Source organism: Spirillospora sp. NPDC048819, from assembly GCF_040650055.1.
Taxonomy (GTDB): domain Bacteria; phylum Actinomycetota; class Actinomycetes; order Streptosporangiales; family Streptosporangiaceae; genus Spirillospora.
The window spans coordinates 1-55,766 of record NZ_JBEZGN010000011.1; the positions used below are offsets into that span (position 1 = coordinate 1).

The 55,766-nt window shown below is 70.7% G+C and carries 56 protein-coding genes (1 of these 56 running past the window's edge); 37 read left to right on the forward strand and 19 right to left on the reverse strand.

The annotated features are described in order from the left end of the window. Window positions 1-84: 84 nt before the first annotated feature. Window positions 85-921: an SDR family oxidoreductase gene (locus AB0C35_RS17105; protein ID WP_358456296.1), complete on the reverse strand. Its 837-nt coding sequence runs from the start codon at window positions 919-921 to the stop codon at window positions 85-87. A 141-nt stretch (window positions 922-1,062) separates the two neighbouring features. Between AB0C35_RS17105 and AB0C35_RS17110 the strand changes: the two genes are divergently transcribed. From AB0C35_RS17110 to AB0C35_RS17135, 6 genes are read left to right on the forward strand one after another with little or no spacing between them, the layout of a single operon-like run. Further along, window positions 1,063-1,971 (forward strand): VOC family protein, encoded by a 909-nt coding sequence (locus tag AB0C35_RS17110; RefSeq protein WP_358456299.1) that lies wholly within the window; start codon window positions 1,063-1,065, stop codon window positions 1,969-1,971. 22 nt (window positions 1,972-1,993) lie between these two features. Next, window positions 1,994-3,463, forward strand: coding sequence for an FAD-dependent oxidoreductase (locus AB0C35_RS17115; protein ID WP_358456302.1), 1,470 nt, complete (start codon window positions 1,994-1,996; stop codon window positions 3,461-3,463). Further along, window positions 3,460-4,341, forward strand: a complete 882-nt coding sequence (locus AB0C35_RS17120) for an LLM class F420-dependent oxidoreductase (RefSeq protein ID WP_358456305.1) — start codon at window positions 3,460-3,462, stop codon at window positions 4,339-4,341. Before AB0C35_RS17115 ends, AB0C35_RS17120 begins: the two co-directional genes overlap by 4 nt. Further along, complete coding sequence (locus AB0C35_RS17125) at window positions 4,338-4,784, forward strand: nuclear transport factor 2 family protein (RefSeq protein ID WP_358456308.1); 447 nt, start codon at window positions 4,338-4,340, stop codon at window positions 4,782-4,784. Before AB0C35_RS17120 ends, AB0C35_RS17125 begins: the two co-directional genes overlap by 4 nt. Next, on the forward strand, window positions 4,777-5,583 hold the full coding sequence (locus AB0C35_RS17130) for an SDR family oxidoreductase (RefSeq protein WP_358456311.1): 807 nt from the start codon (window positions 4,777-4,779) through the stop codon (window positions 5,581-5,583). Before AB0C35_RS17125 ends, AB0C35_RS17130 begins: the two co-directional genes overlap by 8 nt. Window positions 5,584-5,591: 8 nt before the next feature. Further along, window positions 5,592-7,172 (forward strand): AMP-binding protein, encoded by a 1,581-nt coding sequence (locus tag AB0C35_RS17135; protein ID WP_358456313.1) that lies wholly within the window; start codon window positions 5,592-5,594, stop codon window positions 7,170-7,172. A 143-nt stretch (window positions 7,173-7,315) separates the two neighbouring features. Here AB0C35_RS17135 and AB0C35_RS17140 read toward each other — a convergent pair whose 3' ends face one another. After that, entirely contained in the window at window positions 7,316-8,500 is a 1,185-nt protein-coding gene (locus tag AB0C35_RS17140; RefSeq protein ID WP_358456316.1) for a hypothetical protein, read from the reverse strand. Next, entirely contained in the window at window positions 8,497-9,039 is a 543-nt protein-coding gene (locus tag AB0C35_RS17145) for a DUF4365 domain-containing protein (RefSeq protein ID WP_358456319.1), read from the reverse strand. The genes AB0C35_RS17140 and AB0C35_RS17145 overlap by 4 nt, the downstream gene beginning before the upstream one ends. A 181-nt stretch (window positions 9,040-9,220) precedes the next feature. Between AB0C35_RS17145 and AB0C35_RS17150 the strand changes: the two genes are divergently transcribed. Then, a complete protein-coding gene (locus AB0C35_RS17150) occupies window positions 9,221-10,873 on the forward strand; it encodes a serine/threonine-protein kinase (protein ID WP_358456322.1) in 1,653 nt (550 codons plus the stop codon). Window positions 10,874-10,912: 39 nt separating this feature from the next. Here the strand turns inward: AB0C35_RS17150 and AB0C35_RS17155 are convergent, their stop codons facing one another. Next, window positions 10,913-11,491, reverse strand: a complete 579-nt coding sequence (locus tag AB0C35_RS17155) for a dihydrofolate reductase family protein (protein WP_358456325.1) — start codon at window positions 11,489-11,491, stop codon at window positions 10,913-10,915. 140 nt (window positions 11,492-11,631) lie between these two features. Next, window positions 11,632-12,060 (reverse strand): nuclear transport factor 2 family protein, encoded by a 429-nt coding sequence (locus AB0C35_RS17160; protein ID WP_358456327.1) that lies wholly within the window; start codon window positions 12,058-12,060, stop codon window positions 11,632-11,634. A 67-nt stretch (window positions 12,061-12,127) separates the two neighbouring features. Between AB0C35_RS17160 and AB0C35_RS17165 the strand changes: the two genes are divergently transcribed. Next, complete coding sequence (locus AB0C35_RS17165; RefSeq protein WP_358456330.1) at window positions 12,128-12,715, forward strand: helix-turn-helix domain-containing protein; 588 nt, start codon at window positions 12,128-12,130, stop codon at window positions 12,713-12,715. A gap of 130 nt (window positions 12,716-12,845) precedes the next feature. On the opposite strand, the gene AB0C35_RS17170 is transcribed toward AB0C35_RS17165, so the two are convergent. The 5 genes from AB0C35_RS17170 to AB0C35_RS17190 all read right to left on the reverse strand — a co-directional run bounded on the left by AB0C35_RS17170 (window position 12,846) and on the right by AB0C35_RS17190 (window position 16,892). Beyond that, window positions 12,846-13,778, reverse strand: coding sequence for an NADP-dependent oxidoreductase (locus AB0C35_RS17170; RefSeq protein ID WP_358456333.1), 933 nt, complete (start codon window positions 13,776-13,778; stop codon window positions 12,846-12,848). 135 nt (window positions 13,779-13,913) lie between these two features. Next, window positions 13,914-14,702 (reverse strand): SDR family NAD(P)-dependent oxidoreductase, encoded by a 789-nt coding sequence (locus AB0C35_RS17175; protein WP_358456336.1) that lies wholly within the window; start codon window positions 14,700-14,702, stop codon window positions 13,914-13,916. Continuing rightward, entirely contained in the window at window positions 14,699-15,490 is a 792-nt protein-coding gene (locus AB0C35_RS17180) for a glucose 1-dehydrogenase (protein ID WP_358456339.1), read from the reverse strand. Before AB0C35_RS17180 ends, AB0C35_RS17175 begins: the two co-directional genes overlap by 4 nt. Further along, window positions 15,487-15,735, reverse strand: coding sequence for a ferredoxin (locus AB0C35_RS17185; protein ID WP_358456342.1), 249 nt, complete (start codon window positions 15,733-15,735; stop codon window positions 15,487-15,489). Before AB0C35_RS17185 ends, AB0C35_RS17180 begins: the two co-directional genes overlap by 4 nt. After that, complete coding sequence (locus AB0C35_RS17190) at window positions 15,732-16,892, reverse strand: Rieske 2Fe-2S domain-containing protein (protein WP_358456345.1); 1,161 nt, start codon at window positions 16,890-16,892, stop codon at window positions 15,732-15,734. Before AB0C35_RS17190 ends, AB0C35_RS17185 begins: the two co-directional genes overlap by 4 nt. A gap of 143 nt (window positions 16,893-17,035) precedes the next feature. Here AB0C35_RS17190 and hsaA point away from each other — a divergent pair, with 143 nt between their 5' ends. Beyond that, on the forward strand, window positions 17,036-18,202 hold the full coding sequence (gene hsaA / locus AB0C35_RS17195; RefSeq protein WP_358456348.1) for a 3-hydroxy-9,10-secoandrosta-1,3,5(10)-triene-9,17-dione monooxygenase oxygenase subunit: 1,167 nt from the start codon (window positions 17,036-17,038) through the stop codon (window positions 18,200-18,202). 78 nt (window positions 18,203-18,280) lie between these two features. Here the strand turns inward: hsaA and AB0C35_RS17200 are convergent, their stop codons facing one another. Both AB0C35_RS17200 and AB0C35_RS17205 read right to left on the reverse strand, forming a co-directional pair. Beyond that, a complete protein-coding gene (locus AB0C35_RS17200) occupies window positions 18,281-19,477 on the reverse strand; it encodes an alpha/beta hydrolase (protein WP_358456351.1) in 1,197 nt (398 codons plus the stop codon). Continuing rightward, the gene (locus tag AB0C35_RS17205) at window positions 19,474-20,991 is read right to left on the reverse strand and encodes an FAD-binding protein (RefSeq protein ID WP_358456354.1); all 1,518 of its coding nucleotides are present in this window, start codon (window positions 20,989-20,991) and stop codon (window positions 19,474-19,476) included. Before AB0C35_RS17205 ends, AB0C35_RS17200 begins: the two co-directional genes overlap by 4 nt. Before the next feature lie 158 nt (window positions 20,992-21,149). Between AB0C35_RS17205 and AB0C35_RS17210 the strand changes: the two genes are divergently transcribed. From AB0C35_RS17210 to AB0C35_RS17220, 3 genes are read left to right on the forward strand one after another with little or no spacing between them, the layout of a single operon-like run. Beyond that, a complete protein-coding gene (locus AB0C35_RS17210) occupies window positions 21,150-21,770 on the forward strand; it encodes a TetR family transcriptional regulator (protein WP_358456357.1) in 621 nt (206 codons plus the stop codon). 48 nt (window positions 21,771-21,818) lie between these two features. Next, a complete protein-coding gene (locus tag AB0C35_RS17215) occupies window positions 21,819-22,568 on the forward strand; it encodes an SDR family oxidoreductase (RefSeq protein ID WP_358456359.1) in 750 nt (249 codons plus the stop codon). Window positions 22,569-22,581: 13 nt separating this feature from the next. Continuing rightward, window positions 22,582-23,358 (forward strand): SDR family oxidoreductase, encoded by a 777-nt coding sequence (locus AB0C35_RS17220; protein ID WP_358456362.1) that lies wholly within the window; start codon window positions 22,582-22,584, stop codon window positions 23,356-23,358. A gap of 82 nt (window positions 23,359-23,440) precedes the next feature. Here the strand turns inward: AB0C35_RS17220 and AB0C35_RS17225 are convergent, their stop codons facing one another. Further along, window positions 23,441-24,361, reverse strand: a complete 921-nt coding sequence (locus tag AB0C35_RS17225) for a 3-oxoacyl-ACP reductase (protein WP_358456365.1) — start codon at window positions 24,359-24,361, stop codon at window positions 23,441-23,443. A 344-nt stretch (window positions 24,362-24,705) separates the two neighbouring features. Between AB0C35_RS17225 and AB0C35_RS17230 the strand changes: the two genes are divergently transcribed. The 5 genes from AB0C35_RS17230 to AB0C35_RS17250 all read left to right on the forward strand — a co-directional run bounded on the left by AB0C35_RS17230 (window position 24,706) and on the right by AB0C35_RS17250 (window position 31,139). Further along, window positions 24,706-25,866: a steroid 3-ketoacyl-CoA thiolase gene (locus tag AB0C35_RS17230; RefSeq protein ID WP_358456367.1), complete on the forward strand. Its 1,161-nt coding sequence runs from the start codon at window positions 24,706-24,708 to the stop codon at window positions 25,864-25,866. A 7-nt stretch (window positions 25,867-25,873) separates the two neighbouring features. After that, complete coding sequence (locus tag AB0C35_RS17235; RefSeq protein WP_358456369.1) at window positions 25,874-28,282, forward strand: acyl-CoA dehydrogenase; 2,409 nt, start codon at window positions 25,874-25,876, stop codon at window positions 28,280-28,282. Then, entirely contained in the window at window positions 28,282-28,893 is a 612-nt protein-coding gene (locus tag AB0C35_RS17240) for a PaaI family thioesterase (protein ID WP_358456372.1), read from the forward strand. Before AB0C35_RS17235 ends, AB0C35_RS17240 begins: the two co-directional genes overlap by 1 nt. A 63-nt stretch (window positions 28,894-28,956) precedes the next feature. Then, window positions 28,957-30,378 (forward strand): ATP-binding protein, encoded by a 1,422-nt coding sequence (locus tag AB0C35_RS17245; RefSeq protein WP_358456374.1) that lies wholly within the window; start codon window positions 28,957-28,959, stop codon window positions 30,376-30,378. A 227-nt stretch (window positions 30,379-30,605) separates the two neighbouring features. Beyond that, window positions 30,606-31,139, forward strand: a complete 534-nt coding sequence (locus tag AB0C35_RS17250) for a pyridoxamine 5'-phosphate oxidase family protein (RefSeq protein ID WP_358456377.1) — start codon at window positions 30,606-30,608, stop codon at window positions 31,137-31,139. Between the two features lie 32 nt (window positions 31,140-31,171). On the opposite strand, the gene AB0C35_RS17255 is transcribed toward AB0C35_RS17250, so the two are convergent. Further along, the gene (locus tag AB0C35_RS17255; protein WP_358456379.1) at window positions 31,172-31,519 is read right to left on the reverse strand and encodes a hypothetical protein; all 348 of its coding nucleotides are present in this window, start codon (window positions 31,517-31,519) and stop codon (window positions 31,172-31,174) included. Then, a complete protein-coding gene (locus AB0C35_RS17260) occupies window positions 31,519-31,968 on the reverse strand; it encodes an ATP-binding protein (RefSeq protein WP_358456382.1) in 450 nt (149 codons plus the stop codon). The genes AB0C35_RS17255 and AB0C35_RS17260 overlap by 1 nt, the downstream gene beginning before the upstream one ends. A 113-nt stretch (window positions 31,969-32,081) precedes the next feature. On the opposite strand from AB0C35_RS17260, the gene AB0C35_RS17265 reads away from it, so the two are divergent. The 6 genes from AB0C35_RS17265 to AB0C35_RS17290 all read left to right on the forward strand — a co-directional run bounded on the left by AB0C35_RS17265 (window position 32,082) and on the right by AB0C35_RS17290 (window position 35,364). Further along, entirely contained in the window at window positions 32,082-32,891 is an 810-nt protein-coding gene (locus AB0C35_RS17265) for a helix-turn-helix transcriptional regulator (protein ID WP_358456384.1), read from the forward strand. Further along, window positions 32,888-33,076, forward strand: a complete 189-nt coding sequence (locus AB0C35_RS17270) for a DUF397 domain-containing protein (protein WP_358456387.1) — start codon at window positions 32,888-32,890, stop codon at window positions 33,074-33,076. The genes AB0C35_RS17265 and AB0C35_RS17270 overlap by 4 nt, the downstream gene beginning before the upstream one ends. 155 nt (window positions 33,077-33,231) lie before the next feature. After that, window positions 33,232-33,420: a DUF397 domain-containing protein gene (locus tag AB0C35_RS17275; RefSeq protein WP_358456390.1), complete on the forward strand. Its 189-nt coding sequence runs from the start codon at window positions 33,232-33,234 to the stop codon at window positions 33,418-33,420. A gap of 43 nt (window positions 33,421-33,463) precedes the next feature. Further along, window positions 33,464-33,652: a DUF397 domain-containing protein gene (locus tag AB0C35_RS17280; protein WP_358456393.1), complete on the forward strand. Its 189-nt coding sequence runs from the start codon at window positions 33,464-33,466 to the stop codon at window positions 33,650-33,652. Window positions 33,653-33,808: 156 nt separating this feature from the next. Beyond that, window positions 33,809-33,997, forward strand: coding sequence for a DUF397 domain-containing protein (locus AB0C35_RS17285; RefSeq protein WP_358456396.1), 189 nt, complete (start codon window positions 33,809-33,811; stop codon window positions 33,995-33,997). Between the two features lie 215 nt (window positions 33,998-34,212). Then, window positions 34,213-35,364 (forward strand): hypothetical protein, encoded by a 1,152-nt coding sequence (locus AB0C35_RS17290; protein WP_358456399.1) that lies wholly within the window; start codon window positions 34,213-34,215, stop codon window positions 35,362-35,364. 389 nt (window positions 35,365-35,753) lie between these two features. Here AB0C35_RS17290 and AB0C35_RS17295 read toward each other — a convergent pair whose 3' ends face one another. Continuing rightward, the gene (locus AB0C35_RS17295) at window positions 35,754-36,521 is read right to left on the reverse strand and encodes a glucose 1-dehydrogenase (RefSeq protein WP_358456402.1); all 768 of its coding nucleotides are present in this window, start codon (window positions 36,519-36,521) and stop codon (window positions 35,754-35,756) included. A 143-nt stretch (window positions 36,522-36,664) separates the two neighbouring features. Here AB0C35_RS17295 and AB0C35_RS17300 point away from each other — a divergent pair, with 143 nt between their 5' ends. The 3 genes from AB0C35_RS17300 (at window position 36,665) to AB0C35_RS17310 (ending at window position 39,698) form a co-directional block, all read left to right on the forward strand. Further along, window positions 36,665-37,237: a Type 1 glutamine amidotransferase-like domain-containing protein gene (locus AB0C35_RS17300; protein WP_358456404.1), complete on the forward strand. Its 573-nt coding sequence runs from the start codon at window positions 36,665-36,667 to the stop codon at window positions 37,235-37,237. 90 nt (window positions 37,238-37,327) lie between these two features. Continuing rightward, complete coding sequence (locus AB0C35_RS17305; protein WP_358456407.1) at window positions 37,328-38,134, forward strand: NAD(P)H-binding protein; 807 nt, start codon at window positions 37,328-37,330, stop codon at window positions 38,132-38,134. 160 nt (window positions 38,135-38,294) lie between these two features. After that, window positions 38,295-39,698: a hypothetical protein gene (locus AB0C35_RS17310; protein WP_358456410.1), complete on the forward strand. Its 1,404-nt coding sequence runs from the start codon at window positions 38,295-38,297 to the stop codon at window positions 39,696-39,698. A gap of 4 nt (window positions 39,699-39,702) precedes the next feature. Here the strand turns inward: AB0C35_RS17310 and AB0C35_RS17315 are convergent, their stop codons facing one another. Further along, a complete protein-coding gene (locus AB0C35_RS17315; RefSeq protein WP_358456413.1) occupies window positions 39,703-40,722 on the reverse strand; it encodes a putative sulfate exporter family transporter in 1,020 nt (339 codons plus the stop codon). 71 nt (window positions 40,723-40,793) lie between these two features. On the opposite strand from AB0C35_RS17315, the gene AB0C35_RS17320 reads away from it, so the two are divergent. After that, window positions 40,794-41,915, forward strand: a complete 1,122-nt coding sequence (locus AB0C35_RS17320; protein ID WP_358456416.1) for a LysR substrate-binding domain-containing protein — start codon at window positions 40,794-40,796, stop codon at window positions 41,913-41,915. An 18-nt stretch (window positions 41,916-41,933) separates the two neighbouring features. Here AB0C35_RS17320 and AB0C35_RS17325 read toward each other — a convergent pair whose 3' ends face one another. After that, on the reverse strand, window positions 41,934-43,529 hold the full coding sequence (locus AB0C35_RS17325; protein ID WP_358456417.1) for a class I adenylate-forming enzyme family protein: 1,596 nt from the start codon (window positions 43,527-43,529) through the stop codon (window positions 41,934-41,936). Between the two features lie 244 nt (window positions 43,530-43,773). Here AB0C35_RS17325 and AB0C35_RS17330 point away from each other — a divergent pair, with 244 nt between their 5' ends. The 6 genes from AB0C35_RS17330 to AB0C35_RS17355 all read left to right on the forward strand — a co-directional run bounded on the left by AB0C35_RS17330 (window position 43,774) and on the right by AB0C35_RS17355 (window position 50,289). Then, the gene (locus AB0C35_RS17330) at window positions 43,774-44,535 is read left to right on the forward strand and encodes an SDR family oxidoreductase (RefSeq protein WP_358456420.1); all 762 of its coding nucleotides are present in this window, start codon (window positions 43,774-43,776) and stop codon (window positions 44,533-44,535) included. Window positions 44,536-44,718: 183 nt separating this feature from the next. Continuing rightward, complete coding sequence (locus tag AB0C35_RS17335) at window positions 44,719-46,125, forward strand: ABC transporter substrate-binding protein (protein WP_358456423.1); 1,407 nt, start codon at window positions 44,719-44,721, stop codon at window positions 46,123-46,125. A gap of 76 nt (window positions 46,126-46,201) precedes the next feature. Further along, window positions 46,202-48,424, forward strand: a complete 2,223-nt coding sequence (locus AB0C35_RS17340; protein ID WP_358456426.1) for an ABC transporter permease — start codon at window positions 46,202-46,204, stop codon at window positions 48,422-48,424. Further along, window positions 48,417-49,181, forward strand: a complete 765-nt coding sequence (locus AB0C35_RS17345; RefSeq protein WP_358456428.1) for an ABC transporter ATP-binding protein — start codon at window positions 48,417-48,419, stop codon at window positions 49,179-49,181. Before AB0C35_RS17340 ends, AB0C35_RS17345 begins: the two co-directional genes overlap by 8 nt. After that, window positions 49,174-49,929: an ABC transporter ATP-binding protein gene (locus AB0C35_RS17350; protein WP_358456430.1), complete on the forward strand. Its 756-nt coding sequence runs from the start codon at window positions 49,174-49,176 to the stop codon at window positions 49,927-49,929. Before AB0C35_RS17345 ends, AB0C35_RS17350 begins: the two co-directional genes overlap by 8 nt. 6 nt (window positions 49,930-49,935) lie before the next feature. After that, window positions 49,936-50,289 (forward strand): hypothetical protein, encoded by a 354-nt coding sequence (locus tag AB0C35_RS17355; protein ID WP_358456433.1) that lies wholly within the window; start codon window positions 49,936-49,938, stop codon window positions 50,287-50,289. Window positions 50,290-50,414: 125 nt separating this feature from the next. Here the strand turns inward: AB0C35_RS17355 and AB0C35_RS17360 are convergent, their stop codons facing one another. Then, a complete protein-coding gene (locus AB0C35_RS17360) occupies window positions 50,415-51,164 on the reverse strand; it encodes a hypothetical protein (RefSeq protein ID WP_358456435.1) in 750 nt (249 codons plus the stop codon). A 208-nt stretch (window positions 51,165-51,372) separates the two neighbouring features. Between AB0C35_RS17360 and AB0C35_RS17365 the strand changes: the two genes are divergently transcribed. The 4 genes in view from AB0C35_RS17365 to AB0C35_RS17380 are tightly spaced (at most 16 nt apart) and all read left to right on the forward strand, a layout consistent with a single transcriptional unit that may run on beyond the window. Beyond that, window positions 51,373-52,572, forward strand: coding sequence for an NADH:flavin oxidoreductase (locus AB0C35_RS17365; protein WP_358456438.1), 1,200 nt, complete (start codon window positions 51,373-51,375; stop codon window positions 52,570-52,572). Continuing rightward, window positions 52,565-54,220 (forward strand): AMP-binding protein, encoded by a 1,656-nt coding sequence (locus AB0C35_RS17370; RefSeq protein WP_358456440.1) that lies wholly within the window; start codon window positions 52,565-52,567, stop codon window positions 54,218-54,220. The genes AB0C35_RS17365 and AB0C35_RS17370 overlap by 8 nt, the downstream gene beginning before the upstream one ends. Before the next feature lie 16 nt (window positions 54,221-54,236). After that, window positions 54,237-55,400, forward strand: a complete 1,164-nt coding sequence (locus AB0C35_RS17375; protein WP_358456443.1) for an acyl-CoA dehydrogenase family protein — start codon at window positions 54,237-54,239, stop codon at window positions 55,398-55,400. Continuing rightward, on the forward strand, window positions 55,397-55,766 hold the 5' portion of the coding sequence (locus AB0C35_RS17380) for a MaoC family dehydratase N-terminal domain-containing protein (RefSeq protein WP_358456446.1). It continues 584 nt past the right edge of the window; the window shows 370 of its 954 coding nt (coding positions 1-370); the start codon lies at window positions 55,397-55,399; its stop codon lies beyond the right edge, outside the window. Before AB0C35_RS17375 ends, AB0C35_RS17380 begins: the two co-directional genes overlap by 4 nt.

Genomic DNA, 55,766 nt, shown 5'->3' on the forward strand with positions numbered 1-55,766 from the left:
GGGTTGTTCGTTCGGTTGTTTATGTTCCGTTTGGGGGGGGGTCTGCCCTTTGGGGCCCCCCCACCCCCCCCCCCCCGCCGCAAGTCAACGGAGCAGGGAGCGGTCGGCGACGAGCCTGGGCGTCCAGATGACCCGGCCGAGGAACTCGTCCGCCTCCTGGGCGGTGACGAGCCAGACGACGGCCGCCGCCGGGGCCTCCTCGGGCGTCGGCTCGAACCCCTCGTCCTTGAGGGAGTCGAGGCCGCCGCGCGCCGCGCCCGCCTCGGTGACCACGAAGCCCGGGTCGAGGTTGAAGGCGCGGACGCCGCGTCCCAGGAACTCGGCGTTGATCGCACCGGCGAGCCGCCCGAATGCCGCCTTGGACGCCGAGTACGCCACGCCCCAGCCGCCTTCGCCGGGCGGTCCGGGCGGATCGCTGGTGGCCGACCCCGAGCACAGGTTGACGATCGTCCCGCCGCCCTGGTCCAGCATCGCCGGGAGGACGGCCTGGAGCAGCACGATCTGGTTCAGGTAGTTCCCGGTGACCGTCCGCTCGGCCACGTCCACGTCGAGGTCGAGGAACCGTTCGTGGGTGCCCGCGATGTGCGCCACCGCGTTGTTGACGAGCACGTCGACGCGACCCCACGCGTCCAGCACCGTCTCGGCCGCGCGGGTCACGCCGCCCCGGTCGAGGAGGTCCATCGGGACGGGCAACGCGCGTGCGCCGAGCGCCTCGATCTCGGCGCGGGTCCGCGCCAGGCTGCCGGGGACGGGGATCGCCTCCGCCGTGCCGTGCCGAGGCGGGATCCGGCCTTCGCCCTCCTCAAGGGTGCGGGCGGTGAAGGCGACGTCGTGCCCGGCGGCGGCGAGCGCGAGGGCCGTCCGCCGGCCGATGCCCCGGCTCGCCCCGGTCACCAGCGCGACAGGTCTCTTTGCTGTCATGACGCGATGATGGCAGCGGCGGTCCGGCCCACCGGACGACTCTCACTGAGCGGGAAGCCTCCGGCGGCGCACCGGCCGATTTGGCAGGTTGAGCATGGACGTCCGCTGCGCGGGCCGCAGACACCGAAGGGATCGAGGACAGTGACGCAGATCCGAGGGCTGGGTTATCTGAAGGTCCAGACCCGCCACATCGACCGCTGGCGCGAGTTCGCCCTCGACGGGCTCGGGTTCGCCGAGGGCGGCGGCCCCGACCCGGACGGCCTCTACCTGCGCATGGACGAGCGCCGGTCGCGCCTTCAGGTGCTGCCCGGCGACTCCGACAGGGTGCTGGCCGTGGGCTGGGAGGTCCGCGACCAGTTCGCTCTGGCCGCCGTCCGCGAGGCCGTCGAGAAGTCCGGGACGGCCGTGACGGCACTGAAGCCCAAGGAGGCGGCGGAGCGCGACGCCGAGGAGGTCATCGCGTTCACCGACCCCGGCGGCACCCCCGTCGAGGTGTTCTTCGGGGCGGTGCTCGACCACAGCCCGGTCCGCACCGGCTTCGCGCAGAAGTTCGTCACCGGCCCGATGGGCATGGGGCACGTGGTGCTGCCCACCCCGAACTTCGCCGAGACCGTCACGTTCTACAACGAGGTCCTCGGGTTCCTGCCGCGCGGCGCGATGAAGGTCGGCGGCGGCGCGGTGCGGATCCGCTTCATGGGCGTCAACCAGCGCCACCACAGCCTGGCGATCTGCCCGGCACCGCACGACGGCGACCCCGGCCTCGTCCACCTGATGGTGGAGGTCGACACCCTCGACGCGGTCGGCATCGCGCTGGACACCGTCAAGGAGAAGGGCTTCTCGATCTCCTCGACGCTCGGCCGGCACACCAACGACAAGATGGTGTCGTTCTACGTACGGGCCCCTGGCGGCTGGGACATCGAGTACGGCTGCGAGGGCCTCCTCGTCGACGAGACGTACTACACCGCCGAGGAGATCACTAAGGACAGCTACTGGGGACACGACTGGTCGGGGTCCGAGCCGCTGGCCGCGTTCACCCCTCCGGGGAAGTGACCCGGTGACTTCTCGTGCTTCGGTGGAACCGGTCGGGACCGACGAAATAGGGGAGTTCGACCACGAATGCGACGTGCTCGTCGTCGGCTTCGGCTGCGCGGGCGCCGCCGCCGCGTACGAGGCCGCCCGCGCCGGGGCGGACGTCCTGGTGCTGGAGCGGGCGAGCGGGCCCGGCGGCTCGTCGGCGCAGTCCGGCGGCGAGCTGTACCTCGGCGGCGGCACCGAGGTGCAGAAGGCGTGCGGGTTCGACGACGACCCCGACAACATGTACGCCTACCTGGAGGCGGCGATCGGCCCCAACGCCGACACCGAGAAGCTCCGGCTGTACTGCGACGGGAGCGTCGAGCACTTCGAGTGGTTCCGCGAGTGCGGCGTCACGTTCAACCCCACCCTCTACCCCGCGCCCGTGTGGATGCCCTTCTCCGAGGACGGGCTGATGTGGCTGGGCGAGAACTCCTGGCCGTACAACACCGTGGCCCGTCCCGTCCCGCGCGGGCACCGTCCGGCTGCGAGCGGGTTCGGCGGCAAGGTGCTGATGGACAAGCTGACCGCTGCCGCGACCGGCGCCGGAGCCGTCACGCACGTCGACACCGTCGCCGCGAACCTCGTCCTGGACGAGGACGGCCGCGTCGCTGGCGTGGTGGCGCGCAAGTACGGCAAGCAGGTCACCTACCGCGCGCGCACGGCGGTGATCCTCACGACCGGCGGATTCGTCGACAACGAGGAGATGCTCGCCGACCACGCGCCCGTGCTGCTCGGCCACGACAAGGTCAGCGACGGCCTCGACGACGGCTCCGGCATCCGGATGGCGAGCGCGATCGGCGCCGCCACCCGCCGGATGGGAGTGGTCGAGATCGCGCTCACCGCGCTGCCGGCCATGGTGTGCCGCGGGATGCTGGTGGACGGCATGGGCCGCCGCTTCATCAACGAGGACGTCTACCCGGGCCACTTCAGCGTCCACGCCGTCCGGAACCAGCCCGGCCCCTACTGGACGATCATCGACGAGGAGGGCTACGAGTCCGTCCCCGAGGCCGACCGGTGGGGAGTGCTCCCCAAGTACGTCACCGAGACGCTGGCCGAGCTGGAGGAGTCGCTGGGCATGCCCGCCGGGTCCCTGGAGAACACGGTCGAGACGTACAACCGGCACGCCGAGAAGGGCGAGGACCCGTACTTCCGCAAGGACCCGAAGTGGCTGCGCCCGCTGAAGTCCCCGTTCGCCGCGATCGACCCCGCCGCAGGGTTCTTCGGCACCGGCGCCACGGGCAAGGGCACCGGCGCGGGCGGGTTCACCCTGGGCGGGCTGCACACGACCGTCGACGGCGAGGTCCTGAACAACTCCGGCGACCCCGTGCCCGGCCTGTACGCGGCCGGCCGTGCCGCCTCCGGCATGCACGGCGAGGGCTACATCAGCGGGACGTCCCTCGGCGACGGCACGTTCTTCGGCCGCCGCGCCGGACGCGCCGCCGCAGCGCTCAAGAAGGAACCTGAATGAAATACGCCGTCCTGCTCCCCGTGGCGGCGGGCGTCACCGCCGATCCCGCGTGGATCGGCGCGTACGTCCAGCACGCCGAGGCCTGCGGCTTCGAGTCGGTCGGCGCGGTGGAGCACGCGGTGGTGGCGAGCGGGTATTCGAGCGTCTACCCGTACGACACGTCGGGCCGCATGGCGCTGGCCGACGACCTGGACATCCCCGATCCCCTGGATCTGCTGGCGTTCCTCGCCGGCCGGACGTCCCGGATCGGCCTGGCCACCGGCGTCCTCGTCCTGCCCAACCACCACCCGGTGGTGCTCGCCAAGCGTCTCGCGACGATCGACGCGCTGTCCGGTGGACGGCTGCGGCTGGTCGTGGGGATGGGCTGGATGCGCGAGGAGGTCGAGGCCTGCGGCACCGACTTCGACTCGCGCGGCCGCCGCGCCGACGAGCAACTCCAGGTGCTCCGCAAACTGTGGGCCGACACGGCGCCATCAGGGGCCGCGCACGACGGGGAGTTCTTCCGGTTCGAGGGCGCGATGAGCTACCCGAAGCCCGTCCAGGACGGCGGCGTGCCGATCCACGTCGGCGGCCACACCAAGGCCGCCGCACGCCGCGCCGGCCGGTACGGCGACGGCCTCCAGCCGCTCGGCGTGGCAGGCGACGAACTCCGTGCCCTGGTCGCGCTGATGCGGGAGGAGGCCGAGCGGAACGACCGTGACCCGGACGCGCTCGAACTCACCCTCGGCCATTCGCTGTCGGCGGTCACCCCGGAGAAGGCGGACAAGCTGGCAGGGCTGGGCGCGGGCCGTCTCGTCCTGCGCGGCAACCCGACCAAGGACCTGAACGAGGCCCGCGACGAACTGTCGTCGTGCGCCGAACGCCTCGGCCTGTCATGACGCTTTCCACGGGCGATCGGGTCGGACTGTCCGACCTGGTCGCCCGGTACGCGCTGTACGCCGACCGCCGCGACCTGCCCGCCCTCGCCGGACTGTTCACCGGCGACGGCGTCCTCGTCCTGCCAGACCCGCCCAGTTCACTCGCCCCGGCGCGGACCTTCACCGGGCGGGACGAGATCATCGCGGCCCTGTCGCCTTTGAACGACGTCCCGCTGACGTCCCACGAGATCGTCGGCCAGGTGTTCGACGGGGTGACCGGCCACATCGCCTGCGTCGCCCACCACCTCACCGAGCGCGACGACGGCAAGCCGTCCGACCTCATCTGGCACCTGCGCTACGCCGACACCTACCGCCGCTCGGACGGCGCGTGGCGCTTCGCCCGGCGGGAACTCCAGATCGACTTCATCGAGACCAGACCCGTCCGGAGGTGGCGCGTTGGCTGAGGAGGCCAGGACCAGCGTGGTCACGGGCGGCGCACTCGGCATCGGCGGCGCGATCTCCCGCCGCCTGGCCGCCGCCGGCGACCTGCTGATCCTCAACGACATCGACGCGGACGCCGCCGAACGCACCCGCGCCGACATCGAGGAGTCCGGCGGCCAATGCGTCACCGTCATCGGCGACATCGTCGAGGACGAGACGATCGAGAAGGTGACGGCCGCGACGCAGGGCCGCGTGGACGTCCTGGTGAACAACGTGGGCGACTTCCGTCCCGCCGCCGCGTCCTTCCAGGACAGCACGCCCGCCCAGTGGCAGCGCCTCTACGAGCTGAACCTCCTCCACGTCTTCAAGCTCACCCACGCCCTGCTGCCGGCCATGGTCGAGCGGCGCTCGGGCAGCATCGTCAACAACTCCACCGTCGAGGCTTTCCGGGGCATTCCGCAGCATCCGGTGTACTCGGCGTTCAACGCGGGCGTATCGGCCTTCACCCGCAGCCTCGCCGTGGCGGTCGGCCGGCACGGCGTCCGCGTCAACGCCATCGCCCCCGACCTCGCCGACACCGAGCAGACCCCGGTCGAATGGATGCGGCGCGGCTACGACGAGGGCCTGGAGCACACATGGGTCCCTCTGGCCCGCTTCGGCGAACCCGACGACTACGCCGCCGTGGTGGAGTTCCTCGCGTCCGACGCCGCCCGCTTCGTCACCGGCCACACGATCCCGGTGGACGGCGGCACGCTCGCCGCATCCGGCTGGTTCGTCCGCGCCGACGACCAGGGCTGGACGAACCGCCCCCACCGCGCCTAGGGAGTGCCATGCCCGCGCTGCACGACGACCGCCCCGCCCGCGAGGTCACGTTCGCCGAACTCGTCGCGGCCCGCGCGGACGACGACCGAACGGCCCTGAACTTCGAGGACGCGTCCTGGACGTGGCGCGAGGTCGTCACCGAGGCCCGCCGCCGCGCGACCCTGGCCCGCGCCGCGGACGGCCACGTCGGCCTGTTCCTGGAGAACGGCCCCGAGCACCTGTTCTGGCTGCTGGGCTCCGCGCTCGCCGGCGTCCCGGTCGTCGAACTGAACCCGACCCGCCGGGGCGCCGAACTGGCCCGCGACATCACCCACACCGACTGCGCCCTCCTGATCAGCGAGACGTCCCGCGAATCGCAACTGGGCGGCTTGGTGGACGTCCCGACGCTGACGATCGACACCGCCGCCTACACCGACCACCTGGCAACGACCCAACCGGCGGACGTTCCCCTTGCCAGCCCGCAGACGATCTTCTCCCTGGTCTTCACCTCGGGGACGACATCCGCCCCCAAGGCGGTGATCTGCACCCAGGGCCGGCTCGGCCGCATCGCCGTCCAGCAACGCGACCGCCGCAACCTGACCCGCGACGACGTGTTCTACGTCGTCATGCCGATGTTCCACTCGAACGCCCTGATGGCCGGTATCGCCCCCGCCGTCGCGACCGGAGGCCGCATAGCCCTCCGCCGCAAGTTCTCGGCGTCCGGTTTCCTCCCGGACGTCCGCGGCTACGGCGTCACGTTCTTCAACTACGTGGGCAAGCCCCTCGCGTACATACTGGCCGTCCCCGAGAAGCCGGACGACGCTGACAACACCCTCCGCATCGCCTTCGGCAACGAGGCCAACGAGCGCGACATCGCCGAGTTCGCCCGCCGCTTCGGCTGCACCGTCATCGACTCCTACGGCTCCAGCGAAGGCGAGATCCGCCTCAACCGCGTCCCGGGCACCCCTCCGGGCTCCCTCGGCGTCGCCGAGCCGGGCACCGTGGTCATCGACCCGGAAACCCTCCAGGAGTGCCCACGCGCCAGGTTCGACGAACACGGCACGCTCCTCAACGCCGACGAGGCCATCGGCGAGATCGTCGACACGATGGGCGCCGCCAAGTTCGAGGGCTACTACAACAACCCCGGGGCGACGGCGAAACGCGTCCGCAACGGCTGGACGTGGTCGGGCGACCTCGCCTACCGCGACGCCGACGGCTTCTGGTACTTCGCCGGCCGCGACGACGACTGGCTACGCGTCGACGGCGAGAACTTCGCCTCAGCCCCCGTCGAACGCCTCCTAGCCCGCTACGAGCCCTTCGCAGACGTAGCCGTCTACGCCGTCCCAGACGAACACGTAGGCGACCAGGTAATGGCAGCCGTCACCCTGGCTCCGCCCCAGACTTTCGACCCGGAGTCCTTCACGGCCTTCCTCAAGGCCCAACCCGACCTAGGCACCAAATGGACGCCCCGCTACATCCGCATAGTGGACGAGCTACCCCGCACCCCCACCAACAAGGTCATCAAGCGCCCCCTACGCACCGAAGCCCACAACACAACAGACCCCATCTACGAACACCAAGCCGACACCTACAAACGCCGCCCCACCTGACCACCGACAACCCTCACCGACCTGGTAACTGCGCATCTTCACGCCGTAGCGCTCAGCCCCAGCGCATCCCCATGAGGCCGGGCCGAGTGGCGGGCCAAGCGCCGGACGGCGTTAACGGGAAGCGACCGGGCTTTGGCGCGGACTCAGGATTCGTCCTCAAGCCCGGGGATGACGGCAAAGGAGGTCAGCCTTCGAAGAGACCGCCTAGTGCCCCTGATGTCCAAATCTCCCGTGGCGGTAACTTGGAGCCCGTCGGCGTGCGCCCTGACGGCTTCATTATAATCGAGTTCACCGAGCTCGACTCTGTATCTGCGGGCTTCGCCAGAATCGTCGGCCACTCCCTGAATGACCGCCTCTCCTCGCCCAAAGCCACCCTCCCGGAATAGTCGAACAATTAGGCCGGTAACCGTCACTCCGGCTCTAGGTTGCTTGGTACGCAGATAATCGGCGGCTTCGCCGAGGATTCGCTGCTGCCCTGGAGTGACCCGCAGGAGTGCGGGCTCCGCAGTTCCGCCGGCCAACGGTGACTTGGCGAAGCGTATTTGGTAGATGTCGTGCTCCGGCCCGCCCAGTGAGCTTAGTGCCGCAAGTTCCGTAGCGTTGGGGGTGTCCGGGAGGAAGTCCCCGAACGACGAGATCGGCCGGTCTCCTTCGCTGACTTCCTCCGCCAGTTGCTGCGCCTTCCGGGTGGTCGCCAGCATCCGGTTCGTCACTTTGCGTCCGAAGGGCTGCGGCGGAACATCAACCAGCGTGTCTTGGCCTACCGGAGGCGAGTCATCCGTCTCGTCCGAATATATGTCTGCCAACGGAAGAGCTAGTGACAGTATGAAACTCCCTGGCTGAGTGGACAGCCTTGCCTGGGATGCGTAGGCCTCGGCGCGCTGCGGTCGTCTCGGAGGGAGGACCAGTGAGTTGTAGTCCAGTGAAGCCGCAGAAGCCACGACGAAATTCTTGAGAGCGGATATTGCGGAATATGCCAGGAGTAGTGGCGCCTCGCCCGTCGGAGCGTCTGGTGTCAGGCGGACGGCAATATTGTCGGCTCCGCCGAAGTTGATGTCATCCGCTATTTCTTCTGGGAGTCGCTGCTCAACGAAGGAGAGTGCCTTGAGTGCGTCATCTATGCGTTCCATATAGTCGCGCACACGCTGAGTCACCGGTAGTACGACGCGGATTTTGTCGTGCCTGCCACTGAGTTGCGGCCGCCACATACTAGTCTGACCATCGGCATCTTCGAGAATCCAGCCGGAACTGGTCAGATAGTTGGTGAACGCCGCAAGATCCGGCGCCTTCGCAGGGCTGCCCTCATTAACGAAATTCACGCGACTCATGACTGACCCCAAACATCCAAGGGAGGAACGGGAGTCGATCGTCGAATTCCGTGTGTTTTGAGCATTCTGTGCAACCCTGACTGATCCAGGGTGTTGACGGCGGGAAGGTGTATCGCCTGACTTGTCCTATTCCTTGAAGGCTCCATGGCCTCAAGTGAAACCCATGCTCCGCGACCGCAAAGGAGCGTTCCTTCGCTATGAAGGCGCACGTTCTCACCTTCCTCGGGAACGCCGATTACGGCAAGAACCCTACCAACGGCGTGGTCGGTTCGCCTGAGCGCATCGTACGTCTCAAGGTCCAGGTCATAACTGAAGTCGCCAGACGTCAGCTGCCTCAGCTGGATGGTCGTCTTGACCTGGACGTTCACGGTCGGGTAGTACGTCCCCAGTTCGGTCCCCGGATACACGAGTTGCACGTCCGCCTTCTGGAGATCCACCGTGGTCGGGCGGCCGTGGAGGAGACCGCACCCAGCGGCGACCGCCTCTAGCCAGGCCTCGCCGAAATCGCCTTGCAGGGTGTTCTGCTCCTGGTCCCGCACGAGGAAGATTGTGCCGCATCATGTAGCGGAATGTGGCGAGTTGCTTACTCCAGGTCGTACAGGCATCAACGCCACGGGCCGAGAGGCACTTCCACGCGCCGTGACGGCTGGCGGGGCCCGATGGGACCTGACGGGCATCTGCCGTGTTGCTGTGGAAAAGTTTGGTTTTGATCATCGGTGGGTGTGGGAGGGCGTGCGGGTGTCCGGGGAGAAACTGAAGCCGCTCCAGGCGGACGACCCTAAGCGGATCGGTGAGTACCGGCTGCTGGCGCGGTTGGGGGCGGGCGGGATGGGCCGGGTCTACCTGGGACGGTCGAAGGGCGGGCGTCCGGTCGCGGTCAAGGTGATCCATCCGCACCTCGCCGAGGATCCGCAGTTCCGGCGGCGGTTCGAGCAGGAGGTCGCGGCGGCGCGGCGGGTCGGGGGCATCCACACCGTGCAGGTGGTGGACGCCGATCCCGGCGTCGATCCGCCCTGGCTCGTCACCGAGTACATCGCCGGACCGTCGTTGCAGGAGGCCGTCGGCGAGCACGGGGCGTTCTCCGAGGAGTCGGTGGCGGGACTCGGTGCGGGCCTGGCCGAAGGGCTGATGGCGATCCACGAGCGCAACGTCGTCCACCGGGACCTCAAGCCCGGCAATGTGCTGCTCGCCCAGGACGGTCCCCGCATCATCGACTTCGGCATCGCGCGGGCGCTGGACGCCACCTCGCAGACCACCAGCGTGGTCGGCACACCCGGGTTCATGTCGCCCGAGCAGTTCCGGGGCCGCGAGATCGGGTCGGCCAGCGACGTGTTCTGCCTCGCCGCGGTGCTGGCCTTCGCCGCCACCGGCCGGCGGCCGTTCGGTGAGGGACCGATCGAAGCCCTCGGCTACCGCGTCGTCAACGAGGACCCCGACCTGACCGGCGTCCCGGAGTCGCTGCGCCCGCTGATCGCGGCCGGCCTGGCGAAGGACCCGGGCGACCGGCCCGGCCTCGACGCGATCCTCGACCGCTGCTCCGTCCTCGTCCAGGGCGGGGAACCTTCGCTGCCGCGGTCGGTTACCACGATGATCGCCACACGGGTGGCGGAGACCGAGGTGCTGCTGCCACCGCCGCGGGGCACGTCGGGGAGACCGCCGCGGGTTCCCTGGCCCGGACGACCGAGGTCCGCGACGGCCGCGGGAGCGGCCGCGGTGGTGGGCGTCCTGCTGGTCGCCTTCGCCGTCTGGGCCATCGCGGACGACGGGAGCGAGCCTGCCGGATCGGGCGCCGCCGCGCAGGTGACCGCCCCCCGCACATCCGATGCCCCCCAGACGCCGTCGCCGACGTCCAGTGAGGTCGCTTCCGCGAGCGCGAGCGCCGCCCCCGATCCCGTCCGCAAGGCGTTCGAGAAGATCTCGGCCGGTGACTGCCTGGACGCGCACAGGTCCCCACACGACTCGGACAAGTGGAGCAAGGGCAAGCCGAACGCCGTCCCCTGCAGCCGGTCGAACGCCTACGTCCGGGTGACCAAGGTGGCGGACGACACCTCTGACTGCGCCGACGGGGACGGAGAGATAGACGGGGAACTGTGGTGGAGCTACGGCGATGAGGGAGACGAGATCGCTCTCTGTGTTTCGCGGCAGCTCCGCGTGGGCGACTGTTTCCTGGGCACGGACGGCCCGGACGAGGGCACCGTCTCCATCAGCAACGGCGACCTGATGACCTCGTGGCCGTGCGGGAAGAGACCCCTCCCGGGGAGTTACGACCACATCCTCAAGGTCACCGCGCTCACCGGGGGCGACTGCCCTTCGGCCCGCAGATCAGTTGACTGGTCCTATCGCGGCGGCAAGCTCTGCGCCCGACTCGTCTGAGCCCGCCGGGCATCGGCCTGGGGGAGGGCGAGGCTCCGCTCAGGCATGCAGGGTGGGCCGGTAGACGAGTTCCTGGATGCGGCCGTCGAGCGTCCGGTGCTCGATCAGTTCGAGGTCGAAGTCGGCCGCGCCCTGGAAGACCGGGTCCATGCCGGTCCGGCCGGTGATCACGGGGAAGAGCGTCACCTGGACGCGGTCGACCAGGCCGGCCGCCATCAGCGCCCGGTTCATCGACAGGCTGCCGTGCGAGCGCAGCGGCACCTCGGACTCCTCCTTGAGCCGGGCGACGACGTCGACGGCGTCGCCGCTCACGACGTCGGCGTCCGGCCAGTCGAGGGGGCCTTCGAGCGTGGTCGACACCACCGTCGCCGGCAGGTTCGTCATCCGCGTGACCCATGGGTCGCGTACGTCGGAGTCCTCGGTGCTGGAGGCCAGCATCTGCGCGAACGCCCGATAGGTGTTGGCCCCGAGGACCATCCGCTGGTCCTCGCTGTACTGGTCGAGGCGGCGGCCGAGGAGCTCGGGGCCTTGCTTGCCCCAGTAGCCGGTCCAGTCGCCGCCGGCGGCGCCGAAGCCGTCGAGGCTGGAAAAGACGTCGAATGTGTACGTAGCGGCCATGATGCTCTCCTCCGGCGCGGTTGCGGTCGCGTGCTGGGGATACCGACCAGTGACCACGGCGAAACTCATCGCCGCCGAGCGGGAACACCGCGTCCCTCACTCAGGTGAAACCGCTGTTCCGCGCCGCCCGGCGGGCGCGGTCACGACCGGATGGTGTCGATGAGCTCGTTCAGGACGCCGTGGCGGCGGGCCGAGGAAATGTGATCGATGTAGTCGCGAGAGGCGACGATCTGCCCATCCCGTACGCGGAGCACGAAGACGCAGGGAACCCGGAACGGTTCACCGTCCTCGGCCGTCCCGCGGTATTCGAACTCGGCGACGATCACTTCCGGGTCCGCGGTTTCGTGCACGGTGATGTTGGCGGGCTCCTGGCGGAGGGGCGGCAGGTGCTTGCCGGCCGAGAAGTGCTCGCGCAGTTCCTCGCGGGTGCGCAGCGGTTCGTCTTCGAACGGTGAGAACGGATGCTCGACGAGGGTCTTTTCCGCGTACAGCTCGTGAAGCTCGTCCCAGCGGCCTTCTGAGACCCCCTGTACGAGTTCGAGGAAGACCTCGCGAGGAGTGAGCGTCATGACGCCTCCCGATGACGCGATAAGGTACCGAAGTGAGGACTCCGAATATACGAAGTGGAGACTTCGGATGTCAACGGAACCCATGCGCGCCGATGCCCGCGATAACCGAGCCCGGATCCTGGAGGTGGCGGAGGACGTCTTCGGCAGGGGCGGCTCGGCCGCCTCCACCGAGCAGGTCGCACGGCTCGCCGGGGTCGGCATCGCCACCGTCTTCCGCCACTTCCCCACGAAGCGGGCGTTGCTGGAGGCGGTTCTGGTGAAACATTTCGACCGCCTTTGCCGGCAGGCGCACGGCCTCGCGGAATCGTCCGATCCGGGCCGGGCGTTCTTCGATTTCTTCGGCCGGCTCGTGGACGACGCCGCGGGCAAACTCGCCATCATCGAGGCGTTCACCGGCGCCGGGGGCGACGCCGGCGGCCGCGCCGCCCAGGGGCCGCTTGAGCTGCGGGAGGCCGTCGGCGTCCTGCTCGGGCGCGCTCAAGAGGCCGGAGCGGTCCGGCCGGACGCCCGCCTCGACGAGGTCTACGCGCTCCTGGTCGGCCTCTCCCGCGCCGTCGCCCACCTTCATCTCGACGAGCCGGTACGCGCCCGCGCACTCGGAATCGTCTTCGACGGGCTCGCCCGTGGCGATGGTGAAAGACGTCCCCTCCCGTAACGGAGAGCGGGCCCCTTGTTCTCCGGTCGACGACACCCGGGATCCGCACCCGCGTGCTGCGCTCCGACTCCGGCGAGGGGGCTAGCGCGCAGACGATCCGCTTGTTCGCCCACCTCGCCGGGACGGGGTGCTAGCCCGCGGCGTCCGGCGGCGTCGTCAGTAGGACGACCTTGCCGCGGCCGTGGCCGGTGGCGACCTCGCGGTGGGCGTCGGCCGCGCGTTCCAGCGGGAAGACGCCGCGCACGTGGATGCGGAGGCGGCCCTCCTCGTAGTAGCGGGCGGCCTCGGCGACGCGGGACGCGGACCGCTTCTCGGGCGGGGTCGTCCGGACGCCGAGTTCGGCGGCGCGGCCGTGGTCGACGAGGGTGGTGATGCGGTCCCGGTCCTTGACGAGGTTGAGCGACACGTCCAGGGCGTCGCCGCCGGCGCCGTCGAGTGCCGCGTCGACGCCGTCCGGTGCCAGGGCTCGTACGCGTTCTTCCAGGCCGTCCCCGTAGGCGACCGGGATCGCGCCGAGCGAGCGCAGGTAGTCGTGGTTGGCCTCGCGCGCCGTGCCGATCACCGTCGCGCCGGCGATGCGGGCGAGCTGGACGGCGACCGTTCCGACGGCGCCCGCCGCCGCGTGGACGAGGAGGGTGTCGCCCGGTCCCACGGCCATCTCCTCAAGCGCGATGTGCGGCGTCATCACGGCGGCGGGGAGGCCGCCCGCCACGTCCCACGGCATGCCCGCGGGCTTGGCCGCCAGCGCCTCGGCCGGGACGACGACGTACTCGGCATAGCCGTTGAGGCGGCCGAAGGCCATCACCTCGTCCCCGGGCTCAACGTCCGTGACACCCGCGCCGACCTGGTCGACGACGCCCGCGAACTCGTTGCCGGGGACGCGGGGGAAGCCCTCCGGCGTCCCCGGCGGCGACCATCCCTCCCGGATGGCCAGGTCGTACGGCTGCACCCCGGCCGCCACGACGCGAACCCGGACTTCGCCGGTTCCCGCCTCCGGTGCCGGCACGTCCAGGATCCTCAGCACGTCCGGCCCGCCCGGCTCGGTGAATCCAGCAACCCGCATAGTGGTCCCCCTTCATCGTCGATCAAGAGGAACGCTAAGACCTCAACCAAAGTCGAGGTCAAGTCGGGCGATTCGACCGGCCCGGGGCCGCGTCCGTACGCGGATCCCGGGCCGTGAGGCGCACGTCGAAGGAGGTCAGGACGGTTTCGGGAGCATGCGCTGCATGGCCTTGTGGGAGCCGGCGACGAGGCGGTCGCGGGGGAAGCCCGCACGCTTCTGCGCCATCTCGTAGTTGCCGCCGGCGACCCAGACCGGGCCGTCCTTCAAGTGATCGAGGCCCTCGCGGGCGATGTCGTCGGGTTCGGCGACGTTGAGGCCCGGCATGTCCATGTTGAGGCCGGCGCGTTCCATCGCGGGGGTGCGGGTCACGCCGGGGACGAGCTCCAGGACGTCCACCCCGTGCTCGCGCATCTCCAGCCAGAGGCCCTCGGCGAAGACCCGGCCGAACGCCTTGACCGCGGAGTAGATGCTGATCTGCGGCTGGCCCATGTAGCCGGCGAGGGAGCCGACGAGCAGGATGCCGCCGCGTCCGCGGGCCTTCATCAGTGCCCCGAAATGGTGCGTGAAGGCGAGCTGCGCGGTGATGTTGAGGTCGATGACGCCCTGGAAGCGGTCGAGGTCGCCGGAGACGAACTCGTGGCCGTAGCTGTTCGCGCCCGCGTTGAAGATCAGCAGGCCGACGTCCAGGTCGTCGGTGGCCTCGCGGACGGCCTTGAGCGGGTCCGGTGCGACGAGGTCGAGTTCGAGCGTGCGGACCTCGACGCCCTTCGCGCGGACGGCCTCGGCGGTCTCCGCCAGCGGCCCCGGCTTCCGGGCGATCAGCACGAGGTTGACGCCCGCGTCGGCGAGGCGGTGCGCGAAGGCGGAGCCGACGCCCTCGGAGCCGCCCGCGATGACGGCCCACGGGCCGTACTGGTCGATCATTGCCCTCCGTCCAGGTCCGGGGTCCAGGCGACGCCGTTGATGTGGGAGCCGCCGTCCGCGAACAGGGTGTTTCCGGTCAGGTATCGGGCGTCCTCGGACGCGAGGAACACCGCCACGGGTGCGATGTCGGTCTCCGGGTCTCCGAGGCGGCCCATCGGGTTGGCGCGGTCGGCGGCGGCCTCGATCTCCGGGTGCTCGGCCGCCATCCGCCGGAACGCGGCGCTCTTGGCGCCCGGGCAGATCGCGTTGACGACGACGCCCGCCGGCGCCCACTCGCGGGCGGCCGTCCGGGTCAGGGTGCGCAGGGCTTCCTTGGCCGAGTTGTACTCCAGGGTGCCCATGTGGGCGTTGACCCCGTTCAGGGAGCACATGTTGATGACGCGTCCCCAGCCGCCGGCCTTCATGTGGGGGAACGCGGCCTGCATCGCCCAGAGCGGGCCGTAGTAGCCCATGGCGAAACCACGCGCGAGCTGCTCGTCGGTCTTGGTCTCGACGCGGCTGACCGTCCCGGCGCCCCAGGCGTTGTTGACCAGGACGTCCACCGACCCCCAAGTCTCCACGGCCGTCGAGACCATGGCGTGGACCTGCGCCTTGTCGGTGACGTCGGTCCGGACGAACCGGGCGTTCTCCCCGATCTCGGCGGCCACCCGCTCGCCGGTCCTCTCGTTCAGCTCGGCCACCAGGACGCGGGCGCCCTCGGCGGCGAAGCGGCGGGCGACGCCGCGTCCGATGCCGTCGCCCGCGCCGGTCACGACCGCGACGCGGCCGGCCAGCCGTCCCTGCGTCACTCGACCACCTTGATGGAGCCGGTCAGGGCCGCCTCCTGGATCGCCGAGCGGAGCGCCGGGCAGGTGTCGTGCGGATCCTCGATCCCCACGCACGCGGCCCTGGCGTCGGCGTTCCACTGGATGCTCGTCTGCTCCCAGCTCGCCTTGCGCACCAGGACCTCGGCGGCGCAGCGGCGGCAGCGGACGGGCAGCAGCGGGCCGTCCAGGAGGCGCTCGTCCTGCCGGGTCGTCCCCGCCCGGGTCATGCGGAGGCCCCCTCACGGCGCGCGAGGTTCTCCTCGACCTCCTTCTTCCACGATTCGACCGGACGGGTCGTGTCGATCTCGAACTCGAACCTGTCGGTCATCTCCGGCCGGACGTCGGCGACGTCGACGTAGAACTGCTGGTACCAGCGGCGCAGCTGGTAGACGGGCCCGTCCTCCTCGCACAGCAGCGGGTTGTCGATGCGGGCCTTGTTCCGCCAGATCTCGATGTCCTGCTCGAAACCGAGCAGGATGAAGTCGGTCAGCTTCTGCGCGGTCGCCTCGGCCGCCTCGGGCGGCAGCGCGTCGCTGTGCTGCACGATGATGCCCGAATGCAGCGTGAACGAGTGCTCGTCGATCGGGTAGTGGCAGTTGATCAGGACTGAGTTCAGGTCGTACCCGTCGTAGTGGTACGTCAGCTCGTCGATCATGAACGAGGGGCCGTGGTAGGACGCGACGGAGGTGTTGCCGATCATCCGCGGCCCGCCGCCGCCGTCGCCCTCGCGCGCCCGGCGGGCGTCCTCCCGGGTCACGCCCTTCATGATCTGCGTGGCGACCTGGCCCTCGAAGACGTTCTTGAAGAACGTCGGGAACGACTTGTGGATGTAGAAGAAGTGCGCCATGTCGACGACGTTGTCGATGATCTCGCGGCAGTTGGTGTTGACGACCGTCTCCGTCCACCGCCAGTCGGTCCAGTCGTCGCGGGTCGCGCCCTCGATCAACGGGATCGTCACGTCCGCCGGCGGCTTGCTCCCCTCCGGGTCGTTCCAGACGAACAGCAGCTTGTCCTGCTCCATCGTCGGCCACGAGGCGGTGCGGGCCCGCAGCGGGACGCGGCGCGAGTACGGGATCGACTTGCAGCGCCCGTCGCCGCCCCAGCGCCAGTCGTGGAACGGGCAGGCGATCTCGTTGCCCTTCACCGTCCCCTGCGACAGGTCGCCGCCCATGTGCCGGCAGTAGCCGTCCAGGACGTTCGTCTTGCCGTCCGCACCGGTGAAGACCACGAGCTTCTGCCCGAACGCGTTGACGGTGTGGGGCTTGCCGTCCTTGAACTTCTCGGCCAGCCCGAGACAGTGCCATCCCCGGGCGAAACGGGAGGAGATCGCCTCCGCCTCGATGGCGCGGACGGCGTCCGACTCGGTTGCGGTCACGTAAATCATCCCTTCAGCGACGGACGGGTGATTCGAACGTTAGGTCGCAGTTCACCGTCCCGGCCCATGAGTCCCGCTGGCCGGGACGTTCCCGACCGCGGCGGCACCCTGACATGGTGTCCTTCAATGGCCGCACAAGGGAAGGAGCGGGGATGAGCAACGAGGTCCTGGAGACCGTGCGCGGGCTGCTGCCGGGCATCGCCGAGCGGGCCCGGTCCGTGGACGAGAAGGGACGCATCCCCGCCGAGACCGTCCGTGAACTCACCGCCGCCGGGGTGTTCCGGATGCTCCAGCCCACCCGCTACGGCGGCGCCGAGGACGACCCCGTCGCGTTCTACGAGGTCATCCGGACGATCTCCGGCGCCTGCGGCTCCACCGGCTGGGTCGCCGCCATCCTCGGCGTCCACTCCTGGCATCTGGGGCTGTTCGCCGACGAGGCGCAGCGCGAAGTGTGGGACGCCGGGCCGGACACGCTCGTCGCCTCGTCCTACGCCCCCGTCGGACGGCTCACCCCGGTCGACGGCGGCTACGAGGTGACGGGACGCTGGTCGTTCTCGTCCGGCGTCGAGTTCACGTCGTGGGCCCTGCTCGGCGCGCTCGTCGTGGGCGCGGAGGGACGTCCCGTCGACTTCATGACGGTGCTCGTCCCCAAGGAGGACTTCGAGGTCCGCGAGGTGTGGGACTCGATGGGCCTGCGCGGCACCGCCAGCGACGACGTCGTCGTGGAGCGGGCGTTCGTGCCCGCGCACCGCGCGATGCGCAACTTCGAGCAGGCGCAGCTCCGCAACCCGGGCCGCAAGGTCAACACCGGCCCGCTGTACCGGATGCCGTTCGGGACGCTGTTCACCGCCACGGTCACCGCCAGCGTCATCGGGATGGCCGCCGGCTGCCACGACCACTACGTGGACCGGATGCGCGACCGGATCCGGCTGAGCCTCGGCGGCGGACGGTTCGTCGAGGACCCGTTCGCCCAGGTCGCCGTCGCCCGCGCCGCGTCCGAGATCGACGCGGCGATCCTGCAGACGGACCGGAACGTCCGGGAGATCCACGAGTACGCGGTCCGCAACGAGAAGATCCCGATGGAGCTGCGGCTGCGCGCCCGCCGCGACCAGGTCCGCGGCACCGAGCGCGCCATCCAGGCGATCGACATCCTGTTCAAGACCGCCGGTGGCAACTCCCTGCACCGCGGCAACGTCATCGAGCGCGCCTGGCGCGACGCCCACGCCGGCAGTGTCCACGTCGCCAACGACGTCGAACGCGCCCTGGCGATGTACGGCCGCGGCGAGTTCGGCCTCAAGGTCGAAGACAACCTCGTCTGACCGACTCGCCGGTCTGTGGCGTGTCGCCCTTGAACGCGACCGTTCGAGGGCGACACGCCGCAGGTGGAGGTGGTTCGGTCAGCAGGTGGTCGGCGGGGTGCCGCCGGCGCGGAGGTTCTCGGTGAACTGCAGGGACGTCTCGAACGAGGCGTTGATGCTGCCCCGGTGGTCGGCGCCGTCGAACGCCCGGTAGGCGATGTCGCCGTAGCGCTTGCAGAGGTCGGCCACGATGTTCTGTGTCGCGGCGGGGGTGACCTCACGGTCGGCGGTGCCCTGCGCGACCAGCGTCGGGACCTTCAGGTTCAGGCCGAGCGCCTCCTGCGCGTTGTAGTAGTTCTCGAACGCGGTGAGGTCGGCGTCCGGGCGGAACACCTTGTTGAGCGGCAGGTCCGCGGTGAGCTGCTTGAGCTGGGCGAGGCACGCGTTCGTGCGTCCCGCCTCGGCCAGCGGCGCGGCCTCCTCGGTCAGCAGTGTCTCCGGGTCGAACGACGGGTCCGCCGCGTGGGCGCCGTTGAGCAGGACGAACAGGAACGGCAGCGCGATCTCCGCGCCCGGGTACTGGTTCTTGACGTAGGCGGCGGTCTGGCTCATGTTCGAGCCGGGCGCGATCGACACGGCGCCCTTCAGCCGGACGTCCCGGGGCCTCTGCCGGGCCGCGGCCGTGTAGAGCGTCGCCTGGCCGCCCTGGCTGTGGCCGGCGACGAACCAGTCGCGTCCGATGCGGGGATCGGCCTTGCGGGCGGCGCGGACGATGTCGGTGACGGTGTTCGCCTCGCTGACGCCGTGCATGTACGGGTGGCCGCCCGGGGTGCCGAGGCCCTCGTAGTCGGTCTGCACGACGGCGTAGCCGTGCGACACCCACTTGTCCAGGTACGTCTCGGTGATCGACAGGTAGTCGTGGGCCGGGCCGGCGGCGGTGTCGGCGGACGGGGCGCACCTGTCCGCGGTGCCGGTCGTTCCGTGCGCCCAGCTGAGCACGGGCCAGCCGCCGGGCGGCGGCGTGCCCTCCGGGACCGCCACGGTGCCGGTCACGGTGATCGGCTTCCCGCCCACGCCCTCCGACGTGTAGGTGATCTTCCGGTTGACGGCGGCGCTCGGCAGGGCCGCCGCGTTCGTCAGCGGGCTGCTGCCCAGGAGCTCGCCGCGGTGCCCCGGCGGGACGCCGTGACCGCCGTCCGCTCCGGCCTGGGCGGGGACGGCGACGATCCCGGCCGACCCGGCGAGGGTGACGGCGGCGACGGCGAGGCCCGCGGTGCGTCTCTTGACAGATCTCATGCGTGGTCCCTTCTGATGTCCTGGACGGCCCGGTAGGCGAACGCCATGGCCGACCCGATCGGAATGCCCGGACCCGGGTAGAACGGGCCGGTGAACGAGGCACTGGTGTTCCCCGCGGCGTAGAGCCCGGGGACGGGACGGCCCGAGCCGTCCAGGACGCGGCCGTCCGGGTCGGTGCGCAGCCCGCCCTTCGTCCCGAGGTCGCTGAGGACGAGCTTCGCCGCGTAGTACGGGGGCTCGTCGACGGCGACGACGCAAGGCCTCCCGCCGGAGAAGTAGCGGTCGTAGGGGTCCTCCCCGCGGTGGAAGTCCTCGTCCACGCCCTTCTCGGCGAAGCCGTTGAAGCGTTCCACCGTGTCGGTGAGGGCGTCCGCCGGGAGCCCGGTCCGCGCGGCCAGCTCGGCGAGCGTGTCCGCCCGGACCCATAGGCCCGACGCGACCTGGTCGTCCGCCGCCACGGGCGGGACGGAGATCGCCGGCAGCCCGCCGGACCGCGCGTCGAAGACCAGGTGGAAGGGGCCCCGCGCGTCGGCCATCCGCCGCCCCATCTGGTCGTAGGGGAGCGACTCGTTGGCGAAGCGGCGTCCCGACCCGTCCACGATGATCCCGCCCCGGAAGCCGAGCGTGAACGCCGGCCGCCCGTCGGGGGTCAGGAGACCGGGGCAGAACCACGCCTGGTCGAGCAGCCCGGTGGACGCGCCGATCCGCACGGCCGCCTCGATGGCGTCGCCGGTGTTCGCGCCGTCCGGGGCCATCGTCCATTCCGCGTCGCCCGGCACGCCCCGCTCGTCGCGCAGCGCGGGCGACGACTCGAACCCGCCGGCCGCCAGCAGCACCCCCCGCGAGGCCCGCAGCCGGACGGGGCCGTCCGCCGTCATCGCCCGCACGCCGGCGACCCGGCCGTCCTCGACGATCAGGTCCGTCAGCGCGGTCCCGGTGCGGACGGTGCCGTGCCCGGTCGCGGTGATCGCCAGCAGCAGCCGCCCGATCAGCGCCCGTCCCTGCGCCATCGGCTTGGCCGAATGCCCCCGTCCCGCGCGGTCCCGGTCGACCGGCGGGCGCACGAGCCCCGCCAGGTCGCCGAGCCGCTCCACCGGCAGGTCGAGGGGGACGAACGACCGCCCCATGTCCAGGCGTCCGGGCGCGTCGAAGTAGTCGGGGAACGCGCGCCACTCGAACTCGATCAGCGGGTCGCGCTCCAGGAAGTCCACCAGCTCCGGCGCCGTCTCCAGGAACGCCTCGCGGTGCCCGGCGTTGTCGTCGCCGAGCAGCGCCCGCAGATACGTGCGCGCCGACTCCGTCGAGTCCGCGATCCCGGCCCGCTCCTGCACCCGCGTCCCCGGCAGCCAGATCGCCGAGCCCGAGTACGCGGACGTCCCGCCGAGCAGGTCCGTCTTCTCCAGGACGGCCGTCCGCAGCCCGCCCGTCGCCGCCGCGAGCGCACCGGCCATCGCCCCGGCGCCCGACCCGGCCACCACCACGTCGTATTCGTCGTCCCACCGGGCATTTCCCACGTGACATCCCCTCACGATCTCGGCGCGGGCACAACGTAAACGCGGGCCGGGCCGGGCGGGCGACACGGTCCCACTGACCGGTATCGCCCATCGCGGGGGCGGCCGGGAGTCCGGATATTGTTCCTTGTCAGCAGCACCAATGGACCGGGGGGAGGACCGTGGCGAGGATCGCAGCGGGCAGGCTGTCCGCCGAGCCGAGCTCACCCGAGCAGCACGACCGGCGGCAGCGCATTCTGCGGGCCGCGTCCCGCATCGGCACGGAGAAGCCCCTCGAACGCGTGCAGATGCACGAGGTGGCGAAGGCGGCCGGGGTGGCGATCGGCACCCTGTACCGGTACTTCCCGTCGAAGGTCCACCTGTTCACCGGGGTGATGGTGGCGCAGGTCGACCGGCTCCGCGACCAGGTCACCGAGCCCGCGCCCGGCACCAGCCCCGAGGACGCGGTCGCCGACCTGCTGGTGCAGGCCAGCCGGCACCTGCTGGCGCAGCCCGTCCTGTCGACGTCGATGCTGCACGCGTCGAACACCGCGCACGTCGCGACCGTCGCCGACACCGTCCACATCGACAACACGTTCCGCGACATCCTGCTGCGCGCCGTGGGCATCGAGAGCCCGACCGCGCAGGACGTCACCCTCGTCCGGCTGCTGATGCAGTGCTGGTACGGGGTGCTCCAGTCGAGCCTGAACGGCCGCGCGTCCATGGCGGACGTGGAGACCGACATCCGGCTCGCCTGCCGGCTGCTGCTGGCGCCCCGCTCGAACGCCTCCGCCTCCCGGTGATCGGGATCGTCCCGGCGGACCGCTCCGGGACGCCGCTACCGTGCCGCCATGAATCGCTATGACGGCGTGAAAGTGCTGCTCACCGGGGCGGCGTCCGGCATCGGACGCGCCACCGCGATCCGCCTCGCCGCCGAGGGGGCCGCGCTCTACGCGGTGGACCTCTCCGAGAAGGGCCTGGCCGAGACCGCCGCCGCGGTCACCGGCCCCGGCACGATCACCACCCGCACGGCCGACGTCACCGACGAGCCCGCCGTGATCGCCGCCGTGGCGGACGCCGCGGAGACGCTCGGCGGCATCGACGTCCTCATCAACGTGGCGGGCGTTCACAAGACCACCCCGATCGAGACGCTGACGGTGGACGACCTGAACCGGCTGTTCTCCGTCAACCTCGTCGGGACCGCGCTGTTCTGCCGCGAGTCGCTCAAGCACCTCTCGGACGGCACGGGCGTGATCGTCAACACGGCTTCGCTGTCGGCGACGCAGGGCAACCCGTACATGACCGCGTACTCGGCGTCCAAGGGGGCCGTGCTGGCGTTCTCGCTGAGCCTCGGAGCGGAGCTGGCCGCGCGGCGCATCCGCGTCGTGCCGATCTCCCCGGGAGCCGTCGACACCCCGCTGATCAGGAACCCGGACATGTTCCCCGCCGGCCTCGACCTCGACTACTTCTCCAAGATCCGCTCGTACTTCGGCGCCGCCGCCCCGGAGCAGATCGCGTCCGCGATCGCGTTCGCCGCCTCGTCCGACGCCTCCTACTTCACCGGCGCCGACCTGCGCGTCGACGGCGGCTCGCACCTTTAGAAGGGACCCGCACATGGCACGCACCATCGCCGTCAGCGGAACGGCGTCCGGCATCGGCCAGGCCCTCGCCGGGCTCCTGCGCGACCAGGGCGACACGGTCATCGGGATCGACCTGCGCGACGCCGACGTCCGCGCCGACCTGAGCGGCCCCGAAGGGCGGTCGCGAGCCGTCGCCGAAGTCCTCGACCTCGCCGGCGGGACGCTGGACGGGGTCGTGGCCTGCGCCGGCGTCTCCGACTTCACGGTCCTCCCCGTCAAGGTCAACTACTTCGGAGCGGTCGCCCTCCTGGACGGCCTGCGGCCCGCCCTCGCCCGCGCCGAGGCTCCCCGCGCCGCCGTCGTCGGTTCCATCTCCGGAACCCACCCGGTGGACGACGCCATCGTCCGCGCCTGCCTCGACGGCGACGAGACCGCGGCGCTGCAGGCGGCGTCGAAGGTCGTCGAGGCCGGTGCCGGGAACCAGACGTACTCGTCCTCGAAGTCGGCGCTCGCCCAGTGGCTGCGCCGCGTCTGCGTCACCGAGGAGTGGGCGGGCGCGGGCATCCCGCTGAACGCGATCGCGCCGGGCGTCGTCCGGACGCCGATGACCGAGCCGCTGTTCGCCGACGAGGCCATGTTCAAGATCATGAACGAGGCGGTCCCGATGCCGCTGAACGGCTACGCCGACGCCGCCGTGATCGCCGAGGCGCTGCGCTGGCTGGTCTCCCCGGTCAACACCCACATGACCGGCCAGGTCATCTACGTGGACGGCGGCGCCGAGCCGACCCTCCGCGGCCCCGAGGTCTTCTGAGCGCACACCGTCCGAGCGCACCGGCTTCTGAGCACACCGATGGCCGCCCCTTCGCGCCGCGGGGCGGCCATCGGCGGGTCCATCAATACTTGCTGGTACCGGTGTTGTCGAGCTTGGCGACGCCGTAGGCGGCATAGGTCTGGTGCGGGTCGCGTCCCTCGAAGTAGGGGGTGAGCTGCTCCCCGAGTTCCTCGACGGAGAAGACGCCGTCCGCCGCGGTGAACTTGCGCTCCACGGTCGGCGCGGCCATCAGCGCCACCATGTCGCCATAGACGACGAACACCTGCCCGGTGATGTTCTCGGACGCGGGGGAGGCCAGGTACCCGACGAACGACCCGACCCGCTCGGGCGCCATGACGTCGAGCCCGCCCGGGGCCGTGCCCTCGGCGAACGTCGCCTCGGTCATCGCCGTCCGGGCGCGGGGGCAGATCGCGTTGGCGCGCACCCCGTACCGGCCGAGGCCCGCGGAGGTCGACAGCGTGAGCGCCACGATGCCGGCCTTCGCCGCCGAGTAGTTCGGCTGGCCCGCCGACCCGAACAGGAACGCCTCCGACGCGGTGTTGATCACCCGCCCGTAGACCGGGCCGCCGGCGGCCTTGCTCGCCGCGCGCCAGTGCACGGCGGCGGCGCGGGACACGGCCGCGTGCCCCTTCAGGTGGACGCGGATGACGTCGTCCCAGTCCGACTCGGACAGGTTGAACAGCATCTTGTCGCGCAGCACGCCCGCGTTGTTGACGACGATGTCCAGCGAGCCGAACGTGTCGACGGCGGCCGACACCAGCGTGTCGCCCATCGACCAGTCGCCGACGTCCCCGGTCACCGCGACGGCCTTGCCGCCCGCCTTCTTGATCTCGGCGACGACGTCGTCGGCGGCCGGGCCCATGTCGTTGACGACGACGCTCGCGCCCTGCGCGGCCAGTGCGAGCGCCTCGGCGCGGCCCAGCCCGGCGCCCGCGCCGGTGACGACGGCGGTGCGGTCCGCCAGGGAGAGGTCAGCGTTCATCGGATACCTCCAAGTAGGCCCCCGCCTTCAGGCGGGTGGGGGTGACCCGTGGAATCCCCTGTCCTTGGGCAGGGGAATGAGGTCAACGAAGCCTCCGGGTCGGCTCGAATGGCCCGATGGAGGCTAGTACGTATTCTAGTTTCGTCCCCGGCGCCGTCCCGCTGAGCGGGTGTGCCCACTGGCTCTGATCGGCTCAGACCGCTGAGTGGGACCGCCCTTGCCTCCAAATCAGAATGAATTCTAGTCTCATGCCCATGATGCTGAACCCGGCGCCACGCTGGGCGCGTGGCCGGGTCGGTGCGTGAGCCGGTTGTCCGGTCTGTTCGCTGTTCGAGGGAGATCTCATGGCTGAGGCCGTCATTGTCGATGCCGTCCGGACGCCGGTCGGCAAGCGTCACGGCGCCCTGTCGGGCCTGCACCCGGTCCAGTTGCTCGGCCTGACGCAGCGGGGGCTGGTGGAACGTTCCGGCCTGGCGCCGGACACGGTCGGGCAGGTCGTCGGCGGGTGCGTGACGCAGGCGGGGGAGCAGTCGAACAACGTGACCCGCAACGCGTGGCTGTACGCGGACCTGCCCTACCGGACGGCGTGCACGACGATCGACTGCGCGTGCGGGTCGTCCCAGCAGGCCGTGCACATCGTCGCCGGGCTGATCGCGTCCGGGACGATCCACACCGGCATCGGCTGCGGCGTCGAGGCGATGAGCCGGGTGTTCCTCGGCCAGGCGATCACGCCCGAGACCGGCAGCCCCGCCCCGGACGGCTGGGAACTGGACATGCCCGACCAGTTCACCGCCGCCGAGCGCATCGCGAAGAAGCGCGGCATCACCCGGGAGGACGCGGACGCGCTCGGGCTCGCGTCACAGGCCAAGGCGAAGGCGGCGTGGGCGGACGACCGGTTCGCCGGGCAGATACTCCCGGTCGAGGCGCCCGTCATGACCAGGGAGGGGCCGACCGGCGAGACCGCCGTCGTCACCCGCGACCAGGGGCTGCGCGACACGACCGCCGAGGCGCTCGCCGGGCTGAAGCCGGTCATTCCGGACGGCATCCACACTGCCGGGAACTCGTCCCAGATCAGCGACGGGGCGGCGGCCGTCCTGCTGATGTCCGCCGACCGGGCCGCCGAACTGGGCCTCCGGCCCCGCGCCCGGATCGTCGCGTCCGGGATGGTCGGCTCCGACCCGTATTACCACCTGGACGGACCGATCGATTCGACGCGGCACGTCCTCGACCGGGCCGGGATGAAGCTGTCCGACATCGACCTCGTGGAGATCAACGAGGCGTTCGCGTCCGTCGTCCTGTCGTGGGCGTCCGTGCTCGGCGCGGACCTGGACAAGGTCAACGTCAACGGCGGCGCCATCGCCCTCGGCCACGCGGTCGGCTCCACCGGCGCACGCCTCATCACCCAGGCCGTGAACGAGCTGGAGCGTTCGGACAGGTCCACCGCGCTCGTCACGATGTGCGCCGGCGGAGCGCACTCCACGGCCACCATCATCGAACGGATCTGAGGACCACATGACCATCGGACTGACGCAGGAGCACCGCGACCTCCGCGACGCCGTGCGCGCGTTCACGTCCCGGCAGGTGACGCAGGCGGCCGTGCGCGCCGCCGTGGACGCCGAGCGGGACGAGGTCCCGGCCTTCTGGGCCGACCTCGCCGCGCAGGGGCTGCTCGGCCTGCACCTTCCCGAGAACGCGGGCGGTGCGGGCTACGGCCTGGTCGAGCTGGCCGTCGTCGTGGAGGAGCTGGGGCGCGCCATCGCCCCGGGGCCGTTCCTGCCGACCGTCCTGGCGAGCACCGTGCTGCACCGGGCGGGGCACGGGGATCACCTGCCCCTGCTGGCCGACGGCACGAAGGCCGGCGCGGTCGGCCTGGACGCGGGCGGGCTGGCGCTGTCGCGCTCCGCCGGCGAGATCACGCTGACCGGCATTTCGGGCCCGGTCATGGGCGCCCCATCGGCGGACGTCCTCGTCGTGCCCGCGAAGGACGGCGACGGGACGGCCTGGATCGTCGCGCCCCGCGACGCCGTCAAGGTGCGCGAACTGCCCGGCCACGACCTGACCCGCCGCCTGGCCAGGATCGAGTCCGAAAACACAACTATCCCCGCGCGTTCAGTCCTGAACTTGGACTCACAGACCGTCCGCGATCTCGCGGCGGTGCTGTTCGCGGCCGAGGCGTCCGGGCTGGCCGACTGGGCGACGTCCACCGCCGCCGAGTACGCCAAGGTCCGCGAGCAGTTCGGCCGCCCGATCGGCCAGTTCCAGGGCGTCAAGCACCGCTGCGCCCGGATGCTCGCGCACGCCGAACAGGCCCGCGCCTGCGCCTGGGACGCCGCCCGTGCCCAAGCCGAAGTCCCCGCACACGGCGCGGCCTACGCGCAGAGCGAAGGCCGCGCTCACACCGGGAGCCGCGCGCAAGGCGAGGGCGGCGCACGGGACGGGGTTCGCGCACAGGACGACGGGGTCCGTACGCACGGCGACGGCACCATACGGGACGAAGTCCGCGTACATGCCGCAGTCCCTGCGCAGGGCAGGGCGCTCGCCCAAAGCACCGCCCGGGAGGAGGGCCGGCTGCGGGAGCAGGGGAGCGACTCGCGTGAAGCTTCGCTGGCCGCGGCCGTTGCCGGGGCGACGAGTGTGCAGGCCGCGTTCCAGGTCGCGAAGGACTGCATCCAGACGCTCGGCGGCATCGGCTTCACCTGGGAGCACGACGCGAGCCTCTACCTGCGCCGCGCCCAGACGCTCCGCGTCCTGCTCGGTTCCACGGCTAGCTGGCGCCGCCGCGTCGCGCGCCTCACCCTGGACGGCGTCCGCCGCGAACTCGGCGTCGAGCTGCCGCCCGAGGCCGAGCAGATCCGCGCCGAGGTCCGCGCCGAACTGGAGCCCGCCAAGGCCCTGGACGGCAGGGAGCGCCTCACCTACCTCGCCGACCACGGCTACACGTCCCCGCACCTGCCCGTCCCGTGGGGCAAGGGCGCCGACGCGATCACCCAGCTCGTCATCGCCGAGGAGATGCGCGCCGCCGGCCTCCGCGCCCACGACATGATCATCGGCAACTGGGTGGTGCCGACGCTGATCGCGCACGGCTCGCCCGCCCAGCACGAGCGGTTCCTGCCCGGTTCGCTGCGCGGCGACATCCGCTGGTGCCAGCTGTTCTCCGAGCCCGGCGCCGGCTCCGACCTCGCCGCCCTCGGCACCCGCGCGGAGAAGGTCGAGGGCGGCTGGAAGATCACCGGCCAGAAGGTGTGGACGTCCATGGCGCGCGAGGCCGACTGGGGCATCCTGCTGGCGCGCACCGACCCGTCCGTCCCGAAGCACAAGGGCTTGTCGTACTTCCTGCTCGACATGAAGTCGCCCGGCATCGACGTCCGCCCGCTGCGCGAGCTGACCGGCGACACCCTGTTCAACGAGGTGTTCCTCGACGGCGTGTTCATCCCGGACGACCTTCTTGTCGCCGCCGCAGGTGACGGCTGGAAACTCGCCCGCACGACCCTTGCGAACGAGCGGGTGTCGCTGTCCAACGACTCGTCCCTGGGCAGCGGAGGCGAGGCCCTCGTCGAACTGGCAGCCGAAGGCGCGGACGACGAGCGCCTCACCACGCTCGGCGGGATCCTCTGCGACGCCCAGTCCAGCAGCCTGTTCGGCCTGCGCACCACGCTGCGCTCCCTCGCGGGCGGGCAGCCGGGCGCCGAGTCCAGCATCGGCAAGCTCATCGGCGTCGAGCACATGCAGCAGGTGTGGGAGACCGCCGTCGACTGGATCGGCCCGGACGCGCTGACCGGCGAGGGCGAGGGCGGAATGGGCGACCCGACGTGGATGTTCCTGAACTCGAGGAACATGTCGATCGCTGGAGGTACGACGGACGTGCAGCTGAACATCATCGGCGAGCGGCTTCTCGGCCTGCCCCGGGACCCGGTGGCGTGATGACGATCGACCTGCACTCCGAAACCCGGCCGTGCGGCGTGGACGCGGCCTCGGCGGCGGCCCGCCGGGTCATCGACGCCCTCGTCGGGTCCGGCGACATGACGGACGCCGACATGGCGGACATCGCCGACCGGCTCAACGCCGTCGCCGACGATCTGGAGGAGACGGCCCCGTCGCGGAACGACCGCCTCGTCAACATGTGGGTCGGGGACGGCAACACGCGCCACGATCCGGTGACCGGCCCCGAGAACCCGATCGCCCCGCCCCTGGAGTACGTCGGCGTCGACTCCCACACCATCGAGGCCACGACGACGCTCGGGCTGCCCTACCAGGGCCCGCCGTCCAGCGTCCACGGCGGCGTGTCGGCCCTGCTCCTGGACCACACGCTGGGCGTGGCGAACGGCTGGGCGGGCACATCGGGCATGACGGCGGAGCTGACGCTGCGCTACCACCGCCTGACGCCGCTCTTCGAACCGCTGACGATCACCGCCAGGCAGATCTCGGTGGACGGCCGCAAGATCCGCACGGAGGGCGCCATCCGGACCGGCGGCGAAGACTGCGTGACCGCCGAGGGCCTGTTCATCGCCAAACACCCGCCCCGCCCCCGCTGACAAGGACTCCGAACTATGTAGACTGAATCTACGTAGGTTGAATCTACATAGTTCGGAGCCACCGTGTTCATCGGCAGGAAGACCGAACTGGCGCTGCTGGCGAAGCGGCTGGAGCGGGTCTCCACCACGGGCAGGGGAACGGCCGTCGCCCTCCGGGGCCGCCGTCAGGTGGGCAAGTCACGGCTCGTCCAGGAGTTCTGCGACCGGTCCGAAGTGCACTACGTCTTCTCCACGGCCACCAAGGGCGCCTCACCCATCGAGGCGGTGGCCGCGTTCCTGCGCGACCTCAAGGAGTCGGCCCTGCCGGCCGACCCCGAACTCGTCCCGCTCCTGGACAACGGCAGTTGGCCGGACGCGCTCCGGATCCTGGCCTCGACCCTCCCCGACAGGCCGTCGATCGTCGTTCTGGACGAGTTGCCATGGCTGGCCGAACAGGACCCCCTGTTCGACGGCGCACTGCAAACCGGCTGGGACCGGCTGCTGTCGTCCAAGCCCGTCCTTCTCCTGCTTCTGGGCAGCGACGTCCATATGATGGAAAGGCTCACCGCCTACGACCGGCCCTTCTATGGCCGCGCCGACAATCTGATACTCGGCCCCCTGAACCCGGCCGATACGGGCCAGGCCCTCGGTCTGGACGCGGCGGACGCCATTGACGCGCACCTCGTCTCGGGTGGCCTGCCCGGCATCATCCGCACCTGGCCGCACGGAACACCCGCCCTCGAATTCATCGAAACCGAATGCGCCGACCCGGCCGCGGCCCTTTTCAACGTCCCAGAGGCGTCCCTGCTGGCCGAATTCCCCAACCCCGACATCTCCCGCCGCGTCCTGGAGGCCGTCGGCGCAGGCGACCGCACCCACGCCAACATCGCCGCGACCGCTGGCAGCCGAGAAGGAGTCCTGCCCTCGGGGACCCTTTCACCGCTCCTGCGCCGCCTCACCACCGAAAAGAACGTCCTCGCCATTGACGAGCCCTTGTCCACCAGACCGGGAAAGCCCGCCCTCTACCGGATCGCCGACAGCAACCTGCGCCTCTACCTGACCGCTCTGCGAGCGGCACACGAACAGGCCCGCCGAGGCCGTCCCGAAGCGGGTTTCCGCCTCGTCCGGCGCCGCTGGACGTCCTGGCGCGGCCGGGCGGTCGAGCCTCTGATCCGCCAAGCCCTCGAACTAACGGACCTGCCATGGCCGGACGTCGAAACGGTAGGCGGATGGTGGAACCGCCAGTTCAACCCGGAGATCGACCTCATCGGCGCGGACCGAGCCCCCGTCGCGGACCGCATCTGCTTCGCCGGCTCGATTAAATGGCTCAACAGTCCTTTCGACGCCCACGACCTGGCCGAACTCCGCCGCTCCGCGACCCAGGTCCCCGGCCTTGACCCTGCAACGACGGCCCTGGTGGCCGTCTCCCTTTCGGGCGTGGAGGCCACCGACCCGATCGACCTGGTCTGGACGCCGCGAGACGTCGTCGCGGCCTGGCGCTCCTGATCCATCAGATGACCGGGGGCGCGGACCCGAACCAGGCGAGGTAGCGGAGCTGCCCGGCCCTTGCTTCCTGCACGCCGCGCCTGGATCAACTGGGCGTGGCTACCGATGGTTTCTGGGCAGCATGCATTTACGATCGACGCATACGAGCATGATCAGAAACCGACGGATGCGCAGGCTCGTGCCCCCGGCGAGGATCTGTGCCGATCAACGAGGGGCCTACGGTCGTCATGACGAACGAACCTGTTGCGAAACTCCACCCCGGGTACAGCAGCGCCGGTGCCACGGCGACACCGTGGAGTGAAGTGGTCGCCGTCCTGGAGCGAGCAGAGATCTTTTGGATCTCGACGGTCCGGGCCGATGGCCGACCACACGTCACGCCATTGCCGGCCATGTGGCTCGACGGCGCGCTGTACTTCAGCACCGGGCTCGAAGAGCAGAAGGGCCGCAACCTCGGACGCAACCCGAACTGCGTCCTCACCACCGGGAACAACGCGTATCGGCGTGGCCTCGACGTCATCGTCGAGGGGCGGGCGGAACGCGTCACCGACCGCACGACACTGGAACGCCTCACCGAGTTGTGGCAGTCGAAGATCGGATGGCCCTACGACGTCGTCGAGGGCGGCTTCCGCCACCGCCCGGAGGGCCCCCAGCCGGAGACGCAAGACCCGGAGGAAGTGGTCCCGGTGTTCGCCGTGAGGCCGTCGAAGATCCTCTCGTTCGGCCGCGGCGAGCGGTTCGCCCAAACCCGCTACCGACTTTGAACTGAGAACTCCCGCGCCCCTGCGCTCTCGATTCACCAGGTGGACGGATACATGCGGTGCTTCAGCAGCAGATCGACCTGCTCGGCCGCCGCCTTCACGTCCCCGCAGGGGAAGAGGTAGCCGAACCGTCCGCGCTGCGCCTGGTAATACGCCCAACCGCCACCGGGAATGGCTCGCACGCTCACCAGCACCCCGACGTCCTCCGCGACTCCGCTGGCGTATATCCACAGCAGCGGCACCGGCAACGGAAATTGCTCGCGTTCGTAAAGTTTGACGCACCTCCACCCGTGCGCCTTCGCCGCGACGGCGAGCACCTCAAGAAGCCGCACCGTGCTTTTGCGTCCGCAATACGTCCGCCAGCGCAGGAGAAACTGCTCCATCAGACCGCCACCCTCGCCCAAACCCACTTTCCGCGAGGCTCGGTCTTGGTCACCCTGCACTCGACCGACAGGGCTTGGACGAGCGGCAAACCGCGCCCACCCATCCCGTCGTCGTGCCCGGCGTCGAGTGCCCGTGCGTCGGGGACGATGTCGTCCAGCGTCATCTCCGTCAGCGGCCGGACCACCGGCATGACCTCCGACGAGTCCCACACCCCCAGGACGACGGCCCCGTCCTCCCGAACGAGCCTGACCCGGATCTCCCGATCGGGCGTGCTCCGGACGGCGTTGGTGATCAATTCGCTGGCGACCAGATAAACGTCGTCCGCGTTGCCGGCCACACCCCATTCCCGAAGCCGGAACTCGACCAGCGTCCGCATCATCCCCGGCGCGGTAGGCGCCGCCAGAAGCGACATATCCAGTTCGCCCGAATTAAGGGCATTGATCCCCACGTCTTTCTCCTTCGTCCTCGAATTCCCGGGACAAGACTGGGATCGCTGACTTACTTTGTCACCGTTGTCGGACACGACGGCAACTCAGTCAGCGCCCGGAGGGGGAATCGATCATGGTCAACCCGTCACCGAACCCGGAGATCTCGCTCTACGCGCTCATGGCCTACTACCTGCGCTTCCTCCGTCAGAAGCACAAGATGACCCAGACCCAGGTCGGCCAGCTCATCAACTGCACGAAGAGCCAAGTTTCCAAATACGAGGGCGGTACCCGCCAACTGGACGAACACGAGTGCGCCGTCCTCGACAAGGCCTGGGACACCGGCGGCCTCTTCACGATCCTGCTCCACTACGCCAAGCTCGGCGTCGACCCCAACTGGCACGAAAAGCTCCGCAGGTACCTGCGGGAGGCAGCGACGCTCCGCTTCTTCTACAACAACGTCATCCCGATGCCGTTCCAGAGCGAAGGGTATGCGCGGTCCTTGTTGATGGAGGGACATGACGCGCTAATAGTCGATGACGTCGAGCGCGCGGTCACAAAGCGGATGGAACAACAGGAGGCGATACTGGCTGGCGACCCGGCGATATGGGCCGTCCTAGATGAGGCCGCTCTCCGCCCGATGGGAGGCACCGCGGTCATGGAGGAGCAGCGTGACCTGCTGCTCAAGCTCATGAGCCTCCGGAACATCTCCATTCGCGTGATCCCGGAAAGCGCACTTCCCCACATCGGAATCGACGGCGGGTTCACCTACTTCGAACTGCGGAACGGTGGCCGGGCGGCGTTCGCGGGCACGGTCCTCGAGGTCGGGCGCATCATAGAAGATCAGGCCGAAGCGGCTGGCGTAGCTGTACGCTTCGAAAGGATCGCCGCGCGATCCTGGAGCGAAGACCAGTCCCGCGAGTGGATAACAAGGATGCGCACATGACAGTCTGGCGAAAGAGCAGCCACAGTGGCGTGGGGGGCACAAGTGAGTGCGTCGAACTCGCTCGCCTGCCCAACGCCGTCGGTCTTAGAGACAGCAAGGTGCCCGAGTCCGGTCACCTCGCCCTCACCCCCGAAGCCTTCACCGCCCTCCTTGCCCAGGTGAAGCGGGACGAGCTTCCCCGTTGACTCCCTCGCACACCCTGATCTGAGCCCCGGTCGCGCCCGGGGCTTTGGTCTTGTCCGGCAGTGGTCGCCGCAGACGTGGCTATACGCTTCGAAAGGATCGCCGCGCGGTCCTGGAGTGAGAACCAGTCTCGCGAGTGGATGGCAAGGATGTGCACATGACGACCTGGCGAAGAAGCAGCTACAGCGGTGTAGGGGGCACCGACAACTGCGTGGAACTTGCCCGTCTCCCCACTGGCATCGGTGCTCGTGACAGCAAGGCACCCGAGGCCGGTCACCTCACCCTCACCCCCGAAGCCTTCACCGCCCTCCTCGCCCAGGTGAAGCGGAACGACCTTCCCCGCTAACCCCCTCGCACCCCCCGTCTGAGCAGATCATGGAGGTGATGGCGTGAGCCTGGTATGGCGCACGTCGAGCCGGAGCAACACTCAGGGCAACGAGTGCGTTGAGGTGGCCGATCTGGGTGGGCGAATCGGTCTGCGGGACAGTAAGGCCCCCGAGGCCGGGCACCTCGCGCTCAATCCCGAAGTATTCGCTACTCTCCTGGCCAGCGTGAAGCGGGACGAGATTCCCCGCTGACTCCCTCGCACACCCGCCCATCTGAGTCCCGGTTTCGGCCGGGGCTTTGGTCTGTCCGGCAGTGGTCGCCGCAGACGTGGCTATACGCTTCGAAAGGATCGCCGCGCGGTCCTGGAGTGAGAACCAGTCTCGCGAGTGGATGGCAAGGATGTGCACATGACGACCTGGCGAAAAAGCAGCTACAGCGGCGCGGGAGGCACCGACAACTGCGTGGAACTGGCCCGTCTCCCCACGGGCATCGGTGCTCGTGACAGCAAGGTGCCCGGGGCCGGTCACCTCACCCTCACCCCCGAAGCCTTCACCGCCCTCCTCGCCCAGGTGAAGCGGGACGAACTGCCCCGCTGACTTCCTCACACACCCCCATCTGAGCCCCGGTTGCGGCCGGGGCCTTGTCGTGTCCGGGCAACGTGCGTGCGGCTGATTCGGGGGCGGGCTCCGGTAAACGTCGTGTCCGGCAGTGGTCGCCGCAGTGCTCTCCTCGCGGTGAATGCCCGTCCTCCTCACGAAGGTCATGAATGACGGGGAGACCTTCGCCAGTCCCCGCGAGGAGGGACGAGTTGGTGATGATCAGAACGAGACGAGCCGTGGCGTGCGGTGCCGCGCTGATGGCGGCCGCAATGGCGGGCACGCTGGCGGCGGTGCCCGCACAGGCGAATGGTGCGAAGTGGCGAGTCTTCGACGCCCGCCCGACCCCCGGCTCGGACGACTTCCGGGCGGTGGCCGTGTCGAGCAAGCGCAACGCATGGGTGTTCGGGGGCGTGATCGGTGACACCCCGCCCATGCGGCCCATCGCGAGGCGCTGGGCGGGCGGCGTGTGGCACGACGTCGACCTGCCGGACGGCGTCGTCGGTGGCATCGACGCCGCCAGCACGACCTCGGCCCGAAATGTGTGGGCCATCGCCGACTACGGTGACGCGGGGCCTTCTTCCGCGCTGCGCTGGGATGGGAAGACGTGGAGCATCTCTCACCAGTGGGCGGACGGGCTGACCAGCGACGTGATCACCACCGGCCGCCGCGACGTCTGGGTCTTCGGCTACTCGCGGGCCGGGGCGGGCGTGGGGACCTGGCATTTCGACGGGAGCCGATGGAGCCGGGCCGACGTCGGTGATCTCCTGCCGGAACGCGGCAGCGTCGTCTCCGCACGCGACATCTGGGCCGTGGGCGCCCAGCGGTCGACCGGCTGCGGAGACCGCACGGTCGCGCATTACGACGGCAGACGGTGGAGCGCCGTCCCCACCGGTGACGCGTTGCCGCCCGACATCCCGCAGCCCGACGAGGGCGGCCCGTACCAGTGCGTGCACCTGCGCGACGTCCTCGCGACGTCCCGGCGGGACGTGTGGGTGGCCGGGTTCGTCTACCGGTCGGACGGTGGGGACCATAACGAGGAGCAGGCCGTTCTGGCCCACTGGGACGGCACGACCTGGCGGCGCGAGGACGTCCCGGGCAGGCATATTCCCGAAAGGCTCGCCTCCGACGGGCGCGGCGGGCTGTGGACCATCGGCTGGGGCGATCCGTACGGTCCTACGCCCGAGTCCACGCCGCTGATGCACAGGGCGGCGGACGGCACCTGGCGAACGGCGACGATCGACACGGGTGGCCGTACCGCGGAGATCACGGAGTTGGCGCTCGTCCCCGGAACCCGGTCGCTGTGGGGGGTTGGCCGGATCTTGACCCCGGAGGCGAGGGACGGGGCCATCTACCGCTACCGCTGATCCGATGACGGAGCGGCGCCCGCCCCGGCGTATGCCGGGCCGATGGTGACCGCTTCGCCGCCTCGGCGTGAGGCGGGAACAACGGCCGGGGCCATGGGGTTACATCATGTGGTCGGTGTGCCTGGAGTCCCCGGGCCTCACCTATTGCCTTCGCGGAATACCGTCCGGCTGGAGCCGCGTCGCGCCCCTCGCCGAGAGGCGACCCGCACACCGGCCCCAATTCCAGAACAGACCCCGGCCGGCGCCCCACTCGCCGCCGGGGTCGCGTTCTTTCCGGCCCCGGAGCGGGGACGCGTCTACCCGTGAATGGAGAACCGCGTCTGTTCCTGGGTGGCGCTGCCGGCGTGGCTGGCCGCGCTGCCCGCCGCGCCCCCGCGGGCCCGTGCTGGTCAGCGAGCGACGTACCCGCCGTCGACGGGGAGCGCGACGCCGACGACGAAGCTGGCGCCGGGGCTGGACAGCCACAGGACGGCCTGGGCGATCTCGTCGGCGCGTCCGAGGCGGGCGATGGGCTGGTCGGCTTCGGCCTGGGCGCGGTCGAGTTCGCCGTTGGCGATCATGTCGGTGACCATCGGGGTGTCGATGGTGCCAGGGCATACGGCGTTGATCCGGATGCCCCGCGGGGCGTATTCGAGTGCGGCGCTCTTGGTGATGCCGATCACGCCGTGTTTGGAGGCGTGGTAGGAGGCGCGGCCGGGGATGCCGACCAGGCCGCCCAAGGAGGAGCAGTTGACGATGGCGCCGCTGCCCTGGGTACGCATCTGGCGCAGTTCGTGCTTCATACAGGCCCACACGCCGCGCAGGTTGATGGCGTTGACGCGGTCGAAGACCTCGATGTCCTCGTCGGCGGCATCAGCGGGCGGGATCTGGATTCCGGCGTTGTTGAAGGCCATGTCCAACCGCCCGAAAGCGTGGACGGTCTGGTCGACCATGGCGGCGACCTGGCCTTCGTCGGTCACATCACAGGCCGCTGCCAGGACCTGGTGCCCGGCGGCGGTCAGCTGCCGTGCGGCCTGGTCCAACGCGTCGGCGTTCAGGTCGGCGAGGACGACCGCAGCGCCGGCTTCGGCGAAAGCGTGCGCGGTGGCCAGGCCCATCCCGGAGGCGGCGCCGGTGACCAGCGCGACCTGGCCGGTGAAGTCGTAGGTCGGGTTCACGTGGTTCTCCCAATGGCTGGTGGGCGTTCTCGGGGTCTGACCCCGGAGAGCCGGTGGTTTTCAGTTACCCCGCGAATGGGCGACGGCCGTGGACGGAGAGCAGATCGGTGTCTCGTGAGCGTCTGTTTCTGGGGTCCGCGGGGTTGGGAGCGCTGCCGGCGTGGCTGGCCGCGCTGCCCGCCCGGCCCCGGCGGGCGGCGCTGGTTCCCACGGCGGCCAACCCGCTCGCGTCCGCCCCGTACGTCCAGGCCGCCGCCGACCTGCTGACGTCCGAAGGGCTGGTGGTCGAGTATCTGGATCTTGAGCACGCTGCGCACGATGACGTCAGGCGAGTATTGACGCGGTCGCAGGTCGTCTTCGTCGTCGGCGGCTACGCGATGTTCCTGCTGCAGCACGCCCGCCGAAGTGGGTTCGCTCGGCTCGCGGCGACCGCGATTCGCAGTGGGTCTCTGGCCTATGTCGGGATCTCGGCCGGGGCGGCCCTCGCGGGACCGGATCTTCGGTCTTTCCAGGACGCGGATGATCCCGGGATCGTCTCGTCCACCGCCGGACTCGGCCTGGTCCCGTTCGTGGTGCTGGCCCACCGCGATCGGGGACGTGCCGCACGCCATGACCGTCAGGCTGCCGAACTGCCATGGCCCGTGGTCTCGATCCGTGATGACCAGGCCGTCACCGTGGCCGGCACGGGCTGGTCGATCCGGTCTTCCCCGGGGTGATGTCACGTTTCGGGGGTTCGGTGAGTCGTGAGGGGCACATGCAGGGAACAAGCTTTTGCGGCCTTCGGGTCGGGCGCCTTTGGAGGAGTCATGACGTCACCCATCCTGGTCACCGGTGGTACGGGCACGCTCGGGCGGCACGTCGTCCCGCTGCTGCGCGAAGCCGGACGTGACGTGCGGGTGCTCAGCCGCCGCGGCCGTGAGGCCGAGGACGGTGTCGAGTACGTGACCGGTGACCTGCTCAAGAACGAGGGGATCGAGGCCGCGATCGGCGGGTCCGAGATCGTCGTCCACCTCGCGGGCGGTGCCAAGGGCGACGACGAGGCCACCCGGAACCTGGTGCGGGCCGCCGCGCGGGCGGGGGTGAAGCACCTGGTGTTCATCTCGGTCATCGGCTCCGACCGGGTCCCGCTGGCCTGGCTCAAGACTCAGCTGGACGCGGAGCAGGCCGTGATCGACTCGGGCGTGTCGTGGACGATCCAGCGTGCCGCCCAGTTCAACGACCTCGTCCTGAAGGTCGTGCAGAGCATGGCTAAGTTCCCGGTCGTCCCGAAGCCGGGCGGTCTCCGGTTCCAGCCGGTCGACGCGCGCGACGTCGCCGAACGGATCGCCGGTCTGGCGCTCGGTGAGCCTGCCGGGCGGGTGCCCGACCTCGCCGGCCCGAAGGTCTACGGGCTGGACGAGCTGGTCCGCGGATACCTCAAGGCGCGCGGCAAGCGCCGCCCGATGATGCCCGTCCGCATCCCCGGAAAGGCCGGCCGCGCCTACCGCGCCGGCGACAACCTGGCCCTGGACGGAGCCGACCACGGCACCCGCACCTGGGAGAACTTTCTGGACGAGCGGCTCGGGCAGGCGGGGAAGACACCGGCCGGCAGCCTGTCGCCCGGCAACCGCTGAAGCCCGCACGCCCATCGAGCCCCGGTTGCGGCCGGGGCTCTTGCACGTCCGGCAACGGGCTGCCCCGCGGCGCTGGAACCGGATGTGAGCGGTCGCCATCTAAGTCGTGTTTTCGCGCCCGGTGGGGCGCTGTGCCGGGGGCGGCCGAACGGGGTTTGGCATGGTGCGGGGAACAGCGGCCGCGAGCGGTCGGCGGAACGACCGGGGCGCCGGGGCGCTCGAATACGGGGCGCTCGTCGCGGTCGCCGCGATGGTGGTCGGAATCCTGTTCACCGCCGTCCCCGGTGTGGCCCAGCCCGGGATCAAGAACGCCGTCTGCGACCTGTTCGGCGGCGAGTGCGGGGACGGCGGGCAGGGCGGGGACGGCGGGGACGGCGGGGACGGCGGGGACGGCGACGGTACGGAACAGGGCGGTGACCAGCGGGAGCCCGTGGCTCAGGCGCCCTGCGCGGTGTCGACCGTGGAGCGCAACACCATCCGCCAGACCCTGCTGGGCATCGACACCACGACCGAGGGCGAGACGCACACGGTGCAGATCTTCTCCGACGGCGGGGCGATGCTGAAGGAGGGCACCGTCCACGGCTCGGGCACGTCGATCGGATTCTCGTTCAACCTGCCGAAGGGCGCCGGCGGGTCCGTCCAGCTGAGCGGCGGCGAGATCACCGAGCAGGGCGACATCCTCTACTTCCCCACGGGTGAGGACCGGGACAGGTACATCGCCTACCGCCGGGCTCTCCAGGACCTTGAGCGCAAGGTCTTCACGGGGGAGGTGACGCGGGAGCAGATGCTGGCCATGCAGAGTTCCCTGTCCGCCTTCCGGGCGGGAATGATCCAGTCGCAGTACACCAAGGTCGGCCACGAGGGGACGGTCAAGATCGCCGGGTCGCTGTTCGGGGCGAGCACCGCGGCCGAACTGGGCATCGGCTCCTCGTCGGTGGTGGAGCACAACGGCGACGCGGGCGAGACCACGACGACGTTCCAGGTCGACGCGAAGGCGCTCGGGCAGCTCGGCATCATCGTGGCGGGGGAGGCGCACGGCCAGGTCGACGGGCAGGTCAGCCTCTCGGTCACCACCGACAAGGAGGGCCGCCCGAAGAGCCTGAAGATCGGCGGCCAGATGGCGTTCCAGGGTCAGGTCAACGGCCTGAACGGGGACCTCGGCGGTGTGACGGACTACGCGCCGACCGACAAGATGGGACGGCTCGGCGGCCTCATCGACGCGGCGGCGGTGAGCGTCGGGGTGACCCACACCGAGGATCCGCGGGGAATGCTCCAGGTCGAACTCGGGCTCGACCTCACCGATCCGGGGAACCGGGCGGCGTTCGAGAGCTTCCTCGAAAACCCCGGCGACCCGGACGCGCTGCTCACCCAGCTCGGCGACAAGGGCACCCTCGACCTGCGGGCCTACGAGGGGAAGTCGGAGAAGGAAGGCGCCGAGCTGGGCATCCAGGCCGTGTTCGGCATCGGCGCCAAGGCCGAGAACACCACGACCACCATGACCCTGACCGACGCGTACACGATGGACGGCCAGGGCCTGCACCGCCGCACCGACTGCCTCAAGTGAAGGGTCACGAGTGGCCGAGGAGGGTCAGGGCGGTGAGGGAGACGGTGCCGACCAGGACGGTCGAGAGGGCGCCGAGGAGGAGGCCGCGCCGGCCCGTCCGCAGCAGGGCGCGGACGCGGACGGACGTTCCCAGGCCGAACATCGCCGCCGCCAGCAGCACCGTCGAGATCTCCTTCGCGCCGGTGAGGACCGGGGCGGGGACGGCGCCCGCGCTGCGCAGCAGCAGCATGGCCAGGAAGCCGGCGACGAACGGCGGCACGATCGGCGGGCGCTTCCCGCCGTCCGCGCCGCCTGCCCGGCGTTCGAGGACGCCCATCCCCGCGACCATCGGCGCGAGCAGCACCACCCGCGTCAGCTTCACGATCACGGCCGTGCCGACCGCCGCCGCGCCGGCCGGGGACGCGGCCGCGACGACCTGCGCGACCTCGTGGACGCTCAGCCCCGCCCACATGCCGAGCGACTCGGGGTCCAGGCCGAGCACGCGGCCGCCGAGGAACGGGACGGCGGCGATGGCGGCGCCGCCGTAGATCGTCACGAGCGTCACGCCGGTCGCGACGTCCTCCTTCTCGCTGCGGGCGACGCTGTCCATGGCCACGATGGCGGAGGCCCCGCAGATCGAGAAACCCGTCGCGACCATGAGGCCGAGGCCGCGTGACACGCCGAGCAGCCGGGCGAGCGCGAGCGTCCCGGTGAAGGCGAGCACGACGGTGGCGACCACGACGGCGAGCAGGCCCGGGCCGAGGCGCAGCACCTCGGTCAGGCTGAGCTGCAGGCCGAGCAGCACCACACCGGCGCGCAGGAACGTGCGGGTCGCCCACTGCAGGCCGTGCGCGGTGACCGCGGGCAGCGTCCCGCCGGCCAGCACGCCGATGAGCACCGCGACGGTGAGGGCGCTCAGCGCCGGAACGAACCGGTTGACCGCGATCGCCAGCGCGGCGCCGCCCGCCGCCACCGCGATGCCCGGCGCGGCCCGCCTCCGCCGTGCCGCCGCCCGCAGCGGGCGGATCACTTCCAGCGTGCTCATGCATCCGAGCGTTCCGCGGCGGCCGCGGTCCCGGTACCGGCCGATTCGACCTCACGTCATAGCCTGAAGGCATGACCCCACCCCCTGACCCCGGGCCGTCCGAGCCCGGGCCGTCCGCCCCCGGGCCGTCCGAGCCGGGGCCGTCCGACCCCGGGCCGTCCGACCCCGGGCCGTCCGACCCCGGGCCGCACGGCAGCACGAGGCCCCCTGACACGAGGCCCCCTGACACGAGGCCCCCTGACACGAGGCCCCCTGACACGAGGCCCCCTGACACGGGGTCGCCCGGCGGTGAGCTGCCCGACGTCGATTCGCTGCGGCTGCTCGTGCTGGTCGCCGAGCGGGGCAGCCTGACCGCCGCCGCCACGGAGCTGCGGATCAGCCAGCCGTCCGCGAGCAAACGGCTGTCCCGGCTGGAACGCCGGCTGGGGGTCCGGCTCGTCGACAGGACCCGCAGCGGCTCGACCCTCACCCCCGCCGGGACGCTGGTGACCGGCTGGGCGCAGCGGGTCCTGGACGCCCTCAACGCGCTCGCCGACGGTGTCGAGGCGCTCCGCCGCGAGCACACCGGCCACCTCACCGTCGCGGCCAGCCTCACGATCGCCGAGTACCTGCTGCCCGCCTGGATCGGGGAGCTGCGCCGCGCCGACCCCGACCTGCGCGTCGGAATGCAGGTGACGAACTCGGCGCACGTCTGTGAACTCGCGCGGCAAGGCGAGGTCGACATCGGGTTCATCGAGTCGCCGGGCCGCCCCGCCGGGCTGCGGTCCAGGGCGGTGGCGGGGGACCGGCTGGTCCTCGTCACGCCGCCCGGTCACCGGTGGGCGCGCCGGAAGCGCCCCGTCCCGCCGGCCGAGGTCGCCGCGACGCCGCTGATCAGCCGGGAGGCGGGCTCGGGCACCCGGCAGGCCGCCGCGCAGGCGATGGCCGCGCACGGCCTCGACCTCGCGCCGCCGCTGCTGGAACTCGGCTCCGCCACGGCCGTGCGCAGCGCGGTGGTCGCGGGCGCGGGACCCGCGCTGATCAGCGACCTCGTCGTGGCGGCCGACCTGGCCACCGGGACGCTCGCCGAGATCCCCATCGAGGACGTGACGGTGGAGCGTTCCCTGCGGGCCGTCTGGCGGATCGGCACCACCCCGTCCGGTCCCGCCGCCGCGCTGCTGTCCCACGCGCGCCGCCCGCCGGCCCGAGCCTGACGGACGGCGCCGCGCGCATCAGGAGATCTCGGACTCGACCTGCCTGCGCAGCACCTTGCCGGTGGCGTTGCGGGGCAGCGGGTCGGTCGTCACATGCCAGCGGGACGGGACCTTGAAGTAGGCGAGCCGCTCCTTGGCGAAGCGCGTCAGCTCCTCGGCGGAGGGCGGGGCTTCGGCGAACACGGCGACCGCGACGACCTCCTGGCCCAGGTCCGGGTGGGGGACGCCGACGACGGCGCACTCCCGGAGCCCCGGGTACTCGGCGAGGACGTTCTCGACCTCGATCGGGTAGATGTTCTCGCCACCGCGGATGATCAGGTCGGAGCGGCGGGTGGTGAGCCGCAGCCGCCCCTGCTCCATGACGCCGATGTCGCCGGTGTGGAGCCAGCGGTCGCCGATGGTGCGGTCGGTGGCCTCGGGGTCCCGCCAGTAGCCGGTCATGTTGTAGGCGCTGCGGGCGCAGACCTCGCCCTCGACGCCCTCCGGGACGGGCTTGCCCTCGGGGTCGCGGATCTCCACCTCGACGCCGAGGTTCGGGCGGCCGAGCGTCCCCGGCGCCTCGGCGAGGTCCATGGGGGTGGCGACGGAGATGGCGGTGCACGACTCCGTCAGCCCGTAGCTGTCGACGAGGGCGGCCCGCGCGGGCGGGAACACGGCCTGGAGCCGCTCCTTGAACGCGGGCGACGACGGCGCCGAGGCCAGCGCGAACGCGGTGAGCGACGACAGGTCGTACTTCGACAGGTCGCCGTGCTCCATCATGCGGTGCGCCATCGTGGGGACGGCGCCCCAGTTCGTCACCCGTTCCTTCTCGACCAGGCCGAGGACCTTGTCCACGTCGAACCCGCCCTCGGTCATGATCACGGCGGTGCCGGTGGCGAGCCGTGGGACGGCGAGGTTGTGCAGGGACGCGATGTGGAACAGCGGCAGCGCGAGCAGGTACCGGCGCGACGACGGGTCGATGCCGAACATCTCCATCATCGCGTCGTTGAACCGGTGGTACTCGATCACCGAGGTCAGGTTGCGGTGGGAGTGGACGGCTCCCTTGGGACGCCCCGACGTGCCGCTCGTGTAGAGGATGACCGCCGGGTCGTCCTCGGGGACGTCCGGGACGTCCAGTTCGGCGCCCGGGTAGCGCGCCGTCAGGGACGGGACGTCCTTCTCGACCGTCAGCACGTCCTCGGAGATCAGCTCGGCCCTCTTCTCGTCCGCGATGACGATCTTCGGGTCGGTGTGGCCGAGCGCGTACTCGATCTCCTGCGGCGCCCACCAGGCGTTGTAGCCGACCGGGACGGCGCCGGCCGCGACCGCCGCCCAGAACGACACGATCCATTCGGGGGAGTTCGCCGCGTTGATCGCGATGCGGTCGCCGGGCTCGACGCCCAGGTCGTCCCGCAGCGCCTTCGCCATGGACGCGACGGCGGCGGTGTGCTCGGCGAAGCTCATGCGGCGGGACGCGGTGACGATGTAGTCGCGGTCGCCGTGCGACGCCGAGCGGACGAGGACCTCGCCCAGGCTGCGGGCGCGGTTGGCGAACACGGGCACCCGGGCGCCCAGCACGTTCTCCTCCCGCAGTTCGAACTCGCCGCCCGGGCCGGTGAGCTTCTCGATGTCCATCGAACCCCTCCTCGTCGCCGACGGTTCATTGTCCGCGGCCCATCGAGCGCTTCACCAGCACATTCCGCTCAGCGGGACGGCGGAAGGCCGTCCCCGGCCGATGAATTCCCGGTGAGCGGGACTGGGCCTATCACGTGCGCCGCGTCACATCACCATGACCGTCACCAGGACTGACTGGGCCGGGCCCGCCGAAACGACGGGTGAGGACCGGGCTGGGCGCGAAGCAGTACTGAGCGGAGTGGCAATGGGAAGCCTGAGCGACAAGGTCGCGATCATCACCGGGGCGGGGCAGGGCGTGGGGCAGGGCATCGCGCTCGCCCTCGCGTCCGAGGGCGCCGCGATCGCCGTGCTCGGCCGCACGGAGGCCAAGCTGGACGCGACCTGCGAGCTGATCCGGGAGCGGGGCGCGAAGGCGGAACCGTTCGTCTGCGACGTCGCGGACACCGAGGCCGTCCCCGGCCTGGTGGACCGGGTCGCGGAGACGTTCGGCGGCATCGACGTCCTGGTCAACAACGCCTACGCGGGCTCCTACGGCCCGCTGCTGTCGATGAGCGACGCCAAGTTCCAGAAGGGGTTCCGCACCGGCCCGTTCGCCGCGTTCGCCTTCATGAGGGCGTGCCATCCGCACATGAAGGCGCGCGGCGGCGGCAGCATCGTCAACCTCGTCACCTCCGCGATGGTCCGCTGGGACCCGGCCACCTACGGCGCCTACGCCGCGGCGAAGCAGGCGCTCCGGTCGCTGACCCGGACGGCCGCGGCCGAGTGGGGCCCGGACGGGATCCGCGCCAACAACATCGCCCCCCACGCCCTCTCGCCGGGGCTGAAGTGGTGGGCGGACAACAATCCCGAGGCGGCCGAGGAGTTCCGCGCGTCGATCCCGCTCGGCTACATCGGCGACTGCGAAGAGGACATCGGCAGGGCGGTGGTGGCGCTCGTCCAGCCGGGCATGCGCTACCTCACCGGCGCGACGATCCCGCTCGACGGCGGCCAGGCCAACTTCGGCTGACGCCGCGCCGCGCACGGCGCACACCTTTCGGCAAGGAACGTTCCATAAGGCGCCCGGCGGCGCGGGCAGCCCCCGGGCGCGGACCGCCCCCGGCGACCGAGACGACAGACCACCGCCCCCCGCCTGACATCACCCCACCCACCCCACTCGCCGCCCACGCGGCCGGTGAAAGGAGTACGACCGATGAAGGTCGACAAGATCGGACGCCTCGCAGTGGGCGCCCTGGCGGTCGCGCTGGTGACCGCGTCCTGTTCCAGTAGCCGTTCGGGCGACGACGGGGTGTCCTCCGGCGACTCGGACGCCAAGCCGGCGGCCGCCACGGCGTTCGGGACGCTCCCGTCCCCGTGCGGGCCGGGCGACGCCAAGGGCAAGACCGACCAGGGCGTCACCGACGACGCGATCACGATCGGGTTCGGCGACGACCGCGGCTTCCCGTCCGCGCCGGGCCTGTCCAAGGAGATGGGCGACGCCGTCGCCGCGATGGTCGACTGGTGCAACGAGCAGGGCGGCATCAACGGCCGCAAGATCAAGGGCAACCAGTACGACGCCGCCTACATGCAGTCCGCGAAGGTGATGCAGGAGTCCTGCAAGCAGGACTTCTTCCTCGTCGGGCAGGGCTTCGCGATGGACGAGGCCGCCGAGCAGCACCGGGTGGCGTGCAAGCTGCCGACGGTCGCGGGCTTCACCGTCGGCCCGAACGCCGCGATGGGGCCGATGAAGTACGAGGCCGTCCCGTACCCGGTGGACATGATGAACATCGGCGGGCTCCGCATCGCGGAGAAGCTCTTCCCCGACTTCAAGAAGAAGACGGACATCCTGCTGTCCACGTCCCCGGCCGTCAGCGCCGGCACCACCAAGATCACCGGCGCGATGAAGGAAATCGGCATGGAGCCGATGAAGTGCGGCGTCCGGCTGAACGACAAGGGCGAGAGCAGCTACATGCCGTTCGCCGAGAAGATCAAGGACTGCGGGGCCAAGTACCTGTGGTCGTCGGACTCGCCCGACCCGGGCCAGTTCAGCCTGCTGGAGTCGATCGAGCGGTCGGGCGCCGAGCCGAAGTACGTCTTCGAGGCGACCTGGTACAGCCAGGCGGTCTCCAAGTGGAACACCGCCGGCACCGGTGACGGCCTGCACATCGGCATGATCTTCCAGCCGCTGGAGAATGCGGCCGCGGTCCCGGCGGTGAAGCAGTACACCGACCTCGTCACCGCGAAGAAGGGCAAGGTCGCGCTGCTCGGCATGCAGGCCACATCCTCGTTCCTGCTGTGGGCGCAGTCCGCGGACAAGTGCGGCTCCGACCTCACCCGGCAGTGCGTGATCAACGAGCTGTCCAAGGTGCACGAGTGGACGGGCGGCGGCCTGCACGCGCCGACCGACCCCGGCAACAACAAGCCCGCCTCGTGCGGCCTGATGGTCAAGCTGACCGGGACGAAGTACGAGCAGATCCACCCGAAGAACACCGGTGAGTTCGAGTGCGGCCCCGAGTTCACCGTCAAGATCGACAAGGCGAACTGGGGGACGAAGCTGAACGAGGACCGCATCTCGACGAAGTTCCTGACCGACGACGTCATCAAGCCCCAGACGTCCTGAGCCGGACACCTGATCCGGCCGCCGGCGGCGGCGCCCACCCGCCCGCCGCCGGCGGCGACCACATGGCGGTGAACCCATGACGACGTTCCTGACCTACACCATCCTCGGCCTGGTCCTGGGATCGGTGTACTCCATCGCGGCCTCGGGGCTCGTGCTGACGTACAACACCTCGGGGATCTTCAACTTCGCCCACGGCGCGCAGGCGATGTTCGGCACGTTCCTGTACTGGCACTTCACCGAGCGGTGGGGCTGGCCGGTGTGGCTCGCGCTGATCATCGTGATCGGGCTCGTCGGCCCCGCGATGGGCGCCGCGCTGCACACCGCGATCATGCGGGGCCTGCGCGGCACCGCCGACGTCACGAAGATCATCGTGACGGTGGCGGTGCTGCTCGGCACCGTCTATCTGGCGCAGTGGGTCTGGAGCCCGGACGAGGCCCACACCGTGGACATGTTCTTCGGCGCGGGCGCGAAGATCACCGTGGGCGGGGTGGTGATCCGGTACCACGAGATCGTCTGCCTGGTCGCCGCCGTGGCGATCGCCGCCGGGCTGCGGGTGCTGTTCACCCGCAGCCGGGTCGGCGTGGTGATGCGCGGCTCGGTCGACGACCCCGACCTGCTGCGGCTGAACGGCCACGACCCGGAGCGGACGGCGATGCTGTCGTGGGCGCTCGGCTCGACCCTCGCCGTCCTCGCCGGGGTCCTGATCGTGCCGATCAGCGGCGGCGGCCTGGACGCGAACATGCTGACCCTGCTGGTGATCGACGCGTTCGCGGCGGCGATGTTCGGCCGGCTGCGCAGCATCCCCCGCACGTTCGCCGGGGCGATGGTGCTCGGCCTGGCCGCCAACTACGTGCTCGCCTACCTGCCGTCGGCGGGCACGTTCACCGGCAACCTGCGCGTCTCGCTGCCGATGATCCTGCTGTTCGTGGTGTTGGTGGTGCTGCCCCAGGACCGGCTGCGCGGCGCCGCGATCCGGACCCGCGAGCGGTACCGGGTCCCGACCGTCCGGGCGGCGGCCGTATGGGGGGCCGTGCTGATCGCGGTCGTGTACCTGTACAGCCTGCTGCTGTCGGACGGCGCCGTCGGCACGTTCGCGCTCGGCATGACGTTCGCGATCATCGCGCTGTCGCTGACCGTGCTGACCGGCTACGCGGGCGAGCTGAACCTCGCGCCGCTGGCGTTCGGGGCGGTCGCGACCGTCGTGGCGTTCCACGCCGGCGTGCAGGGCACCGGCCTCGCGTCGTACATGAGCATCCAGGGCCTGCTGCTGGGAGTGGCGGTGGCGGCGCTCGTCGGCGGGCTCGTCGCGCTGCCGGCGCTGCGGCTGCGCGGCCTGTACCTGGCGCTCGCGACGATGGCGTTCGGCGAGTTCCTGTCCAACATGGTGCTCCGCGACAGCGCCGAGCACGAGCTGTTCGGGTTCACGTTCGCGCTGTTCCCGGACGGCTCGCTCGTCGTCCCGCCGCTGAAGGTCGGCCCCCTCGACCTGCGGGACGGGACCGCGTTCCTGATGACCGCGACCGTCCTGTTCGCGCTGATCGCGGTCGGGCTCGCGGCCCTGCGGGGCAGCGGGTACGGGCGGCGGCTCGCGGCGATGAAGGACAGCCCGGCGGCGACGGCGATGCTCGGGCAGAACCTCGTCCGGCTGAAGCTGAGCGTCTTCATGATCTCCGCGGCGATCGCGGGGCTCGGCGGCGTCCTGATGTCGTCCGCGACCGGCACCGTCGCGGAGGAGAACTTCTCCTTCATCGGCAGCCTGTCGCTGCTGATGCTGGTCGTGGTGGCGGGCATCGGGTACATCAGCGGCGCCCTGTTCGGCGGGCTGATGGCGGGCGTCGGCGCGACCGTCCTGGTGGCGACGTTCGGCGACCTCGCGCTGGAGAACGAGGGCATGGCCACCGTCTACGACGCGCTCGGCCACCTCGTCCTGGTCGGGACGGCGCTGGTCGGGATGGGCGTCGGGAGGAACCCGAGCGGCTTCGTCCATGACGTCATCGAGGGCTACCGTTCGATGCGCCGCGCCAGGCCCGTCCTGTACGGGGCGGGTGCGTTCGGCGCGGTCCTGTACGTCCTCGCGCTGACCGGCGTGATCGGGACCTGGACGTTCGCGCTCATCGCCCTGTGCGCGGTGATGCTCCTCCCCGTCTTCGGGCGCATGTACCTGGACGAGGGGCGGCGCGACCGCCCGACCCCGCTGGAGCTGATCGGCGTGGACGAGCCCTACACCGATGAGCTGCGGGCACGGCTCGACCGCGAACTCGGCCTGCCGGCCCTGGAGAAGGGAGGGGCCCGTGCCTGAGAACAACCTGCCTGAAGACAAGATCCTGCTTGAAACCCGGGGGATCACCGTCCGGTTCGGCGGCAACACGGCGGTGGACAACGTCGGGGTCACGATGGCCGAAGGGCAGATCACCGGGCTGATCGGCCCGAACGGCGCCGGCAAGACCACGATGTTCAACACCATCACCGGCTTGCAGAAGCCCGCGTCCGGCCAGGTGCTCCTGGACGGGAACGACATCACCGGCCTGTCCCCGGCCAAGCGCGCGCGGCGCGGCATGGCGCGCACGTTCCAGCGGCTGGAGCTGTTCCTGTCGCTGTCGGTACGCGACAACGTGCGCGTCGCCGGCGACATCCTGCGCAGCACCGGCCGCAAACGCTTCGACCTGAACGCGGAGACCGAGAAGGTTCTCGAACGCACCGGCCTCACCGACATCGCCGACCGCGATGTGTCCGACATCCCCATCGGACGAGCCCGCGTCGTGGAGGTGGCGCGCGCGCTGATGACCTCACCGCGCGTCCTCCTGCTGGACGAGCCCGCGTCCGGCCAGACCGAAAGCGAGACGGAGGCGTTCGCCGAGATGCTCACCGGCCTCGCCGGCGAGGGCCTCGCGATCTGCCTCGTCGAACACGACCTGCCGCTCGTCATGAAGCTGTGCTCCACCATCCACGTCCTCGACTACGGCGCGCTCATCGCGTCCGGCACCCCACCGGAGATCAGGGAATCGCCGGAGGTCATCGCCGCCTACATCGGCACAGAGGAGGCCAGTCATGGCTGAGACCGTCCCGAAACCGCGTCCGGCCGCCGATCACACCGCCGCCGAGGACGCCGTGCCGCTGCTGGAACTGGCCGGCGTCCGCGCGGGCTACGGCGCGATCGAGGTGCTGCACGGCGTCGACCTGGCGCTGCGGCCGGGCTCGCTGCTGGCGCTGCTCGGCCCGAACGGCGGCGGCAAGTCGACGACGATGCGGGTGTGCGCGGGCCTGCACCCGGTGTCCGGCGGCGAGCTGCGGTTCGCGGGACGCAAGGTGAACGGCGTCTCGGCGCAGGACGCGGCACGACTCGGCGTGTGCTCCATCCCAGAGGGCCGCGGGATCTTCCCCAACCTGACGGTGCGGGAGAACCTGTGGGCCGCCACCGGGACCGGCGCCCGGCTGGAGGACATGGAGGAGAAGGCGTACGCCCGCTTCCCGATCCTCGGGGAGCGCCGCCACCAGCTCGCCGGATCGCTGTCGGGCGGCGAGCAGCAGATGCTCGCGCTGTCGCGGGCCCTCGGCACCGATCCGGTGGTGCTGCTGCTCGACGAGCTGTCCATGGGCCTCGCGCCCATGATCGTCACCCGGATGTACGAGACGGTCGCCGAGCTGGTCGCGGGCGGCCTGTCGGTGCTGGTCGCGGAGCAGTTCGCCCGCGCCGTCCTGCCGATCGCCGACACCGCCGCGCTGATGCTGCACGGGCGCGTGGTGGCGGCCGGCCCGCCCGGCGAGATCGAAGACCGGCTGTCCAGCGACTACCTGGGAGGTTGACCCCTAATGCTCACCGAGGAACGGCGCCAGCGGTTCAAGGACGACGTGGCGCGGCAGAAGCTCAAGACCGATCAGTCCCGCTTCGACGGCGTGTTCCGCATCGTCGGCGCCGTGGCGATGGTCGCCGGCGTCGTCGGCGTCTTCATCGCCTACAACGTCTCGCTGACCAAGGACGACATGCGGGACGTCGGCTCGCTGCAGACCCTCGCGGTCGGGTTCCTGGCGGTGACCGTCCTCGGCGCCGCCCTGTACCTGGCCGCCGCGGTCACCCGCGTTTTGCGCCTGTGGCTGCTGCGCCAGCTGGTGGAGCAGGAGGCCCAGGCGGACCGGATAGCCGAGGCGCTGCGCAAGGACGCCTAAGGCCTGGCGCTTCCGGTCAGCGGGATGTGCGGAGTGCCAGAACATCCCGCTGATCAGCGTCCAGCCTGGATGGAGGGCTGCTCATGCGGCGCCGCCGCAGGAGTGAGGTCAGGCGGTCGGGGTGGTCAGGCGGTCTCGGCGCGGAGCAGGCGGAGGAACGCCTTGATTCCGGCTATGACCTCCCGATTGTCGGTCAGCTGCGCCACCGTGTCCTCGAACTGCCGTCCCAGCGCGTCCAGCCGGCGGTCCAGTTCTCTCGCGCTCCGTGCGGTCGTGACCGAAAGGTCGGCGAGCCGCTCTTCCGTGGCGAGGTCGGCCGAATGGAGCTGCTCGGTGGTGGCCCGCAGGTTCTGCGCCCGCATCTCCAGGAAATTGACGCGTTCCTTCAGGGCGAGGATGTCGTCGCGTGGGAAACGCACTTCCCGCCGCATCGCGTCGAGCCGCCGGCGCAGGTGGGCGAACCAGGCCCCGGCCGGCCGGAACGACGTGCTGGCCAGGTAGAAGGCGGCGAAGTAGTACCCGATCTCCGCGCCCGAGAAGTAGGTGATCGCGGCGATGAGAACGGCTGACAGCACGTGCGCGCCGATGGCCGCGAGCTTCATCCGGGCGGCGATCCGGCCGGCCTCCTCCCGGCTTTCGGAGGGCAGGGGAAGGTGCAGGCCCCTTTCCTTTGCGGCCCGGATCTCCTCTTGGAGGCCGCGCGCCTGGAAATAGAGGTTCCACGGAACGGTGAGCAGCAGGACCAGCCATCCCAGGCACAATGCGCCGGCTCCAACGGAGAGCGCCGTGGAGAGGGGGACGTCCTTGACGAAGAGCAGGATGATCGCCGCCACGAGGGCGACCAATACGGCCAGCGGCAAAAAGTTCTTGGACATGGGCCCATGGTCGCCGCATCGGGAGCGCCGGTCATGAGCGCAGGTACTCAATTCGCGCGGGCATCTCGCCCGCGGCGCGCGGGGCGGCAGCGGTCGCCGCAGGACGCCGGGCGGCGCGCGCCTCTGGGGTGAAGTTCCCAGTCAGCGGGATGTGCGGAGTGCCCGGACAGGCCGCTGATTAACGTCTAGTCCTGATGGAGGACTCTTAATGAACGACCCGAAGCCCGACGTGTTCGCCCCCGGCAAGCTGGGGCCCGTCACGCTGCGGAACCGCGTCATCAAGGCGGCGACGTACGAGGGGCTGACCAAGGACGGCCAGGTCACCGACGCGCTGATCGACTTCCATGTCCGGCACGCGCGCGGCGGCGCCGCGATGACGACCGTCGCGTACTGCGCGGTCGCGCCGGAGGGCCGCACCGACCGCAGGCAGATCCACTGGCGGGACGAGGCGATGCCCGGCCTCCGCAAACTGACCGACGCCGTGCACGCCGAGGGGGCGGCCGCCCAGGCGCAGATCGGGCACGCAGGCCCGGTCGCCAACCCCAAGAGCAACAAGCTGCCCGCGCTCGCGCCCAGCCGCCACTTCCACCTGACCACGCAGACCGTCGCCAAGGCCGCCACCCACGCGGACCTGGCGCGCATCATCGAGGCGCACGCTCAGGCGGGCCGGAAGGCGATCGAGGCCGGGTTCGACTCCATCGAGATCCACATGGGGCACAACTACCTGACGAGCGCGTTCCTCAGCCCGAAGATCAACCACCGCGGGGACGAGTACGGCGGGTCGCTGGAGAACCGGGCCCGGCTGGCGCGCGACATCGGCCGCGCCGTCCGCGACGCCGTCGGCGACCGCCTTGCGATCACCGCGAAGCTGAACATGGACGACGGCGTGCCCGGCGGCTTCTGGGTGGACGAGGCCATCCAGGTCGCGCGGTGGCTGGAGGCCGACGGCTCGGTCGACGCCCTCCAGATGACCGCCGGCAGCTCCCTGCTCAACCCCATGTACCTGTTCAAGGGCGACGCGCCGCTGCGCGAGTTCGCCTCCGTCATGAAGCAGCCGACCAAGCTCGGGATCAAGCTCGTCGGCAAGCACTTCCTGAAGAGCTACCCCTACGAGGACCTCTACCTGCTCAGGGACGCCCGGCAGATCCGCGCCGCGGTGAAGCTGCCGATGATCCTGCTCGGCGGCGTCACCGACAAGGCCGGCATGGACACCGCCATGGCGGAGGGCTTCGAGTTCGTCGCGATGGCCCGCGCCCTGCTGCGCGAGCCCGACCTGATCAACCGGATCAAGGACGAGCCCGCGACCCGGTCGCTGTGCATCCACTGCAACAAGTGCATGACCGCGATCTACGGCGGCACCCACTGCGTCCTGTCCACCGAACCGGCCTGGGGGAGCACGGGTGCGTGACGAGACGATCGCCGGTCTGCTGCTCGCGCGGCTGAACGACGACCGTCCCGGCCTGCGCAGCCGCGAGCGGACCTGGACGTGGGACGAGGTCGTCCGGGAGAGTGCCGCCCGCGCGTCCCTGGCGCGAGAGCTGCGCCGGGACGGGCCGTTCCACATCGGCGTGCTGCTGGACAACGTCCCGGAGTACGTCCTGTGGCTGGGGGCGGCGGCGCTGAGCGGCGCGACGATCGTCGGTGTCAACCCGACCCGGACCGGCGCCTCCCTGGAGCAGGAGGTCCGGCACACCGACCTGCAGCTCCTCGTCACCGACCGGGCCGGGCTGGAACTGCTGGACGGGCTCGACATCGGCGTCCCGCGCGACCGTTTCCTCCTGATCGACGAAGACGGATACGCGGCACGGGTCGCAGCCCGCGCGTGCGAGCCGAAACCCGACGAGTCGGTCACCCCGAAGACGCAGATGCTTCTGCTGTTCACGTCCGGGACGACCGGGAAGTCGAAGGCGGCGCGCTGCTCGCAGGGACGGCTCGCCGAGCTGGGCCGCAACAACAGCGCCAAGTACGACGTGAAACGCGAGGACGTCTGCTACTGCCCGATGCCGCTGTTCCACGGCAACGCGCTGATGGCGCTGTGGGCTCCGGCGCTCGCCGCCGGCGCGACCGTCGTGCTCGCGCCGAAGTTCTCCGCGTCCGGGTTCCTGCCGGACGTGCGGTTCTACGGCGCGACGTTCTTCACCTACGTCGGCAAGGCGATCGGCTACGTCCTCGCGACGCCCGAGCGGCCGGACGACGGCGACAACACGCTGACGCACGGCTTCGGGACGGAGGCGTCCCCCGAGGACAAGGCCGAGTTCCTGCGCCGCTTCGGCGCCAAGCTCGTCGAGGGCTACGGCTCCAGCGAGAGCGCCGGCATGATCAAGCGGGATCCGGACACGCCGCCGACCGCGTTGGGGCGCCCCGCCCACGACGGTGTCCGGATCGTCCACCCGGAGACCCGCGAGACCTGCGCCCCCGCGATCCTGGACGGGCACGGCCGCGTCACCAACGCCGAAGCCGCCGTCGGCGAGATCGTCGACGTGCACGGCGCCGCGAAGTTCGAGGGCTACTACGACAACCCCGGCGCGGACGCTGAGCGGGTCAGGCACGGCTGGTACTGGACGGGCGACCTCGGCTACGTCGACGGCGACGGGTTCCTGTACTTCGGCGGGCGGTCCGGCGACTGGATCCGGGTCGACTCGGAGAACATCTCCGCGCTGCTCACCCAGAACGTCGTCCGCCGCCACCCGAAGATCGTCGACGCGGTCGCGTTCGGCGTCCCGGACCCGCGCTCCGGCGACCAGGTGATGGCGGCCATCGAGATCCCCGCGGGCGTCGAGTTCGACGACCTCGGCTTCCCGGAGTTCCTCGCCGCCCAGGACGATCTCGGCACCAAGGGCGCGCCGCGCTTCGTGCGCGTCTCGCACGCGCTGCCGACGACCGGTTCGGGCAAGCTGAGGAAGAAGGAGATGCAGCTCGAAGGCTGGCGGACCAGCGACCCCGTGTACCGATGGGCGGGCCGGGACGGGCCCGAGTACGTCCTGATGACCGAGGCGGACCGGGCGGCGCTCCGCGAGGCGTTCGCCGCCGCCGGCCGCCGGCGTTTCCTCCCGTGACCTAGGAAGGGCATGTATGGATCTGCGTGAGTCCGACGCGCATCGCAGGCTGCGCGCGGAACTGAGGACGTACTTCGCGGGCCTGCTGCCCGAGGACGTGCGGCGCCGCGCCGGCGAGCAGGGCGTGGGCGGCGACCGGTTCCGCGAGATCGTCAAGATGCTCGGCAACGACGGCTGGCTCGGCTACGGCTGGCCCGAGGAGTACGGCGGCCAGGGCAGGTCGATCGCCGAGCAGTACGTGTTCTTCGACGAGGTGCAGCGCGCCGGGCTGCCGTTCCCGTTCGTCACCGTCAACACGGTCGGCCCGACGCTGATGCGCTTCGGCACGGACGAGCAGAAGAAGCGGTTCCTTCCGGGCATCCTGTCCGGCGACATCGTGTTCGCGATCGGCTACACCGAACCCGACGCCGGAACCGACCTCGCGTCGCTGCGGACGAAAGCCGTCCGGGACGGCGACGCGTTCGTCATCGACGGCAGCAAGGTCTTCACCAGCGGCGCCAACACCGCCGACCACGTCTGGCTCGCCGCCCGCACGAACCCGGACGCGCCGAAGCACAAGGGCATCTCGATCCTGATCGTCCCGACCGACGCCGACGGGTTCTCCTGGAGCCCGATCCAGACCGTCGGCGGGATGGTCGTGACGACGACGTACTACAACGGCGTCCGGGTGCCCGCGTCCGCGGTCGTCGGGGACGTCGACGGCGGCTGGGGCCTGATCACCACCCAGCTCAACCACGAGCGCATCGGGCTCGCCGCGCTCGGCGGCCGGATGATCCGGCTGTGGGAGGACGTGCGGGACTGGGCCCGCGACAACGGCGTCATCGACCTGCCGTGGGTGCGCGCCGACCTCGCCCGCACCCACGCCAGGCTGGAGGCGATGCGGCTGATGAACTGGAAGATGACCATGGCCGTCGACGCGGGGACGCTGACCGGCGCGCAGGCCGGGGCCACGAAGTCCTACGGGACGGAGACGCACATCGACGTGCAGCGCACGCTGACCGGCATCCTCGGCGCGGCGGGACGGATCCGTCCCGAGTCGCCCGGCGCGGTGCTGTACGGGCAGATCGAGCAGCTGTCGCGGCAGGGCATCGTGAACACGTTCGGCGGCGGCGTCAACGAGGTCCTGCGCGACATGGTCGCCGTCCAGGGGCTGGGGCTGCCGAGGTCGAGGCGATCATGAGCGACGCACCCACGGACGACTACGAGGCCAGGCTGCGGGCGTGGGCCGGACGGGAACTCCTCGAACGCCGTCCCGGACCGGACCCGGTGAACGTCCCCATGATCCGCCACTGGGTCGAGGCGATGGCGGACGACAACCCGATCTACCTGGACGACGACGCCGCCAGGGCGAACGGGCGCGACGGTGTCGTGGCGCCCGCGTCGATGATCCAGGCGTGGGTGATGCGCGGGTACGCCGCGTCCGTCCGCGCGGACGAGGACCCCGCCGGCCCCGACGAGCTGACCGCGCTGCTCGCCGAGGGCGGGTACACCTCCGTCGTCGCCACCGACTCGGAGCTGGAGTTCCACCGCGAGCTGGTGCCGGGCG

Coding starts and splice junctions, on each gene's coding strand:
- AB0C35_RS17105 (WP_358456296.1), bottom strand. CDS start 921: ATGACAGCAAAGAGACCTGTCGCGCTGGTGACCGGGGCGAGCCGGGGC.
- AB0C35_RS17120 (WP_358456305.1), top strand. CDS start 3,460: ATGAAATACGCCGTCCTGCTCCCCGTGGCGGCGGGCGTCACCGCCGAT.
- AB0C35_RS17125 (WP_358456308.1), top strand. CDS start 4,338: ATGACGCTTTCCACGGGCGATCGGGTCGGACTGTCCGACCTGGTCGCC.
- AB0C35_RS17135 (WP_358456313.1), top strand. CDS start 5,592: ATGCCCGCGCTGCACGACGACCGCCCCGCCCGCGAGGTCACGTTCGCC.
- AB0C35_RS17140 (WP_358456316.1), bottom strand. CDS start 8,500: ATGAGTCGCGTGAATTTCGTTAATGAGGGCAGCCCTGCGAAGGCGCCG.
- AB0C35_RS17155 (WP_358456325.1), bottom strand. CDS start 11,491: ATGGCCGCTACGTACACATTCGACGTCTTTTCCAGCCTCGACGGCTTC.
- AB0C35_RS17160 (WP_358456327.1), bottom strand. CDS start 12,060: ATGACGCTCACTCCTCGCGAGGTCTTCCTCGAACTCGTACAGGGGGTC.
- AB0C35_RS17165 (WP_358456330.1), top strand. CDS start 12,128: ATGTCAACGGAACCCATGCGCGCCGATGCCCGCGATAACCGAGCCCGG.
- AB0C35_RS17170 (WP_358456333.1), bottom strand. CDS start 13,778: ATGCGGGTTGCTGGATTCACCGAGCCGGGCGGGCCGGACGTGCTGAGG.
- AB0C35_RS17175 (WP_358456336.1), bottom strand. CDS start 14,702: ATGATCGACCAGTACGGCCCGTGGGCCGTCATCGCGGGCGGCTCCGAG.
- AB0C35_RS17185 (WP_358456342.1), bottom strand. CDS start 15,735: ATGACCCGGGCGGGGACGACCCGGCAGGACGAGCGCCTCCTGGACGGC.
- AB0C35_RS17190 (WP_358456345.1), bottom strand. CDS start 16,892: ATGATTTACGTGACCGCAACCGAGTCGGACGCCGTCCGCGCCATCGAG.
- hsaA (WP_358456348.1), top strand. CDS start 17,036: ATGAGCAACGAGGTCCTGGAGACCGTGCGCGGGCTGCTGCCGGGCATC.
- AB0C35_RS17200 (WP_358456351.1), bottom strand. CDS start 19,477: ATGAGATCTGTCAAGAGACGCACCGCGGGCCTCGCCGTCGCCGCCGTC.
- AB0C35_RS17215 (WP_358456359.1), top strand. CDS start 21,819: ATGAATCGCTATGACGGCGTGAAAGTGCTGCTCACCGGGGCGGCGTCC.
- AB0C35_RS17220 (WP_358456362.1), top strand. CDS start 22,582: ATGGCACGCACCATCGCCGTCAGCGGAACGGCGTCCGGCATCGGCCAG.
- AB0C35_RS17225 (WP_358456365.1), bottom strand. CDS start 24,361: ATGAACGCTGACCTCTCCCTGGCGGACCGCACCGCCGTCGTCACCGGC.
- AB0C35_RS17230 (WP_358456367.1), top strand. CDS start 24,706: ATGGCTGAGGCCGTCATTGTCGATGCCGTCCGGACGCCGGTCGGCAAG.
- AB0C35_RS17235 (WP_358456369.1), top strand. CDS start 25,874: ATGACCATCGGACTGACGCAGGAGCACCGCGACCTCCGCGACGCCGTG.
- AB0C35_RS17240 (WP_358456372.1), top strand. CDS start 28,282: ATGACGATCGACCTGCACTCCGAAACCCGGCCGTGCGGCGTGGACGCG.
- AB0C35_RS17250 (WP_358456377.1), top strand. CDS start 30,606: ATGACGAACGAACCTGTTGCGAAACTCCACCCCGGGTACAGCAGCGCC.
- AB0C35_RS17255 (WP_358456379.1), bottom strand. CDS start 31,519: ATGGAGCAGTTTCTCCTGCGCTGGCGGACGTATTGCGGACGCAAAAGC.
- AB0C35_RS17265 (WP_358456384.1), top strand. CDS start 32,082: ATGGTCAACCCGTCACCGAACCCGGAGATCTCGCTCTACGCGCTCATG.
- AB0C35_RS17270 (WP_358456387.1), top strand. CDS start 32,888: ATGACAGTCTGGCGAAAGAGCAGCCACAGTGGCGTGGGGGGCACAAGT.
- AB0C35_RS17275 (WP_358456390.1), top strand. CDS start 33,232: ATGACGACCTGGCGAAGAAGCAGCTACAGCGGTGTAGGGGGCACCGAC.
- AB0C35_RS17285 (WP_358456396.1), top strand. CDS start 33,809: ATGACGACCTGGCGAAAAAGCAGCTACAGCGGCGCGGGAGGCACCGAC.
- AB0C35_RS17305 (WP_358456407.1), top strand. CDS start 37,328: ATGACGTCACCCATCCTGGTCACCGGTGGTACGGGCACGCTCGGGCGG.
- AB0C35_RS17310 (WP_358456410.1), top strand. CDS start 38,295: ATGGTGCGGGGAACAGCGGCCGCGAGCGGTCGGCGGAACGACCGGGGC.
- AB0C35_RS17315 (WP_358456413.1), bottom strand. CDS start 40,722: ATGAGCACGCTGGAAGTGATCCGCCCGCTGCGGGCGGCGGCACGGCGG.
- AB0C35_RS17320 (WP_358456416.1), top strand. CDS start 40,794: ATGACCCCACCCCCTGACCCCGGGCCGTCCGAGCCCGGGCCGTCCGCC.
- AB0C35_RS17325 (WP_358456417.1), bottom strand. CDS start 43,529: ATGGACATCGAGAAGCTCACCGGCCCGGGCGGCGAGTTCGAACTGCGG.
- AB0C35_RS17330 (WP_358456420.1), top strand. CDS start 43,774: ATGGGAAGCCTGAGCGACAAGGTCGCGATCATCACCGGGGCGGGGCAG.
- AB0C35_RS17335 (WP_358456423.1), top strand. CDS start 44,719: ATGAAGGTCGACAAGATCGGACGCCTCGCAGTGGGCGCCCTGGCGGTC.
- AB0C35_RS17340 (WP_358456426.1), top strand. CDS start 46,202: ATGACGACGTTCCTGACCTACACCATCCTCGGCCTGGTCCTGGGATCG.
- AB0C35_RS17350 (WP_358456430.1), top strand. CDS start 49,174: ATGGCTGAGACCGTCCCGAAACCGCGTCCGGCCGCCGATCACACCGCC.
- AB0C35_RS17355 (WP_358456433.1), top strand. CDS start 49,936: ATGCTCACCGAGGAACGGCGCCAGCGGTTCAAGGACGACGTGGCGCGG.
- AB0C35_RS17360 (WP_358456435.1), bottom strand. CDS start 51,164: ATGTCCAAGAACTTTTTGCCGCTGGCCGTATTGGTCGCCCTCGTGGCG.
- AB0C35_RS17365 (WP_358456438.1), top strand. CDS start 51,373: ATGAACGACCCGAAGCCCGACGTGTTCGCCCCCGGCAAGCTGGGGCCC.
- AB0C35_RS17375 (WP_358456443.1), top strand. CDS start 54,237: ATGGATCTGCGTGAGTCCGACGCGCATCGCAGGCTGCGCGCGGAACTG.